Origin of the sequence: Microbacterium azadirachtae, assembly GCF_000956545.1 — a bacterium.
In the GTDB taxonomy this organism is placed as follows: domain Bacteria; phylum Actinomycetota; class Actinomycetes; order Actinomycetales; family Microbacteriaceae; genus Microbacterium; species Microbacterium azadirachtae.
This window is the reverse complement of the sequence record NZ_JYIT01000059.1, coordinates 1-52,666: the sequence shown is the minus strand read 5'-3', so window position 1 is coordinate 52,666 and position 52,666 is coordinate 1. Positions and strand designations below refer to the sequence as shown.

Here is a 52,666-nt window from a genome sequence, read left to right as displayed (position 1 = left end):
GGCCGCCGCTTCCGCGGTGCGCCGGCATCGTCCGCGGTCACCGTGCGCAGCCGCGCCGCGACGCGGGCGAGCGAGCGGGCGGTCATCGACAGGCTCGTGACCCCGAGGCCGACGAGCACCGGCGCGATCGCCGGGTCTCCCCCGGCCTCGCCGCACACGCCGACCGGCTTGCCCCGCGCGCGCCCCGCGGCACCGACCGTGCCGATCAGGCGCAGCACGGCCGGCTGCCAGGGGTCGTTGAGCGCGCCCAGCGGTGCGGACAGCCGGTCCGCGGCCATCGTGTACTGCGTGAGGTCGTTGGTGCCGAGGCTCACGAAGTCGACGACGGCGAGCATCTCGGCGGACAGCAGCGCCGCGGCGGGCGTCTCGATCATGATCCCCGCCCGCGCGATCCCTGCGGCCCGGCACGCGGCGACGAAGTCCCGCGCTTCGTCGACCGTCGCGACCATCGGCGCCATGACCTCGACCTCGGCGCCCTCCTGCGCCGCCGCGTCCGCGATCGCCGTGAGCTGATGCGAGAGCAGGGCGGGATGCGCCCTGGCGACCCGCAGCCCCCGCACGCCGAGCGCCGGGTTCTCCTCGTCCGCGCCGGTCGCGAAAGGGAGGGGCTTGTCGGATCCGGCGTCGAGCGTGCGCACCACCACCGTGCGTCCGGCGAACGGCGCGAGCACGCCGCGGTAGGCCGCGACCTGCTCGGGGACGGTCGGCTCGGCCGCGCGGTCGAGGAAGCAGAACTCGGTGCGGAACAGACCGACGCCCTGCGCGTGCGCCGCAGCAGCCGCGCGTGCGTCCACGGCGCCTCCCACGTTGGCCCGCAGAGTCACGGGCGTCCCGTCGGCGAGCTGTCCGCGGCCGTCGAACTCGGGTGGATCCTCGGAGGTCGCGGCGCGCTGCCGCTCCGGCGGGTCCAGCTGCACGGTCCCGCTCTCGCCGTCGACGAGCACCACGGTCTCCGCGGGGATGGCGGTCGCTCCGGCGGCTCCGACCACCGCGGGGATGCCGAGGGCGCGCGCCAGGATCGCGGTGTGCGAGGTGGGCCCGCCCTCCTCGGTGACGAGCGCGACGCACCGGCTGCGCCCGAGAGCCGCGGTCTCCGCGGGGGCCAGATCCCGCGCCACGAGCACGAACGGCTCAGCGCGATCGGGGATCCCCGGCACGTCGGCTCCGGTGAGCCGCGCCACGAGGCGGTCGCGCACGCTGCGCACGTCGGCGACGCGCTCCGCCATGCGCCCGCCGAGGTCGCGCAGCAGCCGGGCCTGCGCCTCGGCCTCGTCCCAGACGGCACGGGCGGCGGAGACGCCCTCGGCGCGCACACGCGCGGCGGCGCCCGCGGCGAAGTCGGGATCCGCGGCGAGCAGCGCCGTCGCCTCGAGGATCTGCGCCGTCTCGCCCTCGGATCGAGCGGCGTCGGCCCGCAGCGCGGCGACGACCTCCGCCACCGCGGGGGCCAGGCGCGCCGCCTCGGCCTCGCGCCGATCCTCCGGGACCTCGTCCGCGGCAGCGGGCTCGGCGATCGCCTCGCCGAGCTGAGCCACGGGTGCCACGGCGACGCCCGGGCTGACGCCGAGCCCGTGCAGGGTCGCCCCGGGAACCAGGTCGGCCGCAGGGCTCTGCGCGGCGGCGGGCGCGCCGCTCCGTTCGTCGGTCGTGCTCGGCGCCCCGGTCGTGCTCGGCGCCTCGGTCGTGCTCGGCGCCCCATCCATCTCGCCGAAGCCGTCGTCGAACAGGGCGGCCACGCGCTCGACCGCGCCGCGCTCGCCCTCCAGCTCGACCTCGTCGCCGCGGCGCGCCCCGAAGGCGAGCAGCCGCATCATGCTCGCCGCCGGGACCGGCTCCCCCGCGGGAAGCAGCCGCAGCCGGAGCGGCGCCCCCTGCGCCGCCTGACCGATCATGGCCGCCGGGCGCGCATGCACCCCCGCGGGATTGCGCACGACGACCGTGCGCACGACCTCCCCGTCCGCCCGCGGCGCCGCCGGCATCGGCGCGGCGGCCGGCGGCTGCTGCTCGTCCTCCAGCTGGGCCGACTTCGCGACCAGTGCGCCGTTCGCCTCCGCCGCGACCGCGTCCAGGGACGCCCCCTGCGCGGCGGTCACGGCCGCGGCGAGCAGACCCTCGACGAACGGCGCCGACGCGAGCCGCACCGGCACGTCGCTCGCCCTCAGTTCGAGCGCGAACTCCGCGCTCATGACCGCGGATCCGAGATCCATCAGCACGAGCACGCCGTCGCAGGTGCCGGCGAGCTCATCGATCGCCTCGGCGACCCGCGTCGCATCCGTGCCCAGGATCGGCGAGCCGTCGGCCTCCGTGCCCGCCCCCGCGGCGAGCGCGATCGGCACCCCCGCCCCGGGGACCATCTGCGCGGCGAGCTCCTGCGCGGCCTCCGCCAGCCGCAGGCTGTGCGACACGGCGACGATCCCGACGGCCCCCATCAGCGCGCTTCCCCTCTGCCCCGGGCGATCAGCCGGCGACGGCCGCGGCCAGCGTCTCGAACAGCAGCGTCGCGGAGGCGGATCCGGGATCCATGTGCCCGGCGCTGCGCTCCCCGAGGTAGCTGGCGCGGCCCTTGCGGGCGACGAGCGCGATCGTGGCGTCGCGTCCGGTCGCCGCGGCCGTTGCCGCATCCGCCGTGGCGGTGCCCGCCGAGGCGCCCCCGGCGAGCGCGGCGTCCATCGCGTCGAGAGCCGGCGCCACCGCGTCGAAGAGCGTCTTGTCGCCGGCCTCCGCCTTGCCGCGCGCGACGATGCCCTCCAGCCCCGCACGCAAGCCCGCCGCGAGCGCGGCAGGGTCGACGTCGCTCACGGGGCCGAGGGTCGCGCCCAGTCGCAGGAAGAACGTGCCGTACAGCGGTCCGCTGGCCCCGCCCACCGTCGAGACGAGCGTCATCCCCACGGTCTTGAACAGCTCGTCCGCCGTCGCCGGGGCGGTCTGATCCGCCTTTTCGACGGCCGCGGTCATGCCGCGCGCCATGTTCGCGCCGTGGTCGGCGTCGCCGATCGCGGAGTCGAGCTCGGTCAGCCAGTCGCGCTGGGCGACGACGGCGTCGCGGAAGCGGTGCAGCCAGTCGGTGAGGACGGTGAGCGGGATGGCGTCGGTCATGCCGGTGTTCTCCTTCGATCGGATGGTGATGCTCCCGTCGCGGGAGTCGTCGTTGCGGGCTCCGGGCGGCCGCGCGCCCTGCGACGGGGTGCGGGCGACGGGCGGATCGGTTCAGGCGCCCCAGCGCAAGCCGGGCGTCACCACGGGGGCGTCCCAGAGCCGGAGGAGCTCGTCGTCGGCCTTGAGCACGGTCACCGAGCAGCCGGCCATGTCGAGCGACGTGATGTAGTTGCCGACCAGGTTGCGGGCGACGCGCACTCCCGCCTTCTCCAGGAGCGTCGCCACCTCCCCGTACATGAGGTACAGCTCGATGAGCGGCGAGGCCCCCATGCCGTTGAGCATCACGATGGCCGGGGATCCGGTGAAGTCCAGGTCGGCCAGGATCGGCTCGACGAGCTGCGCAGCGATGTCCTTCGCCGGCGCGAGCGGCACGCGGTGCCGGCCCGGCTCGCCGTGGATCCCGATGCCGATCTCCATCTGGTCGTCGGGCAGGTCGAAGGTGGGCTTCCCGGCCGCGGGCACCGTGCAGCTGGTCAGGGCCATGCCCATCGAGCGTCCCTGCCCGTTCACGCGGGCCGCGAGATCCGCGACGGCGGCGAGGTCCTGACCCTCCTCCGCCGCGGCGCCCACGATCTTCTCCAGCAGCACGGTGAGGCCCACGCCGCGACGGCCCGCGGTGTAGAGGGAGTCCTGCACGGCGACGTCGTCGTCCACCACGACCGAGCGCACCTCGATGCCGTCCATCGCGGCGAGCTCGGCGCCCATCTCGAAGTTCATGACGTCGCCGGTGTAGTTCTTCACGATGTGCAGCACGCCGGCGCCGCGGTCGATCGCCTTCGTGGCGACCTGCATCTGGTCGGGGGTGGGCGAGGTGAACACCTCCCCCGCGCAGGCGGCGTCGAGCATGCCGGTGCCGACGAAGCCCCCGTGCAGCGGCTCGTGGCCGGACCCGCCGCCGGAGAGCAGGGCGACCTTGCCCTCGTCCTTGCGGGTCGCGCGCAGGATCACGCGATCGGCCAGATCGACCTCGAGCTCCGGATGCGACAGCGCGAGTCCGCGCAGGGACTCCGCGAGCACGTCCTCCGGGGCGTTGATGAGCTTCTTCATCCTGCGACCTCCTCGTTGCAGTTCTTCCGCACCATCACCGTCCGGCCAGTGCCGGAACGGGCGGATCCGTGTCCGAGCCGCATTCCTGCGTCGTGCGGCGGCAGTGACGATCCAGCCTCTTGCGTCCTGCGTGGCCGCACTCCAGAATCGGAATGCTTTTCGTTAATGTCGAATATGCGATGAGGTTGTCGGATTGTCAAGGATCCGGCTCCCGAACGCCGTCGCCGCCGCCGAAGCCGCCGAGAAAGGGAGCCGCGTCCGATGATCCAGGCCATCGATCGCGCCGCGAAGGTGCTCGAACTGCTGCAGGGCTCCCGGCACCTCGGCATCACCGATCTGGCGACCGCGCTGCAGCTGCCGCCGTCCACCGTGCACGGCATCGTGGCATCGCTGCGGGAGCACGGACTCGTCGCGAAGGAGCGCGGCGGCCAGCGGTACATGCTCGGGCCCACGCTGCTCAAGCTCTCCAGCGTCTACCTCGATTCCCTCGACGTGCGTGCGCGCGCCCTCCGCTGGACTCAGGACCTCGCGCGCCGCACCGGCATGGCCGTGCGGCTGGGTGCGCCGCACTTCGCCGAGGTGCTGGTCATCCACCACGTCCTCCGCCCCGACGACAGCCCGCAGATGCTGGAGACCGGGGCCGCGCTCCCCGCGCACGCCTCCGCCATGGGCAAGGTGCTGCTCGCGTACGACCTGGGCTTCCAGCGCGCCGTGTTCGCCGAGCCCCTGCCCAGCCTCACCGGTGACACCGTCACCGACGCGTCGGCACTGGCCGCCGCCCTCCCGACGGTCGCGGAGCACGGCTTCGCGATAGAGACCGACGAGGCCGTGCTCGGCGAATCATCGCTGGCCTCGCCGGTCGCGGACGCACGCGGAGACATCGTCGCCGCGGTCGCGGTCGTCTTCCCGAGCGCTGACGGACCCGCCCCCGACGCGGCGCTGCACGCTCTGCGCGACACGGCGCGCAACATCTCGCGGGAGCTCGGCGCGACGGCCTGGCCGCCGCGGATCGCCCCTGCCGACGACTAGAGGCGGTAGCGGTAGGCGAGCAGATCGAGGATCCGCTCCCCGCCGATCCACAGCCCGTCGTTCTCCGGTGCGCGGTCGAAGCCCAGCGTCTCGTACAGCCGGTGCGCCCCGTGCATCGCGGGCCCGGTCTTCAGCGCGACCGCGTCGAAGCCGTCCGCCCCGGCCTGCCGGATCGCGTGCCGCATGAGCGCCGCGCCGATGCCCTGCCGCCGCGCGCCCGGGGCCACGGCGAGCAGCCGAAGGTCGGCGTCGCCGTCGCCGAAGTCCTCGTGCAGCGGCTCCCCGCCGGCGCGTCGCGTGGTGACGCTGCCGAGGATCCCGCCGTCCGCGCCGGTCGCGACCCACACGTCGAACCTCTCGGCGCGCACGGCGGATCGGTGCATCGGGTCGCCGCCGCCGCTCGCTCCGTAGTCGTGCGCGTATGCGGCATCGACCACGCGGTCGATCTCTGCGTACTCCGACGGATCGGCGCGGCGGATCAGCGGGGTCGCGGCATCGGCGGCGCCGAGGGGGCGCAGCGGTCGGGCGTCGGTGGTCACAGGCATGCCTTTCGGATCCGGGGATCGATCAGCAGGTTAGGCGCCTGTGACAGCGCGGGCGCAGCCGGGGTCCTCGTCTTACCGGCTGTTGCAGAACATGTCGGAGCGGGAATGCGTCCGCCCGACCCGCGATCCTGCTCAGGCCGTGGGCGGAAGGCCCTGGTCCTCCTCGCGGACCGTGCCCTTGGCCGACCACGGGAAGTCGATCCAGCGATCGGTGTCCTTCCACGCGTAGTCGGGCTGGATGATCGTGGTGGGCTTCGTGTAGATCGTGACGGAGCGCACGTCGGCGCCCTTCTCCTTGAGCAGCTCGACCGCGAGGGCGAGCGTGCGCCCGGAGTCGGCGACGTCGTCGACGAGCAGCACGCGGCGCCCGTCGAGGTACTCCATGTCGAGCGCCGGGGGCAGCACCTCCGGCGCGTCCAGCACGGTGCCGATGCCGGTGTAGAACTCGACGTTGATCGCGCCGCAGTTCTTCGCACCGAGGCCGTACGCGATCGCGCCCGCCGGCAGCAGGCCTCCGCGGGCGATCGCGACGACCACCTCGGTCTCGAAGCCCGAATCGAGGACCGTGCGGGCCAGATCCCGCATCGCCTCGCCGAAACCGTCCCAGGTGAGCACTTCGCGCTCGATCGCCGTGTCCGTCATGGATCCATTCTGCCGTGCGATCAGTCCGGGCAGAACCACGGATCCCGTGCGGGCGCGGGGGATCCGTTCACCGCTGGTCGAAGTCCTCGAAGATGAGCGTGGTGCGCGTCGAACGCACCGCGGGGATCGCCTGGATGTCCTCCAGCACGATGCGGCGGAGGTCGCGCGCATCGCTCGCGCGCACGAGCAGGATCACGTCGAAGTCGCCGCCGACGAGGGCCATGTGCTCGATCTCGGGGATGCGCTGCAGCCGCTCCTGCACCTCCTGCCATGCGGGCTGCTCGAGCGAGAGCATGACGTAGGCGGACGCGTGGTGACCGAGCAGCACCGGATCCGTGCGCACGGTGTACCCCGTGATGACGCCCGAATCGGTGAGCCGCTTGATGCGCGCGTGCGCCCCCGCCCGCGAGATGTGCACGGCCTCGGCGATGCCGGTCATCGAGGCGCGCGCGTCGCGTCGCAGCTCGTCGAGGATCGCGCGGTCGACGTCGTCCAGCTCCGCCATGTGAACACCCTCCTGCGCACGCCGCCTCGCGTGCATGCCGCGTTGACACTCTGCACCATGATGGCGCCTTGGTTGAGCAATCGTCCAGAACTGGATGGATCCTGTTGGACGACTGATCCCTGCGACGCACACTGGAGACATCACGTTCGGCAAGGAAGGCGGACCCGATGCAGCAGACGACGCCCGCGATGAGCCCCCCGCGCGACGAGGATCCCCGCGCGCTGCTCCCCCGCGACGAGCCGGTGCGGCTCATCGACGAGACCGGCGCCGCGCACGGCGACGCCGACTACCCGATGCCCGCCGACGAGCTGCTCGGGCGCGCCTACCGGGGTCTCGTCGAGGGCCGCCGCATCAACGACCAGGCGAACGCCCTGGTGCGCCAGGGACGCCTGGCGGTGTATCCGTCGTCGCACGGGCAGGAGGCGTGCCAGATCGCCGCGTCGATGGTGCTCGGCGAGCACGACTGGCTCTTCCCCACCTACCGCGACTCCGTGGCGGTGATCGCGCGCGGCGTCTCCCCGGCCGACGCCATGGTGCTGCTCAAGGGCGACTGGCACTCGGGGTACGACCCGCAGGAGCACCGCGTCGCCCCGCAGACCACACCGCTGGCGACCCAGCTCCTGCACGCGGTGGGCTTCGCGCAGGCGGCCAAGCACCGCGGCGAGGACACCGTGGTGCTCGCGCTGTGCGGCGACGGATCCACGAGCGAGGGCGACTTCCACGAGGCGCTGAACTTCGCCGCGGTCTTCCATGTGCCCGTCGTCTTCTTCGTGCAGAACAACGAGTTCGCGATCTCGGTGCCCCTGAGCCGGCAGACCGCGGCGCCCTCGCTCGCGCACAAGGCGATCGGCTACGGCGTGCCCGGACAGCGCGTGGACGGCAACGACGTCGCCGCGCTCCTCGCCGTACTGGGCGAGGCCGTGGACCGCGCCAGGGCGGGCGGCGGCCCGTCGCTGATCGAGGCGCACACGTATCGCATGCAGGCCCACACGAACGCGGACGACGACACCCGCTACCGCGAGCGCGCCGAGGTGCAGGCATGGGTGGCGAAGGATCCGCTGACGCGCCTGCGCGCGCACCTCACCGCGCGCGGCCTGCTGGACGACGCCCGGGAGCAGGAGCTCGCCGACGGCGCCGAGACGATCGCCGCCGCCCTCCGCGACGCGCTCAACACCGACGCGGACCTCGACCCGGAGGACCTGTTCCGGTTCGTGCACAGCGCCCGCACCCCGCAGCTGCAGGAGCAGTGGCATCGGCTGCGCGACGAGCTGGAGAGATCCGCCGCGTCCACCGAAGGAGGAGACCGATGACCATCGCGCACGAGGACGTCCGCACCGACGCCGCCGTCGCCGCGCAGCTCCGCACGCCCACGATCCAGGTCATGACCATGGCGTCCGCGCTCAACCGCGCCCTCGCCGACGCGATCGAGGCCGACCCCGAGGTCGTCGTCTTCGGCGAGGACGTCGGAGCCCTCGGCGGCGTCTTCCGCATCACCGACGGCCTCACCGAGCGCTACGGCGAGGACCGCTGCTTCGACACCCCGCTCGCCGAATCGGGCATCATCGGCACCGCGGTGGGCATGGCGATGAACGGGATGCGCCCGGTGGTCGAGATGCAGTTCGACGCCTTCGCGCTCCCGGCGTTCGAGCAGGTCGTCAGCCACGTCGCCAAACTCGGCAACCGCACGCGCGGCACGATGCGGATGCCGATGGTCATCCGCATCCCCACCGGCGGCGGCATCGGCGGTGTCGAGCACCACTGCGACTCGTCCGAGGCCTACTACGCGCACACGCCCGGCCTGACCGTGGTGTGCCCCTCGACGCCGCAGGACGCGTACTCGCTGCTGCGCGCGGCGATCGCGTCACCGGATCCGGTGGTCTTCCTCGAACCCAAGAAGCTGTACTGGACCAAGGGCGAGGTGGACACCTCGATCGTCGGCGAGATCGGATCCGCCCGCATCGCCCGCGAGGGCACCGACGTCACCCTCATCTCCTACGGCGCCTCCGTCGCGACCTGCCTCGAGGCCGCCGAGATCGCCGCCGGCGAGGGCCGCAGCGTGCAGGTGGTCGACGTGCGCACCCTCACCCCGCTCGACGACGCCGCGATCACCGCCTCGGTGCGCGCGACCGGCCGCGCCGTCGTCGTCGCCGAGGCGCCGGGCTACGCGAGCGTGGCCAGCGAGATCCAGTCCCGGGTGTTCGAGCGCTGCTTCGAGTTCCTGGAGGCGCCCGTGCGCAAGGTCACGGGGTTCGACACCCCGTTCGCGCCGCCGAAGTTCGAGCACTGGTACCTGCCCGACGCCGACCGCGTGCTGGACGCGATCGACACGCTGCACTGGCTCGACGAGCACGGGGAGGAATCGTGAGCACCGCGACGACGAAGGTGTTCCGCCTGCCCGACCTCGGCGAGGGCCTCACCGAGGCCGGCCTCGTGCAGTGGCTCGTGCAGGTGGGCGACACGATCCGCACCGACCAGCCCATCGCCGAGGTGGAGACCGCGAAGAGCGTCGTCGAGCTGCCGTCGCCCTTCGCCGGCGTCGTCCTGGCGCTGCACGGCGAGCCCGGGGAGACCATCGACGTCGGCGCTCCGGTGCTCGAGGTCGCGGATCCCGATGCCCCGGCCGGTGCCTCCGGCGGCGAGGTGGAGAAGGAGTCGTATCGCGCCGAGGAGCGCGCCGGGTCCGGATCCGGGAACGTGCTGATCGGCTACGGCACCACCGAGCGCGCGGGTTCGGGCCGCCGTCGCGCGCGCCGCACGGCCGGCCCCGCACGCGGGCAGGGCGGTCCTGCGGGGCGGCCGGGCCCGTCCGAGTCCGCTGCGTTGCCGGTCCTCGAGCGACCGGACGGTCCTGCAGAGCCCGCCCCGGGTCCGGTCGCCGTGCGCTCGCCCATCGTCCGCCGCCTCGCGCGCGACCTCGGCCTCGACGTGCGCCGCATCACTCCGAGCGGTTCCGACGGCGCCGTCACCCGGGCGGATGTGCTGCGCGCCGCGGTCGACCAGGCCGTGGACGGGATCTCCCTGCACGCGCTCGGCGCCCCGGACGGCACCGCCGTCGCGAGCGTCGACGGGCTCGCCGTGGTGTCGCGCGAGCGGATGTCCCCGCTGCGCAAGGCCGTGAGCGCCAGGCTCACCCGCAGCAGGGCGGAGATCCCCGAGGCGACGGTGTGGGTCGACGTGGACGTCACGGAGCTGTGGAACCTGCGCGCCGCGATGGCGCCCGCCGACGGCCGCGCGCCGTCGCTCACCGCCCTCGTCGCGCGATTCGTGCTCATCGCGCTCGCCGAGCACCCGCTGCTGGCGGCGCGACTCAGCGACGACGCGGGCGAGATCGTCTCGTTCGACGGCGTGAACCTCGGCGTCGCGGCCGACACCGACCGCGGCCTGATGGTGCCCGTGATCCCGCGCGCGCACGAGTTGAGCATCGACGAGCTCGACGCGGCGCTGCGCGAGCTGGCGGCGACCGCGCGGTCCGGATCCATGCCTCCGGACCGCCTGCGCGGGTCGACGTTCACGCTGAACAACTACGGCGGCCTGGGCGTCGACGGATCCGCGGCGATCATCAACCATCCCGATGTCGCGATCCTCGGCATCGGACGCATGATCGAGAGGCCCTGGGTCGTCGACGGCGCGATCGTCGCCCGCCGCATCGCGCAGCTCTCCCTCGTCTTCGACCACCGGGTGTGCGACGGCGGATACGCCGCCTCGTTCCTGCGCCGCGTGGTCGAGCTGCTCGAGCATCCCGCCCGGGCGTTCGGCCGGGTGCGCTGACGCGGATGGCCCGGTCCTCGGGCGCGCCCGGATAGGCTCGCCCGGGGAGACGGCACCGGAGGGGGCGTGATCCGATGATCGGCCGAGAGCTCGCACTCGCCCTGCGCCACGCGGGGCTCGTCTGGCACCCCGCCGCGGGCGACCGCTTCCAGCTCGATCTCCCGGACGAGGTGGAGCTCGAGGTCGAGGCCGAGGTGTTCCTCGTGAGTCCCATGACGATCGAGCCGCGCACGACGCCGACCGGCACGATCATCGCGTTCAACGGCACGACCGAGTGGGCGCTCGACGCGGTCGCGCTCGGCGACGCCGTCTGGCTGCCGCGCGAGGATCAGCTCCGCGAGCTGCTGCGCGGCACCTTCCGGCGCCTCGAGCGGATCCGCGACGCCTTCCGCGTCGAGATCGAGATCGGCGGCGAGACCCTGACGTTCGAGCACCCGGATCCGTCCGAGGCGTACGGGCGGGCGCTGCTGGCGCTCATCCGGCGTTCGGCCTGAGCCGCCCGCTCCGCCGATGTCCGAGGCCGGTGCGAGAATTCCCGCATGAGGCTCGCAGAGGTCGTCCGCACGACCGCCGAGGTCGCCGCCACGTCGTCCCGGCTCGCCAAGATCGACGCCCTAGCACAGCTGCTGCAGGGCGCCGCCCCGGAGGACATCGTCCCGGTCATGGGGCTGCTCCTCGCCGCGCCGCGGCAGGGACGTCTCGGAGTCGGCTGGCGCGGGCTCATGGCCGTCGACGTCGCGCACGCCGCGGAGCCGGTGCTCACGATCGCGGATGTCGACCGGACGCTCGACGAGCTGGCAGCCGTCTCCGGATCCGGATCCGCGGCCGCGCGCGCCGGTCTGCTGGGAGACCTGGCGACGCGCGCGACGGCGGAGGAATGGGATCTCCTCGCGCGGGCGATGCTCGGGGAGCTGCGCACCGGGGCGCTGGCGGGCGTGCTGCTCGACGCCGTCGCGAAGGCATCCGATCGCCCCGTCGCCTCCGTGCGCCGGGCCGCGATGCTCTCCGGCGACCTGGGGGCGACCGCCGTCCTCGCCCTCACCGGCACGGCGGAGGAGCTCGACACGGTCGGCCTCGCCGTGGGGCGCCCGGTGCTGCCCATGCTCGCGGCGAGTGCCGCCACGCCGACGGCCGCACTCGAGATCACCGGCGAGGCCTCGGTCGAGTACAAGCTCGACGGCGCCCGCATCCAGGTGCACCGTCACGGCGACGAGGTCGGCGTCTACACGCGCAGCCTCGCCGACGTCACGCACCGGCTCCCCGAGATCGTCGAGATCGTGCGCGCACTGCCCGCGCACGACCTCATCCTCGACGGGGAGACGCTGTCGCTCGACGAGGACGGCGGCCCGCGACCGTTCCAGCAGACGATGTCCCGCTTCGGCGCCGACGTGTCGCGCGAGCTCGTGCTGAGGCCGTGGTTCTTCGACGTCCTGCACGTCGACGGGCGCGACCTCATCGACGAGCCGCTCTCGGTGCGCCTCGCCGAGCTCGACCGCATCGCCGGCGACTGGCGGATGCCCGGCGTGGTCACCGCGGATCCCGAGACGGCGGAGCAGCTGTCCCGCGATGCGCTGGCCGCGGGGCACGAGGGCGTGGTCGTGAAGGCCGTCGGATCCCCGTACACCGCGGGCCGGCGCGGCAAGAGCTGGGTCAAGGTCAAGCCGGTGCTCACCTACGACCTGGTCGTGCTCGGCGTCGAGTGGGGGTCGGGACGGCGGCGCGGCCGGCTCTCCAACCTGCACCTGGGCGCCCGCGACCCGGAGGGCGAGTTCGGCGACCCCGGCGGCTTCGTCATGGTCGGCAAGACCTTCAAGGGACTCACCGACGAACTGCTGCGCTGGCAGACCGAGACGTTCCCCGCGTTCGAGACGCGCCGCACCGCCTCCGCACTGTTCCTGCGCCCCGAGATCGTCGTCGAGATCGCCATCGATGGCGTGCAGCACTCGCCGCGCTACCCCGGCGGCATCGCGCTGCGCTTCGCCCGCGTGAAGCGCTATCGCCCCGACAAGACCGCCGCCGAGGCGGACACGATCCAGACCCTGCGCGCCCTGCGGCGCGAGTGAGCCGCAGGGGCTGCGCCCCTCGGCCCGGGATCGGCCGGCGGCCGCGGCCGCGATAGAATCTCCAGGTCCGGCGCCCGCGCGTCATCCGCATCCCGCGCGCCGGTGCTCGAAAAAGGGGCACGAAGCCCGCAGCGCGACCCGCCGACGACGGCGGGCAGGCGCTCCGGCGAGACACATACGGATCCGTTTCCGTTGTCGTCTCGAAAGGACGTTCCGCATGTCCACCGTCTCCGCCCACGTCGCCCTCACCCTCGCCCAGCACATCGACGCCGTCTTCGGCGTGATGGGAAACGGCAACGCCTACTTCCTCGATGCGATCGAGAAGCAGACCGGCGCCTCGTTCACCGCCGTCCGGCACGAGCAGGGCGCGGTCGTCGCCGCCGACGCGCACTATCGCGCGTCGGGACGCATCGCCGCCGCGACCAGCACCTACGGCGCCGGCTTCACGAACACGCTCACCGCCCTCGCCGAGTCAGTGCAGGCGCACATCCCCCTGGTCCTCGTCGTCGGCGACGAGCCGACGAGCGGGCCCCGTCCGTGGGACGTCGACCAGATCGCGCTGGCCTCGGGCGTCGGCGCCCGCACCTACACGGTGGGCCGGGCCGACGCGGCCGCGACCACGGTCATCGCGATCGAGCACGCCCTCACCTACCGGGTGCCCGTGGTCCTGGCCATCCCGTACGACGTCGCCGCCCTCGAGGCGGGCGAGGTCCCGGCCGCACCGGCGCCGCGGGTGCCTGCGCCGCTGGCCCCCCGGGGCGAGTTCGCCGAGGGCATGCTCGACCGGATCGCCACGGCGCTGCGCACGGCGGAGCGCCCGTTCCTGCTCGCCGGCCGCGGCGCCTGGCTCGCCGGCGCGGGCGATGCGCTGGGAGCGCTCGCCGACGCGACCGGCGCCCTCACCGCCTCCTCCGCGCTCGGCCGCGGGGTGTTCCCCGACCAGCGCTACGACCTCGGCGTGACCGGCGGCTTCGGCGCCGAGGGCGCGATGGAGCTCGTCCGCACCGCCGATGTCGCGGTCGTGTTCGGCGCGTCCCTCAACCAGTTCACGATGCGGTTCGGCGACCTGTTCGCCCCCGGCACGCAGGTGTTCCAGATCGATGTGGCCCCCGCGGCCACCCACGCCCACGTCGGCGGCTTCGTGCGGGCCGACGCCCGGCTCGCGGCCGAGGAACTGGTGGCCCGCCTCGCCGGCGCCCCGGGCTCGGGGTGGCGCGAGAGCGTCGACGTCGCCGCCGCCCGTGCCTACGAGACCGGAGACCCGGCCGCCCCCGACGGGCGTCTCGACCCCCGCTCCACCGCGCGCCGTATCGCCGACCTGCTCCCCGAGGACCGCGTCGTGGTCTCGGACGGCGGGCACTTCATCGGGTGGGCGAACATGTACTGGCCGGTCGCCTCGCCCGACCGGATGATGATGATCGGCACCGCGTTCCAGGCCATCGGCCAGGGCTGGCCCAGCGTGGTCGGCGCGACCCGCGCCCGCCCGGAGGCGACCGTCGTGCTCACCTCCGGCGACGGCGGGGGCCTCATGGCGATCGCCGACCTGGAGTCGGCCGTGCGCTCCGCCGGCGGGCGCGGTCTCGCCGTGATCTGGAACGACGCGGCCTACGGCGCCGAGGTGAACCTGTACGGGCTCAAGGGCCTCGCCCGTGAGCCGATGCTGATCCCCCAGGTCGACTTCGCCGCCTTCGCTGCGGCCGTGGGCGCGGAGGGCGTCGCGGTGCGCACGCTCGCCGACCTGGACCGGCTCGCCTCCTGGACGGCCGAGGATCCCGCCACGCGCCGGTTCCTCGTGCTCGATCTGCGCATCTCGGGCGACGTGATCGCGCCGTACCAGCAGGAGATCATCCGCGTGAACTCCTGAGTCGCCGGCCGGATCGGATCCGGTCCCGCGACTGCGCGCTCCCCCTAGGCTCGAGCCATGAGCTCTGAGCCGTCGCCCCGGATCCTGCGTTACGCCGCGTTCGCCGACGCCCCCGGCGGGGGCAACCCTGCAGGGATCGTCCTCGACGCGGAGGCGCTGGCCGACGCGGACATGCGCAGGATCGCGGCCGAGGTGGGCTACCCCGAGACCGCGTTCCTGCGGGGCACGGAGACCGTCGACGGCGTCCGCCGGCATCGCCTCCGGTATTGGTCGCCCGAGGAGGAGGTGCCCTTCTGCGGGCACGCGACCGTCGCGACGGCCGTGGTGCTCGCCGAACGCGACGGGGCGGGCGCCATGGTGTTCGACACCCCGGCCGGCGAGGTGGCGATCATCGCGTCCGACGTCGACGGGGCGATCGCGGTGTCGTTCACCAGCGTCGAGCCGGTCGTGCGGGAGCTGGATCCGGCGGTGCTCGATCGCACCCTCGGCCTGCTCTCGCTGCGCGTCGACGACCTTCATCCGGCCTACCCGCCGCGCGAGTCGTTCGCGGGCAACCGGCACCCGATCCTGGTGCTCGAGGATCCGGAGATCTTCCACCAGTTCCGGTTCGCGCCGGATCCGGTCGCCGCGCTGATGCGGGAGCAGGGCTGGACCGGGACCGTGACCGTGCTGCTCCCCCTCGCCGACGACGAGTTCGCCGCCCGCAACATCTTCCCCGTCGCGCGCATCACGGAGGATCCCGCCACAGGATCCGCCGCGGCAGCCACCGGCGCCTACCTGCGGGCGATCGGCCGCGTGCCGGCGTCGCGCACCCTGCGGATCCACCAGGGTGCGCACGTCGGCCGCCCGAGCCTGCTCACCGTCGAGGTCCCGGAGACCGGCGGGATCGTCGTCACCGGCGGGGCAGCGCCGATCGGCTGATCAGCCACGCTGCCCTGTACGTCGATATCACTTCTCCGCGATATCACTCATCAGTGATATTCTGAGTCGCATGAGCAGAGCCGCCGAGGTGATCCGCGAAGCGCGGAAGCGCGCTGCGCTCACCCAGGCGCAGCTCGCCGCGCGGAGCGGGATCGCGCAGAACGTCATCAGCGACTACGAGCGCGGCAAACGCGAACCCTCCTTCGGCGCGGTCGACGTGCTGATGAGCGCGGCCGGCCTGTCCCTCGAGTACGCCCCGCTCTCCGAGCTGGAGCGCATCCAGCGGCGACGGGACGAGATCGTCGAGCTCCTCGCCGAGCACGGGCTGACGAACGCCGGCGTCTTCGGGAGCGTGGCACGCGGCGAGGAGACGAACTCGAGCGACATCGATCTCCTCATCGATGTCGCTCCCGGCACCGGGCTCTTCCCCCTGCTGCGCGCCCAGGGAGCACTCGAGTCGATGCTCGGACGGGAGGTGGATCTGGTGCCGCGCGCGGGCCTGAAGCCCGACGTCGCCGCGAACATCACCCACGAAGTGGTGCCCCTGTGACCCGCGCTCCCCGCGAACGTCTGCTCGACATCCTCGCCTCCTGCAAGGCCATTGCCGAGCACCTCGAGTGCAGTGATACCGAGGACGGCCTTCTCTTCGATGCGCTTCGTATGCGCCTGCTCGAGATCGGCGAGGCCGCGAAAGATCTGCCGACCGCCCTCACCGACACCGAACCGGGGATTCCCTGGTCGATGATCGCCCGTCAACGTGATCACCTGGCCCACCGCTATTTCGACACAGCGCACGCCATCGTCTTCGAAGCGGCACGCCACGAGGCTCCCGCAGTCGCGCAGGCGGTGCGCCGGATGCTGGCCGTCATCGCCGAAGAGTGATCCCGGGCCTCGGGCTCGTGACTCAGCGCTCCGCGACGCGACGCCATGGCATGTACTGCAGCACCCAGGTGTTGCCGTCGGGATCCGCGAATCCCGCGTACAGGATCCCACCCGCGTCCACCACCGGAGCGACCTCGACGCCCCGGGAGATCAGCGCGTCCCGGGCCGCCTCGATGTCGCTCACGACCAGATGCAGCCCGTGCAGCGAGCCGGCGGCCATGCCCGGCCCCGGCAGCCCCTCGCTCAGGGTGATGGAGCAGTACGAGCCGGGAGGGGTGAGCTGCACGACGCGGACGCCCTCGCGCGGACGCACGTCGACGTCCTCCGCGAATCCGACCTGTTCGGTGTAGAACGCCTTGGCCCGGTCGATGTCGCTCACCGGCACGAGCACGAGCTCCAGCAGCATCGCGTCCGGCAGGACGTCGGGTTCGGGGCTGTCCACCATGATCACGACCTCCTTCGGGCGCTGCGATGCGCGTGCAGCCGAGGCTACCCGAGCGGAGCAGGTCCGGACCACCGCACCGTCAGGCCTCCAGGAAGGCGCCCTCCAGGAACGACTCCAGCTCGCCGACGGCGTCCAGCGGCAGGATCGCGGCGACGTACTGGTCGGGCCGCACCACGATCACGACGCCGTCGCGCGACAGCTCGCGCGCGTCGAAGATGTCGGTCTTGGACCAGTGCGACGGGGCGGCGGCATAGAGCTTCTCCCAGTCGGTGAGCCCGAGCGGCCCCGTCTTCGGCTGGAAGAGCGCCGGCGCCGTCGTGACGTCGAGGTCCTCGTACGACCGCTGCGAGATCCCCTTGACGTCGAACACCGCGTCCACGTCGCCGTCGGCCGGCGTGAACCGGGCGAATACGGGCGCCGCGGCCGCGGCCCAGGCGTCGAGGCCGGCGCCGGACGTGTCGCCGAACGCGTACACGCGCCAGCGGCCGTCCGCCTTCGCGTGGTGCCCGAGGTGCACGACGTTGCCGTCCGCGACGCGCACGACCTCGGCGCTCTTGAACCGCTTGCCGAGCGGGAAGCCCGCGGCGAGCGCCTGATGGGCGTCGGATCCGACGATCATCGACGAGCCGTACTGCGTCATGAAGCCGGAGGGGAACTCCGCGGTGCCCAGGTAGAACGTCGCGAGCTCCTGCGGGTCGGAGATCTCCTCGGGCTTGCGCGCCATGAGCGAGGACCACTCGCGGTCGAAGTCGATGAGCTGTTGCGCGACCGGCTTGCGCTCGGCCCCGTAGGTCGCCAGCAGAGCCGCCGGAGCGCGGCCGGTGAGCACGGATCCCAGCTTCCAGCCCAGGTTGAATCCGTCCTGCATCGACACGTTCATGCCCTGGCCGGCCTTGGCGCTGTGCGTGTGGCAGGCGTCACCGGTGAGGAAGACGCGCGGGCTGGCGGCCGATCCGGGGTCGACGTCGTCGAAGCCGTCGGTGATGCGGTGGCCCACCTCGTAGACGCTGTGCCACGCGACCTGCTTCACGTCGATCGCGTAGGGGTGCAGGATCTCGTTCGCCTTGCCGATGATCGCCTCGATCGGGGTCGCGCGCACGGCGTGGTTGTCGTCGGAGGCGACCTCGCCGAGGTCGATGTACATGCGGCTGAGGTATCCGCCCTCGCGCGGGATGTGCAGGATGTTGCCCGCCTCCGCGTTGATCGCGCACTTGGTGCGCCAGTCGGGGAAGTCGGTGTTCACGAGCACGTCCATGACGCCCCACGCGTGCGCCGCCATCTCGCCGACGTGCGTGCGACCGATCGCCTCGCGCACGCCGCTGCGCGCCCCGTCGCAGCCCACGACGTATTTCGCGCGGATGGTGCGCTCCTCCCCCGCCCGCTCGCCGGCGGAGTACCTCACCCGCACCTCGACCGGGTGCTCGCCGTCGACCCCCGAGCCCGTCGAAGGGTGCACGGTGAGCCCGAGGAACTCCACGCCGTAGTCGGGGCGGATGCGGCCCGGACCGTCGGCGGCGGCCTCGGCGAAGTAGTCGAGCACGCGGGCCTGGTTGACGATGAGGTGCGGGAACTCGCAGATGTCGTACGCGTAGTCGGCGGTGCGCGCCGTGCGGACGATGTTCTGCCGGTTCTGCGGATCCGGTCCCCAGAAGTTCATCCAGCCGATGTTGTACGCCTCGGCGATGATCCGCTCGGCGAACCCGAACGCCTGGAACGTCTCGACGCTGCGCGGCTGGATGCCGTCGGCCTGCCCGAGCACGAGCCGGCCGTCGCGCTTCTCGATGATGCGCGTCGTGAGCCCGGGGTACTGCGACATCTGCGCGGCCAGGAGCATGCCGGCCGGGCCGGATCCGACGATGAGCACGTCCATGACATCGGGGAGCTCGTCCGGACGGTCGACGCCGGTGCCGGCGGCCGGGAGCACGCGGGGGTCGTGGGAGACGTATCCGTGGTGGTGGAACTGCATCGTCGTCGATTCCTTCCTGACGGCGTCGTCGGGGCTTCGCTGCGGATCGCGAGGGCTCTTGCCTCGGCTCATCGCGTGTTCTATATTCGAACGCAACGTTCTACTATTGAACACAGACTAGCCGAGGTCGCGACCGCGATCAAGACCGGAGGATCCATGGCCGACACCCCCGCCGCGCCGGCGACGACGTCGGGCGCCCAGTCGCAGACGCTCAGCCGCGGGATCCGGATCCTGGAGATCCTGGGCGACGAGCGTGGACCCCTGTCGATCGACGAGATCGCCGCGCGCCTCGGCGTGCACCGCTCGATCGCGTACCGCCTGCTGCGCACGCTGGAGGACCACCGCCTGGTGGGGCGGGACGCGGCCGGCCTCGTCGCCCTCGGACCGCGCATGGCCGCTCTCGCCGCCGGTGTCGCGCAGGACCTGCAGGCGGAGGCACTCCCCGAGCTCACCGCCGTCGCCAACGAGCTCGGCATGACCTGCTTCCTCGCCGTGCTCGACGGCGCCGAGTGCATCACGCTGGTCAGCGTCGAGCCGCGGCACACCGTGGCGAGCGTCGCGCAGCGCCCCGGCGCGCGGCACCCTGTCACGGTCGGCGCGCCGGGCAAGGCGATCCTCGCGCAGGTGCCCGAGGCCGAGTGGCCGGACGATGCGCCGGCATCATTGCACGACGAGGTGGCCCGCTCGCGCCTCGCGGGGTTCGCCACCAGCCACGACGAGGTCATCCCCACCGTGCAGTCGATCGCGGTGCCGCTGGCCCTGCGCGGTCAGCGCCCCGCCGCGATCGCGGTCGTGCATGTGGCGACCGACCGCACCGACGCCGAGATCGCGATCCGCCTGCAGCGCTCGGCCGCATCGATCCGCGACGCCCTCGGAGCCTGACCGCAGCCCCCTCGCCGCTCGCCGAGCGAGGCCGCCGAAGGCGACCGAGACGAAACGCGGCACCCCCTCGAGGGCACCGCGTTTCGTCGTCGACCCGAAGGACTCCCGGCTCAGGCCCGGGACAGTCCGTAGATCGGGCTCACCGCCTGCTCGGTCTCGTGGTCGGGGCCGAGCGGGATGCCGCTGCGGTCGCGCAGCAGCAGCGTCGCGAGGAGGCCGATCACCGTCATCCCGGCGAGGTACCAGGTGACCGCCTGCGTCGAGCCCGTCGCCTGCACGATCGCGGTCGCGATGGTCGGCGCGAAGGCGCCGCCGGCGATCGCCCCGATCGCATAGGAGATCGAGACCCCGGAGAACCGGATCGAGGCCGGGAAGAGCTCGGTGTAGAGCGCCGCCTGCGGTCCGTAGGTGAAGCCGAGGCCGACCGTCAGGATCGCGAGGGCCGCGAACAGGAGCCCGATCTGCCCCGTGTTCACCAGCGGGAACAGCGTGAACACGCCGACGAGCTGCAGGATCCACCCGACGATGTAGGTGTTCCGGCGTCCGATGCGGTCCGAGATCCAGCCGGCGACCAGGGTCGACAGCAGCCAGGTGACGGCAGAGCCGGCCACGGCCCAGAGCACGGGACCCCGGTCGAGCTTCAGCGCGCCCTCGGGATTCGTCGCGTACCCCTGGATGTAGCCGCCGGTGGTCATGTAGCCGACCGCGTTGTTGCCGGCGAAGACGAGCGCCGCGATGATCACGAGCAGCAGATGCTTGCGGAACAGCTGCACGATCGGCATCCGCGCGGCCTCCTTGCGCTCGGCGAGCTCGGCGAACACCGGGCTCTCCTCGACCCGGCGCCGCACGTAGTAGCCGACCACGATCAGCACCACGCTGAGCAGGAACGGGATGCGCCAGCCCCAGGACAGGAACTGGTCGCCGGGCGCGACCAGCGCCATGATCGCCATCACGCCGGAGGCGATCAGCAGCCCGAGCGGCACGCCGATCTGCGGCGCCGCGCCGAAGATGCCGCGCTTGGCCTTGGGCGCGTGCTCGACGGCCATCAGCACGGCGCCGCCCCATTCGCCGCCGGCCGAGATCCCCTGCAGGATGCGCAGCAGCACCAGCAGGATCGGGGCCGCGACGCCGATCGCGTTCGCGTCGGGCAGCACGCCGATGAGCGCGGTGGCCGCGCCCATGAGGATCAGCGTCCACATCAGCACCGCCTTGCGGCCGAACTTGTCGCCGAAGTGCCCGGCCAGGAAGGCGCCGAGCGGGCGGAACAGGAAGCTGACCCCGACCGTCGCGAACCCGATCAGGGCGCTGTTGGCCCCCAGATCCTTGAAGAAGAGCTGGCCGAACACCAGCCCCACCGCGGTGGCGTAGATGAAGAAGTCGTACCACTCGACCGTGGTGCCGATGACGGTGGCGAAGACCACCCTGCGCCGATCGGCCGCCGAGGCGATGGTCCCGGTGGGCGTGAAGCCCGGTGAGGATTCTGCGGACATTGCGTTCTCCTTGTCGTGACGACGTCGTCTGGCCCAGCGGATCGGGCGACGGGGATCCTCTGCGGACAGGATCCGGATCGACGCTTGCCGGGGCTCGGCACGATGATATACGATTTCGGATACGACGCCAAGGGAACCCCTCCCTGGCCCCATCCGCGCGAGGAGGCGCCCATGCCCGCACCGATCGACCGGCCCGGCAAGATCATCGCGATCCACCTCAACTACCGCTCCCGCGCGGACCAGCGCGGCCGCACCCCTGCGGCGCCGTCCTACTTCTTCAAGCCGTCCTCGTCGGTCGCCGGCACGGATGGCGTCGTGGAGCGCCCCGCCGGCACCGAGCTGCTGGCGTTCGAGGGCGAGATCGCCCTCATCATCGGCACCCCGGCGCGGCGCGTGAGCGTCGAGGACGCCTGGTCGCACGTCGCCTGGGTCACCGCGTCCAACGACCTGGGGCTGTACGACCTGCGCGCGAACGACAAGGGCTCCAACGTCCGCTCCAAGGGCGGCGACGGCTATACGCCGCTCGGTCCCGAGCTCATCCCCGCCGCCGAGGTCGATCCGACTCAGCTGCGCGTGCGCGCCTGGGTGAACGGAGACCTGCGCCAGGACGATGAGACCGGCGACCTGCTGTTCCCGCTTCCGCAGCTCGTCGCGGATCTCTCCCAGCACTTCACCCTCGAACCCGGCGACGTGATCCTCACCGGCACGCCCGCCGGCTCCAGCGTGATCGTCCCCGGCGACGTCGTCGTCATCGAGGTCGACGCCCCGCACTCCTCGAAGACCTTCAGCTCGGGCGGCCTGCGCACGACGGTCGTGCAGGGCGACGTGCCCTTCGACGGCGCGCTCGGATCGCTCCCCGCCGTGGACGACCTGCAGCGCGCCGAGGCGTGGGGGTCGCGCGAGGCCGCAGGGCTCGCGCCGGAGGCCGCGACGGCCGCCACCGCGCCCGCGCTCGACCCCGCGCTGCGCGAGAAGCTCCTCGCCGCCCCCACCGCCGGCCTCAGCACCCAGCTGCGCAAGCGCGGCCTGCACGCCTGCTTCATCGACGGGGTCTCGGCGAACGTGCCCGGCGCGAAGATCGTCGGCACCGCCAAGACGCTGCGCTTCGTCCCCGCCCGTGAGGATCTGTTCACGACCCACGGCGGCGGCTACAACGCGCAGAAGCGCGCCTTCGACGCCGTCGAGGAGGGCGAGGTCATCGTGATCGAAGCCCGCGGCGACGCGAGCACCGGCACCCTCGGCGACATTCTGGCCCTGCGCGCCAAGGTCCGCGGGGCGGCGGGCGTGGTGACGGACGGCGGGGTGCGCGACTACGCCGCGGTCGCCGAGATCGGCCTGCCCGTGTTCTCCCAGGGCGCGCACCCGTCGGTGCTCGGCCGCAAGCACGTCCCGTGGGACGTCGACGTGACGATCGCCTGCGGCGGCGCCGCCGTCCAGCCGGGCGACATCATCGTCGGCGACAGCGACGGCGTCATCGTGATCCCGCCCGCCCTGGCCGAGGAGGTCGCCGACGCGGCCCTCGCCCAGGAGGAGGAGGACGCCTGGATCGCCGAGCAGGTCGAGGCGGGGCATCCGGTCGATGGGCTGTTCCCGATGGACGCCGCCTGGCGCGCCACGTACGACGCCGCGCGCGCGACGGGGTCCGAGGAGGCGTGATGGCCGAGGTCCTCACCGGCAGCAAGTCGGAGCAGGCGTACGCCTGGCTCCGCGCGCGCATCGCCTCGCACGCCTACGGCCCCGGCTTCCGGCTCGTGCTCGGCACGATCGCCGACGAGCTGGGGATGAGCGTGGTCCCGGTGCGCGAGGCGATCCGCCGGCTCGAGGCCGAGGGCCTGGTCACCTTCGAGCGCAACGTCGGCGCCCGGGTCACCCTCGTCGACGAGAGCGAGTACGCGCACACCATGCAGACGCTCGGGCTCGTCGAGGGCGCGGCCACGGCGCTGTCCGCGCCGTTGCTGGACGCGGCCGCCCTGGACGCCGCGCTCGAGGTCAACGACCGCATGACGCGGCTGCTCGACAGCTTCGACGCGCACCGCTTCACCGAGCTGAACCGCCAGTTCCACTCCGTGCTGTACGAGCCGTGCCCCAACCCGCACATCCTGGATCTGGTCCAGCGCGGGTGGGCCCGCCTCAGCGGCATCCGCGAGTCGACGTTCGCGTTCGTGCCCGGCCGCGCCGAGCACTCTGTCGAGGAGCACGCGCAGATCGTCGAGCTCATCCGCACCGGAGCGGATCCGCTCGAGATCGAGCTCGCCGCCCGCAACCACCGCTGGCGCACGAGGGACGCGTTCCTCGCCGCGCTGCACCCCGATTCCGCCGTCGAGCCCCCCGCCTGACGAGCACGAGACCACCCACACCACCCGGAAGGACGATGATGACCGAGGCCTACACCCCCGCCGACCTCCCCACGAGGATCCAGCACTACATCGACGGCGAGTTCGTCGACTCGATCGACGGAGACACCTTCGAGGTGCTCAACCCCGTCACGAACGAGACCTACGCCCACGCTGCGGCCGGCAAGAAGGCCGACATCGAGAAGGCCGTCGCCGCCGCCAAGCGCGCCTTCGACGAGGGCCCGTGGCCGCGCATGCTCCCCCGCGAGCGCTCGCGCGTGCTGCACAAGATCGCCGACATCGTCGAGTCGCGCGACGCCCGCCTCGCCGAGCTCGAGTCCTACGACTCCGGCCTGCCGATCACCCAGGCGCTCGGGCAGGCCCGCCGTGCCGCCGAGAACTTCCGCTTCTTCGCCGACCTGATCGTCGCCCAGTCCGACGACGCCTTCAAGGTGCCGGGCAAGCAGATGAACTACGTCAACCGCAAGCCGATCGGCGTCGCGGGTCTCATCACCCCGTGGAACACGCCCTTCATGCTCGAGTCGTGGAAGCTCGGCCCCGCGCTCGCCACCGGCAACACGGTGGTGCTCAAGCCCGCCGAGTTCACGCCGCTGTCCGCCTCCCTGTGGGCGGGCATCTTCGAGGAGGCAGGGCTGCCGAAGGGCGTCTTCAACCTCGTCAACGGCCTCGGCGAGGATGCGGGAGACGCCCTCGTCAAGCACCCCGACGTGCCGCTCATCTCCTTCACCGGCGAGAGCCGCACGGGCCAGATCATCTTCGGCAACGCCGCACCGTTCCTCAAGGGCCTCTCGATGGAGCTCGGCGGCAAGAGCCCGGCGGTCGTGTTCGCCGATGCGGATCTGGACACCGCGATCGACGCGTGCATCTTCGGGGTGTTCTCCCTGAACGGCGAGCGCTGCACGGCCGGATCCCGGATCCTGGTGCAGCGCGACGTGTACGACGAGTTCGTCGAGAAGTACGCGGCGCAGGCGAAGCGCGTCAAGGTCGGCCACCCGCACGACCCGTCCACCGAGGTCGGCGCGCTCGTGCACCCCGAGCACTACGACAAGGTGATGAGCTACGTCGAGATCGGCAAGACCGAGGGACGCCTGGTCGCCGGCGGCGGCCGTCCCGACGGCTTCCCCGAGGGCAACTACGTCGCTCCGACGGTGTTCGCCGACGTCTCCCCCGACGCCCGGATCTTCCAGGAGGAGATCTTCGGCCCCGTCGTCGCGATCACCCCGTTCGACACCGACGAGGAGGCGCTGGCCCTCGCCAACAACACCAAGTACGGTCTGGCCGCCTACATCTGGACCAACGACCTCAAGCGCGCGCACAACTTCGCGCAGGCCGTCGAGGCCGGCATGGTGTGGCTCAACTCGAACAACGTCCGCGACCTGCGCACCCCGTTCGGCGGCGTGAAGGCCTCCGGACTCGGCCACGAGGGCGGCTACCGCTCGATCGACTTCTACACCGATCAGCAGAGCGTGCACATCACGCTCGGCGCCCCGCACAACCCGACTTTCGGCAAGCAGGACCCTTCGACAGGCGCAGGGACCCACACCGAGACCGACGTCGACGACCCGGACCCCCGCTGAACCGGATCCCGGACCGAACATCTAGCAAGGACGCTGACATGACCAACCGCGCCGACATGACGCTCACCTCCTCCGGCTTCTACACCAGCCAGGAGGCGCCCATCACCACCGGAAACCCCATCCCGACCCCGCAGTCCAGCCCGCCGGACGTGCTCCGCTGCGCGTACATGGAGCTCGTCGTGACGGACCTCGCCGCGTCGCGCGTCTTCTACGTCGACGTGCTCGGGCTGTACGTGACGGAGGAGGACGAGGAGACGATCTACCTCCGCTCCACCGAGGAGTTCATCCACCACAACCTCGTGCTGCGCAAGGGCCCGGTCGCCGCCGTGGCCGCGTTCTCGTACCGCGTGCGCACCCCCGAGGACCTCGACCGCGCGGTCGAGTTCTACACGGAGCTGGGCTGCGATGTGCGCCGCAACCCGTCGGGCTTCGTGAAGGGGATCGGCGACTCGGTGCGCGTCGTGGATCCGCTCGGCTTCCCGTACGAGTTCTTCCACCAGACCGACCACGTCGAGCGGATGAGCTGGCGCTACGACCTGCACATCCCCGGCGAGCTCGTGCGCCTGGACCACTTCAACCAGGTCACCCCCGACGTGCCGCGCGCGGTGAAGTACATGCAGGATCTCGGCTTCCGCGTCACCGAGGACATCCAGGACGAGGAGGGCACGGTCTACGCCGCCTGGATGCGCCGCAAGCCCACCGTGCACGACACCGCGATGACCGGCGGCGACGGCCCCCGCATGCACCACGTGTGCTTCGCCACCCATGAGAAGCACAACATCCTCGCGATCTGCGACAAGCTCGGCGCCCTGCGCCGCTCCGACGCGATCGAGCGCGGCCCCGGCCGCCACGGCGTCTCCAACGCGTTCTACCTGTACCTGCGCGACCCGGACGGTCACCGCGTCGAGGTCTACACGCAGGACTACTACACGGGCGACCCGGACAACCCGGTCGTCACCTGGGACGTGCACGACAACCAGCGCCGCGACTGGTGGGGCAACCCCGTCGTCCCGAGCTGGTACACCGACGCGTCGCTCGTGCTCGACCTGGACGGCAACCCGCAGCCCGTCGTCGCCCGCACCGACAGCAGCGAGATGGCCGTCACGATCGGCGCCGACGGTTTCAGCTACACGCGAGCCCCCGAGTCCGGCGGCGCCGCCGAGACCATGCCCGAGTGGAAGCAGGGCGAGTACAAGCTCGGACACCAGCTGTGAGCCTCGACGCCGGCACCATCGCCGCCCTCGCCGCAGAGCTCGCCGAGGCCGACCGCACGCACGGCGTGATCCCTCGGATCACGGCACGGCATCCGGAGGCGACCGTCGAGGACTCCTACGCGATCCAGGGCGTCTGGCGCGACGCCCAGGTGGCCGCGGGCCGCACGCTCGTCGGCCGCAAGATCGGGCTCACCTCGAAGGCGATGCAGCAGGCCACGGGCATCACCGAGCCCGACTACGGCGTCATGTTCGACGACACCGTGTATCCGTCCGGATCCGAGATCCCCACCGGGCACTTCTCGAACGTGCGGATCGAGGTCGAGCTGGCCTTCGTGCTCAAGGAGCCGCTGGAGGGCCCGGACTGCACGCTGGAGGACGCGCTCGCCGCGATCGACTACGCGGTGCCGGCGCTCGAGGTGCTGAACTCGCACATCGAGCTGGAAGGCCGCACGATCGTCGACACGATCAGCGACAACGCCGCCTACGGGGCGATGGTGCTCGGCACCGTGCACAAGCGCCCCGACGAGATCGACCTGCGCTGGGTGCCCGGAGTGCTCAGCCGCAACGGCGAGATCGAGGAGACCGGGGTCGCCGCGGGCGTGCTCGGGCACCCCGCGACCGGCGTCGCGTGGCTCGCGAACAAGTTCCACCAGCACGGCGCCCGTCTGGAGGCCGGCGAGATCATCCTGGCCGGATCCTTCACGCGGCCGATGTGGGTGTCGCGCGGCGACGAGGTGCGCTGCGACTATGGCTCCATGGGAGTGATCGAATGCCGCTTCGTCTGAGCCCGACGTTCCGCGACCGTCTCGCGGAGCGGGCCGGGAGCCCGGCCGGTGCGCGCCCCCTCATCGGGATGTGGGCGTGCACCGGCAGCGCGCTCGTGACCGAGATCGCCGCCGGATCCGGCCTGGACTGGCTGCTGATCGACGGCGAGCACTCGGCGAACACGCTCGACACGCTGCAGGTTCAGCTGCAGGTGGCGGCGGCGTACCCGATCACGCCCCTCGTGCGCGTGCCGTGGAACGACCCCGTGATCATCAAGCAGGTGCTCGACCTCGGCGCGCAGAACCTCATCGTCCCGATGGTCTCCTCGGCCGAGGAGGCGCGCGCCGCGGTCGCCGCCACGCGGTACCCGCCCGAGGGCGTGCGCGGGGTGGGCTCCGCCCTGGCTCGCAGCGCCCGGTGGAACCGCGTGGACGGCTACCTCCGCGACGCCGCGGAGCATGTGTCGCTGACGGTGCAGATCGAGACCGCGGCCGGCGTCGCCGCCGCGGCAGAGATCGCCGCGGTCGACGGTGTGGACGCGGTCTTCGTGGGCCCCTCCGACCTCGCCGCCTCGATGGGCCTGCTCGGACAGCAGACCCACCCCGACGTGGTCGCCGCGGTCGAGCGGGTGTTCGCCGAGGCGACCGCCGTCGGCACTCCCGTGGGCGTGAACGCGTTCGATCCGGCCGCTGCCGACGCGTACATCGCCGCCGGTGCCGCCTTCGTCGCCGTCGGCGCGGACGTCGCCCTCCTCGCGCGGGCCTCCGAGGCCCTCGCGGTCCGCTTCCTCCCCCCGTCCGCCCCGGCCCCGTCCTCCCCCTCCGCCAGCTACTGACCCGGATCCCGGTTTCACGTTCGAGGAGCGATGTTCGCTCTGTATCGGGCAGTTTCGGCGCGAACAATGCTCCTCGAACGTTCGAGATGATCGAGCGGCTGTGGATAAGTGGGACCGGGGTTTCCGGGAGGGGCAGAGTGTGTCGCATGCGCCGACATTCAGATCTGCCCGAGGAACTCGGATCCACCTTCTCGGTCGCGCTGGCACGCCGGCATGGCATCGGTCACGGCCGATTGCGCGGGTCCGACCTGCGAGCCCCGTTCCCCGGCGTGCGCACGCGACGGGAGGCTCTGGATCCGGCGACGATCACCGACCCTTACGAACGTCAGCGGCTGTTGCGGCTCTCACGAGCTGCCGACTACGCCCCGCGGATGCACTCCGGACACTTCTTCAGCCACCAGACCGCTGCTGCGATCTGGGGCGCCCCGCTCCCGCTCGTTCTGGACGAGCGGGGCGATCCGGCGGGCGCCGCGGGACCCGCACTCCATGTGTGCGCGCTCGGCCCTGTCGCGCTCCCCCGCATGGCAGGTGTCGAAGGCCACCGCTCTCTCCGCAGGATGACGGAGGTCTGCGACCACCGGGGCTTCCGTGTCGCATCACCCGCGGCGACCTGGGTATCGCTCGCGGCTGAACTCGGCACGGTTGACCTCTTGGCCGCCGGCGACTACTTCTGCCGTGAGTGGAAACCCGGAGTGGGCCGCCCCGCCGTCGGCAGACGTCCGCTCGCCACGATCGAGCAGCTGAAGGAGGCCATGAACGCGGGGAGACGTCAGGGCATCGCCAAGCTGCGTACGGCGATCGAGCTGATCCGGGTGGACTCGTGGTCGCCTCGTGAATCGCGCCTGCGGTGGCTGATCATCACGTCAGGTCTTCCCGAACCTCAGCTCAACCAGGACGTCTTCGACGATCGCGGCCGGTTCCTCGGCTGCGTCGACCTGGTCTATCCGGCGCAGAAGGTGGCCGTCGAATACCACGGCCTGCAGCACTCCGCACAGTGGAGCAGAGACGTGGAGAGGGCGGCAGCTCTCCGTGCCGCAGGATGGACGGTGATCGAGGTGACCGCCGCCCTGCTGAGAGACGAGACGACGCTGCTCCGCCGAATCCGGTCCGCGCTGGGCGCGTGATCGGCAGGTTTCGAGGAGCGATGTTTGTCGCCAAATGCCCGAATCGCGGACGAACATTGCGCCTTGAACCGATCGGCGCGGCGGCCGATCCCGAGATCGCCTGACAGGATGGGGCGAGTGAGGATGGGCATCGCGGCGCTGCGGGATCGGGGATTCCGCTGGTTCTTCCTGGCCCGCACGATCACCCTGATCACGGGATCCATGTCGTCCATCGCGCTCGCCTTCGCCGTGCTGGGGATCGACAACGACGCGGCCGCCCTCTCGATCGTGCTCACGGCGTTCACGGTCGCCAACATCGTGTTCCTGCTGCTCGGCGGCGTCGTCGCGGATCGGCTTCCGCGCGCCGTCGTCATCCAGACCAGCTACGTCGTCGACATCCTCTCGATCGGCGCCACCGCCGCGCTGCTGTTCACGGGCACTGCCACCGTGCCGGCCCTGGCCGCCCTCGCCGCGGTGAACGGCGCCTCCGCCGCGTTCGTGATGCCGGCGATGCAGGGGCTCATCCCGCAGCTGACCACGCCGGACCACCTGCAGCAGGCGAACGCGCTGCTGTCCTTCGCCCGCTCCGCCACCACGATCGCGGGTCCCGTCGTCGCCGGCGGCATCGTGGCCCTGGCCGGCCCGGCCTGGGTCATGGTGATCCAGGCCGCGGGCTGGGCCGCCGCGATCGTGTTCCTCGCGATGGTGCGGCTCCCTCCGCCGATCCGCGGGCAGCGGGCGGGGCTGTTCCACGATCTCCATGACGGGTGGCGCGAGTTCTGGTCCCGTCCCTGGCTGTGGATCGTCGTGCTCGCCTTCATGGTGCTCAACGCGATCCACGTCGGCGCCTGGGGCGTCGCGGGACCGTACATCGCCAAGAACGATCCGCTGCTGGGCGTCGCGGGCTGGGGCTGGGTCGTCAGCGCCGAGGGCGCGGGCGTGCTGCTGATGACGCTGCTGCTGATGTGGATCCCGCTCCGACGTCCACTGCGGCTGGGCATGCTCGGGATGAGCGCCCTGGCGATCCCGCTCACCCTCCTCGGCCTGCATCCGGCGGTGCCCCTGCTGGTCATCGCCGCGCTCGTCGCGGGCGCGGGCGTCGAGGTGTTCAGCACCGGCTGGAACGTGACGATGATGGAGCAGATCCCGGAGGAGAAGCTCTCGCGGGTCTCCAGCTACGACATGCTGGGGAGCTACGTCGCGATGCCCGTCGGCACGCTCGCGTTCGGATGGCTGATCGCCCGGGTGGATCTGCCGGCGCTCATGGTGGCCTCCGCGATCGTCTACGCCGCGATCGCGCTCGGGACCATGGCGGTGCCGAGCATCTGGCGGATGCGCCGACGCGCGGACGCGGTGCCCGAGGACGTCCCGGTCGCCTGAACACCCGGCGCGCGACGCGGCACCCGATGAACTGGCGCATTCATAGGCGGTGACGGCAGGATGAATCCATGACCTTCCCCGCCCTCGCGCCTCTCGCCGACCGCGCGGCACTGTTCGCCGCCCTCCGCCAGGACCAGCTCGTCGCTGCGACCGACGCCCTGGGCGAGCACCGCTGGGACGTCGATCTCGCGGCGGGCACCCTCGCCTTCACTTCCGAGGCCGACCCGAGCCGTCGCATCGTCGCGCGCGCCTCGCTGGTCGCGACCATCGCCCCGGGGCCGCGTTCGCTGATGTGGGCGTGGGCGCACCCCCAGGGCGGAGCCGACCCGCAGATCGCCGCTCTCCGCGACTACGGCACCACCTACGGGATCGCCGAGCTCTCGCAGCCCGAGCTGCCGTTCCCGGCCGAGGCCGACGCCGACGTCGACGGATGGATCTCGGGGGCCGCCCACCAGGTCGCCGCGATCGCCGAGGAGATCACCGGCCGTTCGCCGTACTACTCGGCGCCGGTCGGCAGCGGCACCCGCGCGGTGTTCCTGCTCGACGCTCCGCTGCCCGCGCTCACCGTGGCCGACGCCGTGACGGCGCTGCCGCGGATCCTTCCCGAGCTCTCGCTGTCCGACGCGCGCTCCTCGGTCTGGGATCTCGCGCGTCTCGCGGGCTGGAGCATGCAGTGGACCGACGAGGCGTACTCGGGCGCGGTCGTGAGCGATGCGACCGGGAGCGCCACGTTCCGCTTCGACGAGTACGCCCGCATCGCAGGCGTCGAGTCCACGCTCGGTCAGGTGCGGCAGGGCTGATCCGGGGACGGGGCTCCCGCCGATGCGCCTCCTGTCGCGCGGCGCGCTCGTCCTCGTACTCGTCGGCGCGGCGGTGCTGCTGCTGGCCCGCCCGGCCGACGCCCATGTGACGACCGTCGCATACGCCGATCTGTCGGCGGCGAGCGCGACCGACGTGCGGGTGGCATTCGATCTCCAGTACCCGTTGCTGAGCGCTTCCGCCGCCCGGGCGGAGAAGGATCCTGCCCTCTTCGCCGATGCGGTCGAGCATCCGCATCCGGGGGCGGAGAACCGGGTGCTGGCGGATCACGCGGCGGCGATCGTGGCGTATGCGTCCGCGCACTTCACCGTCGCCGTGGACGGCGGCGGCCCCTGCCGACCGCGGGCCGACGGTCCGGCGGAGTTCCACACCCGGGACGCCACGGACTACGCGCGCTTCACCGTGCGCTACGCCTGCGCCGCCGCGCACCACGGCGCCGTCGTCGTGCGCAGCACCCTGTTCCCCGACACGGAGGGCATGGTCAAGGACACCAAGACGATCGTGACGTACGCCCTCGACGGCCGCAGCGGCAGCGCGGCACTGGACGCGAGCCACCCGCGGTTCTCCACCGTGCAGCCGTGGACCGAGCGCTTCGCGGAGTTCTTCCTGCTCGGCGCCGAGCACCTGCTCACCGGGATCGACCACATCCTGTTCCTCCTCGCCCTCATCGTGAGCTCCCGGCGCCTGCGCGACGTCGTATTCGCGGCCACCTGCTTCACGGTGGCGCACTCGATCACGTTCCTGCTCGCCGCGCTCGGTCTCGTGCACGTCGGGTCGGACATCGTGGAGCCGGCGATCGCGCTGTCGATCGCCGCAGTCGCGGCCTGGCATCTGTGGGAGGAGCGGCTGCGGCGCGCCGCGCGGCGCCGAGGCGAGCCGGCGCCTGAGCCGTCCCGCCGGGCTGCGCTGCTGCGCCTCGGGATCGTGTTCGGCTTCGGGCTCATCCACGGACTCGGCTTCGCCAGTGCGCTCCACATCACCGAGCCGTGGTCGTGGACGCTGCTGTGGTCGCTGCTGGTGTTCAACCTGGGCATCGAGGCGGTGCAGCTGTCGATCATCCTGATCGTCTTCCCGGCGTTGATGCTGCTGCGCCGCCGGATGCCGCGCACGGCGACCGTCGCGGGCATCGTCGTCACGGTCGTGGTGCTCGCGTTCGGCCTGCTCTGGTTCTTCCTGCGGGTGCTCGGGCTGCCCGGCACGCCGTGACGCCCGGCAGCGACCGTCAGCGGCCCAGCCGCTGCCGGGCGGTGTTCCGGCCCGGCCCCACGGGCTCGTGCGCCGTCGCCGCAGCGAGTCCGAACAGCGGCATGTCGGCGTAGATCGCCTCCATCCCTCCGGCCGGGACCTGATAGGTCTCATGCCAGACGCCGACGCTGCCGGATCCGAGCAGGGTGTGCATGAAGTCGCGCCACGGCTGCAGGTGCGGTGCGTCGCGGTCCGCCGCGAACCGCTGCAGATGCTCCGGACTCTCCCAGTAGGAGAGCAGGATCGTCGTGCGGCCCAGCCAGCTCTCGCAGCCGAGCATCCCCGCCTCCGGATGGCTCGAGAGGTGGCGCAGCATCGCGGGCATCCGCCGCGCCACGCGCAGCACCCGCCCGACCTGCCACCACCGATTCGCCCGCATGCCGATCACGAACACCGTGATGTCGGTGCGGTCGACGGCCGCCGTGTACCGCCCGGGGAAGACCTTCGCACCCATCGCCGTTCCTTTCTAACGTTGTTATAGAACGTTGTTACAGAACGACGTTACGATAGGATCCCTCGTATGGCAAGACCCGTCACGCACGATGCGAACCTGCGCTCCCGACTCATCGCGGTCGCCTCGTCGATGATCGACCGCGACGGCCCTGAGCGCTTCTCGGTGCGCGAGGTCGCACAGGCCGCGGATACGTCGACCTCGGCCGTCTACACGCTCTTCGGGAGCAAGGCGGATCTGATCTCCGCGGTCATCGCCGACTCGTTCGCCTCGTTCGCCGAGGCGCAGCGGGCCGCGGAGCCCGGGGGGCTCCGCGCGCTCGGCGAGGCGTACCGCTCCTGGGCCCTGCAGCACCCCGACCGGTACCGGCTCATGTTCAGCGGGGCGGTCAGCACGGCGCACGACCCTACCGACCACACCGGCGAGCTCGACGCCCTGCTGCCTCTCGCCCGCACGCTGACCGGCGCGGCAGAGGTCGGGCCGGACGTGGATCTCCGCAGCACCCTGGCCGTCTGGGCGCAGGTGCACGGCGCCGTGGGCCTCGAACTCGCCGGCGTCGCGCCGCCGTGGGTCGACGCCGATGCCGTGTACGCCGCCGTGCTGGACGCGATCGCCGCTGTGCACCCTGGCCGCTGACGGCGCACCCCGCGCCGCGCACTCCACGCCCCGGATCCCGGTCGGGGCGGTCGCTACCGGCACGCTCCCCCTCATGACAGGGTGGAGGCATGAAGAATCTGATCGTGCGGTTCGCGTCGCTCTACGTGTTCGACGTCGTCGTGCTGCTCGTGATCGGCTGGCTCACTCCCGCCCGCGTCGGCCTGCACGCGCTCTGGGCCGCCGTGATCCTCACTCTGGCCGCCCTGTTCCTCAAGCCCCTGCTGACGAAGGCCGCGACATCGCTGTCGGCGAGCGGCACCAAGTTCGTGCAGTACCTCGCCGTGTTCGCCGTCGAGCTCGTCGTGTGGATCCTCACCGTGTGGCTGAGCGGCGTGACCGCCGGCAACGTCTGGGGCTGGATCCTCCCGCCCGTGATCCTGCTGATCGGCTGGGTCGTCTACGACCAGGTCGACGACGCGCTGTCCCGCAAGGCCGGCGAGCTCTACGACGCCGCGGGGGCCAGGATCTCCGGCTCGCGCTCGGGCTCCCGGGACGCCGGCGCCGCGTCGACCGCCTCGACCTCGGAGGCCCGCACGGAGCTCGACGACGGACTCACGCCGGAGCAGCGCCGGATGTTCGACGAGCTCGGCTGACCGCGGACGCCCGGATGCGGATCGGGCGGACCCGACATCGGTCGGATCCGCCCGTTCTTCGTGGCGCAGGGAGACTCAGGCGACGGCGCGCTCTGCCGCCTCGACGACGTTCGTCATGAGCAGGGCCACGGTCATCGGCCCGACGCCGCCGGGGTTCGGCGAGATCCAGCCCGCGACCTCGGCGACCGCCGGATCCACGTCCCCGTAGACCCTGCTCCTGCCGGTCTCCGGGTCGTCCTCGCGCGTCACGCCCACATCGAGCACGGCGGCGCCCGGCTTGACGTCCTCGGCACGGATCAGGTGCTTGACCCCGGCTCCGGCGACGATCACATCGGCCTCACGCAGGTACGGCGACATGTCCGGCGTACCGGTATGCACCTGGGTGACGGTCGCGTTGATGTCGCGGCGCGTGAGGAGGAGCCCGATCGGGCGACCGATCGTGACGCCGCGGCCGACCACGACGACGTGCTTGCCCTTGAGGTCGTAGTCGCTGCGCAGCAGCAGCTCGATCACACCGCGCGGCGTGCACGGGAGCGGAGTGTGGATCGGCGCGTTCACGTTCAGCACGAGGCGGCCGAGGTTGGTCGGGTGCAGGCCGTCGGCATCCTTGGCCGGATCGATCCGCTCCAGGATCGCGTCCGTGTCGAGGTGCTTCGGCAGCGGCAGCTGCACGATGTAGCCGTGGCACGCCGGATCCGCGTTGAGCTCGTCGATCACGGCCTCGACCTCGGCCTGGGTCGCGTCGGCGGGCAGCTCGCGCTGGATCGAGTTCATCCCGATCGCCTCGGACTGTCGGTGCTTCATGCCGACATAGAGCTGCGAGGCCGGATCGGCCCCCACCAGCACCGTGCCGATGCCGGGGACGACCCCGCGCGCGGCGAGGGCCGCGACGCGCTCGGCGAGCTCCGCCTTGATCTGGGCCGCCGCCGCCTTGCCGTCGAGGATCCGGGCCGTCACTGCACGAGGTCCGGGTAGAGCGGGAAGGCCGCGGCGAGCGCGTCCACGCGGGCGCGCAACGCCTCGACATCGGCGCCCGGCTGCAGCGCGAGCGCGATGACGTCAGCGACCTCGGTGAACTCGGCGTCGCCGAAGCCGCGGGTCGCGAGCGCGGGCGTGCCGATGCGCAGACCCGAGGTGACCATCGGCGGACGCGGGTCGTTCGGGACGGCGTTGCGGTTGACCGTGATGTGGATGTCGTGGAGGAGATCCTCGGCCTGCTTGCCGTCGATCTCGGCGTCGCGCAGGTCGACGAGCACGAGGTGCACGTCGGTGCCGCCCGAGCGCACGGCGATGCCGGCGTCCTTCACGTCCTGCTGGGACAGGCGGTCGGCGATGATCGCCGCACCGCGCAGCACGCGCTCCTGACGCTCCTTGAACTCAGGCGTTCCGGCGATCTTGAAGGCGGTGGCCTTCGCGGCGATCACGTGCATGAGGGGGCCGCCCTGCTGGCCCGGGAAGACGGCCGAGTTGATCTTCTTGGCGATCTCGGCGTCGTTCGTGAGGATGAAGCCGGAGCGCGGGCCGCCGATCGTCTTGTGCACGGTCGACGAGACCACGTGCGCGTGCGGCACCGGATTCGGGTGCAGGCCTGCGGCGACGAGGCCCGCGAAGTGCGCCATGTCGACCCAGAGGAGAGCCCCGACCTCGTCGGCGATCTCGCGGAACGCGGCGAAGTCGAGCGTGCGCGGGTAGGCGGACCAGCCGGCGATGATCACCTTCGGCTTGTGCTCGAGGGCGAGACGGCGCACCTCGTCCATGTCGATGGTGGAGGTCTCCGGGTTCACGCCGTAGGCGACGATGTCGTAGAGGCGGCCGGAGAAGTTGATCTTCATGCCGTGCGTGAGGTGGCCGCCCTGATCGAGGGAGAGGCCGAGCAGGGTGTCGCCGGGGCGCGCGATCGCGTGCAGCACCGCGGCGTTCGCAGTGGCGCCGGAGTGCGGCTGGACGTTCGCGAACTCGGCGCCGAACAGCTCCTTGGCGCGGGCGATCGCGAGCTCCTCGGCGACGTCGACCTCCTCGCAGCCGCCGTAGTAGCGGCGGCCGGGGTAGCCCTCGGCGTACTTGTTGGTCAGCACCGAGCCCTGCGACTGCAGGACGGAGACGGGGACGAAGTTCTCCGAGGCGATCATCTCGAGGAAGGTCTGCTGGCGCGTGAGCTCCCGGTCGAGGACCTGGGCGATCTCGGGATCCACCTCGGAGAGAGGCGCGTTGAAGAAACGGTCGGTCATGGCGTGCTCCTTTGACATAGCGAAGAGAAGGGTGCTCATCGGCCCAGGCGCGCGGTCGAATCCATGACGGTCGCTCCCCGGTGGTGACCCACCCAGACGCCAGTCGCGACATCGACGAGCCTACCCGATCGCGACCGGGATCCCGAGGGCGATGACAGGACGCGGTCCCGACGACGACGCGCGTTCGCGATAGGTTTTGTTCATGGTCCTGCATGATGCGCTGCCGCTCATCCCGTTCCCCGCCTCCGTGATCCGCGGCGAGGGCTCCGTCCCCGTGACCTCCGTCCGGATCGAGGGAGAGGCGGACACCGCTGCGCTCCTGCGCTCCGAGCTCTCCGCCCGCCTCGGCGCGGGCGCGGTCACCGCAGACGGCGACACGCGCATCCTCCTCGGGATCGGCCCCGGCCCCGTCCGTACGGAGGGCTACCTCCTCGAGGCGTCGGACGAGGGGATCCGGATCACCGGGCACGACGCGGCGGGCCTGTTCCACGGCACGCGCACCCTGCTCCAGCTGCTGCACCGCGACGACGCCGGGTGGAGCGTTCCGCGGGTGCGGATCGACGACGCCCCGCGGTTCGCCTATCGGGGGGTCATGCTCGACGTCGCGCGGCATTTCTTCTCCGTCGCCGACGTGCAGCGCTTCATCGACCGCGCCGCGGCGCTGAAGTTCAACCACCTGCACCTGCATCTCACCGACGACCAGGGCTGGCGCATCGAGATCGACGCCTGGCCGCAGCTGACCGGCGCGGGCGCCGGGGGCGACGCCACCGGCGGTCCCGGCGGCTTCTACACGAAGGACGACTACCGGGCGATCGTCGCCTACGCCGCGGCGCGGCACGTCACGGTGGTGCCCGAGATCGACCTGCCGGGGCACACCCACGCCATCGGGCTCGGCTACCCCGACCTCGTCGAGCAGCCGGCGATCACCGAGGCGAACATCGCCGAGGCGGCGGCGCTGCACCAGCCGCTCCCCGTCCACGGCGAGCAGTACTCCGCCTGGGGCGTCGGGCACTCCTCGGTGCGGATCCATGAGGAGCGGACGTACGAGCTGATCCGGGATGTGCTGGACGAGCTCGCCGCCCTCACCCCCGGCCCGTACCTGCACATCGGCGGCGACGAGTGCCTCGGCACCTCGGCGGCCGACTTCGCCCTGTTCTTCGAGCGCGCCGGAAGGCTCGCCGCCGACACGGGCAAGACGCCGGTCGCCTGGCACGAGGCGGGCGTGGTCGACGGCCTTCCCGCGGGGATGATCGGCCAGTACTGGGGATCGGCGGTGCCGCAGGGCGACCACGCCGCGCACGCACGCCGCTTCGTCGAGCGGGGCGGCGCGCTCGTCCTCTCGCCGTCCGACCGCGCCTATCTCGACATGAAGCCGCGCGCCGACCATCCGCACGGCCTGGCGTGGGCCGGCATCGTGCCGCTGCGCACCGCGTACGACTGGGATCCGGCGCAGGTGATCCCCGATGTGCCCGCCGAGGCGATCCTGGGCATCGAGGCGCCGCTGTGGACGGAGTCCGTCTCCACGCTCGCCGAGGCCGACGGTCTCGTCTTCCCGCGCATCGCCGCCCAGGCCGAGATCGGCTGGTCGCCGGCGACCGGTCCGGAGCGCTCCTGGGCGTCGTTCCGCACGAGAGTCGCGCAGTCGATCCCGGCGTGGGAGGCTTCCGGCATCGCGGTCGATCGCGCCGCGCTGGACGACGACGCGGAACCCGCGCCGAACGCCGACCCCGCCGCCACGTCGACCACCGCTTCCGAGGAGAACGCATGACCGCCCGCACCGAGAGCTCCGCCCACGGGTCGCTCGTCGTCCACTCCGCCCGCATCGTCTCGGGCGGCGCCGTCGTCGAGGACGGCTGGGTCCGGATCGAGGAAGGCGTCGTGGTCGCGCGCGGGACCGGATCCGACTGGGCGCCGGCGGATTCCGTGATCGACGCCCGCGATGCGGCGGGATCCGGGGCGATCCTCGCGCCCGGGTTCGTCGACATCCACGGCCACGGCGGGGCGAACGCGGCCTTCGACGACGGAGTCGACGCGATCCGGACGGCCCGCGCGATGCACCGCGCGCACGGCACCACGCGCGCGGTCGTGTCGCTCATCACCGCGCCCCTGGACCAGCTCGCCGAGCGCGTCGGCATGGTCGCCGACCTGATGCGCACCGATCACGACCTCCTCGGCTCCCACCTCGAGGGCCCGTTCCTCGACCCGGGGCACAAGGGCGCGCACGACCCCGAGCTGCTGCGACTGCCCGAGCGGGCCGACGTGCAGCGGCTGCTCGACGCAGGGCGGGGCACCGTCCGCCAGGTCACGCTGGCGCCCGAGCTGCCCGGCGGCATGGAGGCCATCCGTCTGGTGGTCGCGGCGGGCGCCGCGGCCGCGGTCGGCCACACCGACGCGGACGACGCCACCCTCCGCGAAGCGTTCGACGCAGGGGCCACGATCCTCACCCATGCGTTCAACGCGATGCGCCCGCTGCACCATCGCGACCCGGGCCCCGTGCTCACCGCGGCGCACGACGAGCGCGTGACGCTCGAGGGCATCGCCGACAACATCCATCTGCACCCGCACGTGATCAAGTTGCTCTTCGACGAGGCCCCGGGGCGCGTCGCCCTGGTCACCGACGCGATGGCCGCGGCCGGCTCCGCCGACGGCGACTACATGCTGGGATCGCTGCACGTGACGGTGCGGGACGGGGTCGCGCGGGTGGACAGCGGCTCGATCGCCGGTTCCACGCTCACCCAGGACGTCGCGCTGCGCCGCGCCGTCGAGGCAGGCGTGCCGCTCGCGGACGCCGTCGATGCGCTGACCCGCACCCCCGCGCGCGCGATCGGCGTGGACGCGCAACTGGGCGAGCTCACGCCGGGGCGACTGGGCGATGCCGTGCTGCTGTCCGGCGATCTGGACGTCGTCGCCGTGTGGACGGGCGGTGCGCCGGCCCGCTGAGGCCCGGCCCCGGAGACGACCCGGGGCCGGGGGCCTGCCACTCCCCAGTGGCGGCCCCCGTGCCCTCGGTCTTTCCCCAGATCCTCACAACCCGAATCGGAGGATCCCCCCGTCGTAGAGCGGGGCGGCCCGGAACTCCTCCCCCGAGGTGCCGGGCCGACCCCGCCGGCGGATCCCCATCCGCCGGAGTCCGTGTTCGCCGCCCCCCGGTGGCTTTCGCAGACTGTCTCTGACAGGAGAGATGGGGTCGCGCGGGATCCATTACGCGAGTTCGCAAGATTTCTTCAGAAAAGTTCTGGGACGCTGTCTCATGACGTTCGGAACGGAGTCCGACCCGCGTCTTCCCGACAACGACGCGGCGATTTCGTTCACACCCTGGCGCGTTCCCCCGCCGAGGGTGAAGAATGGAGAATCCGCGTGATGAGAAGCCTGGGTCTGCGTCTCCTTCTATGAGAGCGCTTCCGACCTGAGAACCGAGAGATGACCGACCACACCGAACACTCGCATGATGCCGCGCCCGCATCGGCGCGCAGCGACGCCGATCTGGTGTTGCGCACGCGCTCGGGCGACCCCGACGCCTTCGCGCAGCTGTGGCGTCGCCACTACGCATCGGGCATCACCGTGGCGCGTTCGATCACGAGCACGTTCGATGCCGACGACCTCGTGCAGGAAGCCTTCGCACGCATCTATCAGGCGATCCAGAAGGGCGGGGGCCCGACCGGCTCCTTCCGCGCCTATCTGTTCACGAGCATCCGCAACACGGCGGCCGGCTGGGGCCGGGCACGGCGCGAGGCGCCGATCGACGAGCTCGACACCGTCGCCGATCCGTCCTCGACCGAGCAGGCCACGAACGACGCCCTCGACCGCAGCCTCTCGGCGCAGGCCTTCCGCAGCCTCCCGTCCCGGTGGCAGGAGGTGCTCTGGTACTCCGAGATCGAGCAGATGAAGCCGGCCGAGATCGCGCCGCTGCTCGGCATGACCGCGGGGGCGACCGCGCAGCTCGCCTTCCGGGCCAGGGAGGGTCTGCGCGAGGCGTGGATCCAGGCGCACCTGAGCACCGCGGTGCCGGGTTCGGTCTGCGAATGGACCATCGAGCGTCTCGGCGCGTACACGCGCGGCAACCTCGGATCCCGTGACCGCACCAAGCTCGAGAACCACCTCGGCGAATGCGCGCGCTGCCTGATCGTGGCCGCGGAGGCCAAGGAGGTCTCGCACCGGCTCGCCTTCGTGCTGCTGCCGCTCGTCCTCGGCGTCGGCGCCTCGGGGGCATACCTCGCGATGCTGCAGAGCGGCTCGCTGCCCGCCGTCGCCCTGGCCGCGATGCCCTCGAGCGTCGTGCAGGGCGCTGTCGTCGTCGGCTCGACCGGCGTCGGCGCCGTCGGCGCGGCGCACGGCGCCGCAGCCGCCGGGTCCTCGGCCGCCTCCGGCGGGGCCTCCGGCTCCTCGGGCGGCGCCGTCGCGGGATTCGGCGCGCTGGTGGGAGCGGGGTCTGCGGCGCTCGTGATCGCCGGAGCGATCGTGGCCGCGGCCGTCGTGCCCGGCCTCTCGGCGAACCCCGCGTCGACCTCGGCCCCGTCCGCCGCCGACCAGGGAGAGTCCGGCATCGTCGCGCAGGTGTCGCCGCCGACGCCGACCACGGTCGCCCCGCCCGCACCGGCCGATCCGCCGGCCGACCCCGCGCCGCACGTCGACCCGCCGAAGCCCGTCGACGCCGCACCCCCCGTGCCGTCAGCCGACACCGCGCTCGCCGTGGCACCGGCACCGGCGCCGCCGCAGGACGTCACGAAGCCGGGAACGGATCCCGGACCCGGCACGAACCCCGGTCCCGGCACGGACCCGGGCCCCGGTACGGACCCCGGCCCCGGCAGCGGCCCGGGAACCGATCCCGGCCCGTCGACCCCGCCCGCCACGCCGCCGGTGCTCGGCACCGCCACGCTGCAGTGCGGCATCCTCTCGCTCCTCGACGGCGTCCGCGTGACCATTCCCGTCGACGGCGTTCCCGGTGCCAGCGTGCGCGCCACGATGGAGCGGCACTCCGGCAGCATCTCCACGAGCACCGTCCTCGACAGCGCGGGCAAGGGCGTCCTCGTGCTCGCACCGTCGATCCCCGAGGTCAACAGCGGCGCCACCGTCACCATCTCCTACGTCCTGGGCGAGCTGGTCGGAGGCACCACCACCTTCGACCTCGGCACGCTCGGGCCGATCCACTGGCACGAGTGCATCCTCCCGAGCCCGCCGCCCACCGACGTCCCGGCGACCGACCCGGTGACCGACCCGGGCGCCGCGATCACGACGCCGCCTCCGACCGAGACTCCCGCCCCGGCGGCGCCGGCCCCGACCGAGCCCGCCGCATCGACGCTGCTCGATCCGGTGCTGTCGACGCTGTCCGACGCCGCGCCGTCCGCCCCGCTCCCCTGATCCAGGCCGCCGACGCGCGCACCCTCCGGCACGGCCTCGGCGGAGCCCGAGAAGCGCCCATCCGCGACGCGTAGAATCGTCATCATGCCCGCCGACATCCCTGCTGCCGAGAGCCCCCGGGCGACCCCGTCCCTCGCCGATCGCACCGCATCCGAGGCGCAGGGTCTGCTTCCCCGGGCGAGCGCGCTCGACATCGTCCGGGTCGTCGTCCTCGTCGCGGCGCTGGCGTCGCTGGTGCTGTGGGGTCTTGTCGTGTGGCCGCTGCCGTGGAACCTGGTCGCCGCGATCGGAGCACCGGTGATCACGCTGCTGCTCTGGGCCCTCTTCCTGTCCCCGCGGCCCGTGCTCGCCGTCCACCCGTTCCTGCGCGCCGCCGTCGAGCTCGTCCTCTACGCCGCCGTCACCGTGGCGTGGTGGACCATGGGGCAGGCCTGGATCGGCCTCGGCTTCGCGGTCGTCGCGATCGCGACGGGCCTCATGGCCGGCCGACGCGCCCTGTCCTGAGCGCGTCGTGGACGCCCCCGTGCTGAAGCGGCTGCGCGCCGCGCTGGGCGACCGCGTCGACTCCTCGCCCGCCGCGCTCGACGCCGCTCGCGCCGACCGCTCCGGGCACGCCTCCCCTGCTCCTCCCCTCGCCGTGGTGCACGCGGAGTCGACCGAGGACGTGCAGGCGGTGCTGCGCATCGCGCACGACACCGGCACACCGGTCGTCGTGCGCGGGGCGGGAACCGGGCTCGCCGGCGCGTCGATCGCGGGCGAAGGCGAGATCGTGCTCTCCACCCTCCGCCTGCGGCGCGTGCTCGAGGTGCGCCCCGACGACCTCCTCGCGGTCGTGGAGCCCGGCATCCTCAACGCCGAGCTCGACGAGGTGCTCGCCCCGCACGGGCTGTGGTGGCCGCCCGATCCCGCGAGCCGGGACATCTCCACCGTCGGCGGCAACATCGCGACCGGCGCCGGCGGCCTGCTCTGCGCGAAGTACGGCGTCGTCCGCGACTCCGTGCTGGCCCTCGACCTCGTGCTCGCGGACGGCCGGCTCCTGCACCTCGGTCACCGCAGCGTCAAGGGCGTCACCGGTCTGGATCTCACCTCGCTCGTCATCGGATCCGAGGGACGCCTCGGCGTGGTCGTCGGCGCCACGCTCAAGCTGCGCCGGATCGAGCCCGGCACCCCGTGCACGGTCGTGGCGACCTTCCCGACCGTGCGCGACGCCGCCCGGGCTTCGGCGGCGGTCACCGCCTCCGGCGCGCAGCCCGCGATCATGGAGCTCATGGACGCGCGCTGCGTGGCCGCGGTGCACGCCCTGCTGGAGCTGGCGCCGCCCGCGGCGAGCACCGCGCAGCTGACGATCCAGACCGACGGCCGGTCGGCGGCGGTCGAGGCGGAGCAGATCGCGACGGTGCTGCGACGGGCCGGCGGCGCGGTGGCCGTGACCGACGACCCCGTGGAGGGCGAGGAGCTGCTGCGGATCCGTCGCTCCATGCACGCCGCGATGGCAAGGCTGGGCACCACCCTCATCGAGGACGTGTCCGTGCCGCGCAGCGCCCTGCCCGAGATGTTCGATGAGATCGCGCGGATCGAGCAGGTCTACGGCATCGAGATCCCCACCGTCGCGCACGCGGGCGACGGAAATCTGCACCCGAACTTCATCGTGCAGGGCCCCGAGGTCCCGGAGCGGATCTGGCAGGCGGCCGACGACCTGTTCCGCGCCGCGCTGCGCCTGGGCGGCACGCTCACCGGCGAGCACGGCATCGGCACGCTCAAGAGCCGCTGGCTCGCGGACGAGCTCGGCGAGGACCAGTGGGCGCTGCAGCAGGAGATCGTGCGCGTCTTCGACCCCCGCGGAATTCTCGCGCCGGGACGGGTCTTCGCTCCGCGGCCCCCCGGAGCCGCCCTTCCCGAACCGCATCCCGCCGAGGAGCCCCATGCCTGACATCCACGTCTCCGCCGCGATCATCACGGACAGCGCAGGACGCGTCCTCGTGGTCCGCAAGCAGGGCACCGAGCGCTTCATGCAGCCGGGCGGCAAGCCCGAGGCCGGCGAGACCGCCGCGCAGACCCTCGCCCGGGAGCTGCACGAGGAGCTCGGCCTGCAGATCGCCGAGGACCGGCTGCGCCCGCTCGGCGTATTCGTCTCCGCCGCGGCCAACGAGCCGGGGCACCGCGTCGTCGCGACCGCGTTCGCGACGACGGCCGAGCCCGCCGACGTGCGGGTGCAGGCCGAGCTCGCCGAACTGCGCTGGATCACCCCCGCAGACGCCGCGACGCTGCCGCTCGCCCCGCTCAGTGAGGAGCACCTGCTGCCCCTGGCCTGGCCGGATCCGCTCCACTCCCCGCGTCCGCCTCAGGCGGATTGACCCGGCTCCGGAGGACTGACCCGGATCAGGTCGATCGCGCGAGGATCCGCCTGATCCCGGTGATCCCGCCTGATCTCGGGAGATGTCCGCGCCGGATGCGGGCTGCACGACGGCCGGTCAGATGCCCTGCCACGCCGGCTTGTTGGCGAACGTGTAGCGGTAGTAGTCGGCGAGCGTGAGCTTCGAAGCCGCGGCCTCGTCCACCACGACCGTGGCGTGCGGGTGCAGCTGGATGGCCGACCCCGGCAGGATCGCCGAGAGCGGTCCCTCCACCGCGTCCGCGATCGCCTGCGCCTTGCCCTCGCCATAGGCGAGCAGCACGAGGTGCCGCGCCTCCAGGATGGTGCCGAGTCCCTGGGTGATGCAGTGCATCGGGACGTCGTCGGGCGAGTCGAAGAAGCGCGCGTTGTCCTCGCGCGTCTGCTCGGTGAGGGTCTTCACCCTGGTACGGGAGGCGAAGGAGCTGCCCGGCTCGTTGAAGCCGATGTGGCCGTCGGTGCCGATGCCGAGCAGCTGCAGGTCGACGCCGCCGGCCGCGCGGATCTTCGCGTCGTACTCGGCGCCCGCCTGCTCGATGCCGTCCAGCGATCCGTCCGGCACGTGCACGAGCGACGGGGTCAGCCCCAGCGGCTCGACCACCTCGCGGGTGATCACCGAGCGGTAGCTCTCGGGGTGGGACGGGTCGATCCCGACGTACTCGTCCAGCGCGAAGCCGCGCACGTGCGACACGTCGACGCCCTCGAGCTGGCTCCGCAGCGCCGAGTACACCGGCAGCGGCGTGGACCCTGTCGCGAGGCCGAGCACCGCGTCCGCGCGGCGGGCGATGAGCCGTCCGATCTCGGCGGCGACCAGGGCGCCGGCGGCGGCGGGGTTCTCGACGATGACGACTTCAGCCATGGAGGGCTCCTTCTGATGCGGTTTCGGCTCGTTCGGACGGTGCGGGCTCGTTCGGCGCGGTGCTCCCGGCCAGGACCACGCGCCCCGTGTGCGGGCCCTCGCCGTGCAGCAGCGCGGCTCCCACCAGGGCCGCTCCGAGCGAGGCGGCCGGCGACCCCGCCGGCAGCAGCTCGATGCGCTCGTCCAGGCGCAGCGAGGCGAGGAACGGCGACGCCGCGTTCTCGCTCCGCAGCCGTGCACGCACGTCGCCCATCAGGCGGTCGCCGAGCGCGGTGATTCCTCCGCCGATGACGACGGTCTCCACGTCGGCGCTGAGCACGAGGCTGCGGATCGCGGAGGCCGCGCCGAACGCGATCCCCTCGCGCAGCTCGACGGCGAGGTCGTCCCCCGCCTCGGCCAGATCGAAGATGTCGCGGATGGGGAGCTCGCCTCCGCGTCCCCAGGCCTTCATGACAGCCCCGCCGCCGCAGAACGTCTCGATGCAGCCGCGCTGCCCGCAGCCGCACACGCGCCCTGCCGGGTCCACCGACAGGTGCCCGACCTCGCCGGCGGTCCCCCGGGCGCCGCGCCAGAGGGCGCCGTCGATCACGATGCCGGCGGCGACCCCGGTCCCGAGGTTCAGATAGGCCATCGAACGGGCGTCCCCGCGGAGGGATCCGGCACCGACCGCCGCGGCCTTCACATCGTTCTCGATCGCGACGGGGACGGGGATCCGGGCGCGGATCGCGGCGGCCAGGTCCAGGTCCTCGACACCGAGGTTCACGGCGTGCAGCACGCGACCGGCCGGGGCGTCGACGAGGCCGGGGATCCCGATCCCGATCGAGCTCACCTCGGAGACGGCGAAGCCTCCCGCGACGGCCAGCGCCTCGATCGCCGCGAACACGGCGGCGATGACGGCGTCGTCGCCCCAGCCCGTGGGGATCCGCGTGCGCGCCAGGACCGTGTCGTCCTCGCCGAGCGCCAGCGCCTCGATCTTCGTGCCGCCGACGTCGAGGCCGACCCTGATCCCGCTCACGAGACGCCCAGCTGACCCGACAGCACCATGACGGCCGCGCCGCGCAGCACGATGTCGTCCTGCGTCGTCAAGCGGATCGCCAGGTCGTCGAAGACGCCCTCGAGCGTGCGCGCGCTCAGCGTGCGGCGGGCCGCGTCGATGAGGGTGCCCGCGAGCAGGTCGGCGGGCCCGGAGAGCACGATCTCGGACAGGTCGAGGGCGGCGACGATCGGCGCGATGGCCACGCCGAGGCGGATCCCGGCCTCGCGCAGCACCTCTTCCTCCGCCGCGGGGTCGGCGGCGATGCGCTCGCGCAGACCCGGGGCGTTCAGCCACGCCTCCAGGCAGCCGTTCTTGCCGCAGGCGCAGCGCGGGCCGCCGTCGGTGCCGACCACGACGTGCCCGATCTCGCCGGCCGCGAATCGGCTGCCGATCAGCGGCTGGCTGTCCGTGATGAGTCCGGCGCCGACGCCGCGCCCGATCCGGATCAGCAGCATGTCGGGGCGCGCCTGGCCGAACGTGTACTCGGCGAGCACCGCCGCGTTGGCGTCGTTGCGCACCAGCACCGGCAGATCGAGGGCGGCGCTCAGAAGGCGCTCGAGCGGGAAGTCGGTCCAGCCGAGGTTCGGCGAGTTCAGCACCATGCCGTCCGGCCGGACGATTCCCGGGGCTCCGACGCCGACGCCGAGCACGGGGACGGTGGACAGGCCGACCATGCCCTCGGCGAGGGTGCGCACCGCCTCATAGGCGGCCGTACCGCCGCTCGGGCGCGGGATCTCGCGGCGCTCGAGCACGACGCCGTCGAGCGTCATCAGAGCTCCGGCGAAGACGTGCGGCTCCGCGAGGTCGAGCCCGACGATGCGGTGGCCCTCGCGATCGATGTCGATGAGGATCGGGGGCTTGCCCGGTCCGGTCGTCTCGCGGATGCCCTTCTCGACCACGATCCCGTCGTGGATGAACTCGCCGACGAGATCGGAGATGGTGACGCGGGTCAGACCGGTCTCCCGGGAGAGGTCGGCGCGGCTCATCGCACCGGCGTGATAGAGCGTCTGCAGCACGAGGGCGCGATTGTGGCCGCGGGCGTGCTCGGGAAGCACCTTGGTGCTCGTGCGCAGCTTGCGCGCGGACCCGAAGCGGTGCGGGCTGCCGCTGCTCTCGGCGCTCACAGGGCGACCCTGCTCATCCGTGGGACCATGTTTGTTAGTACACCTTACGAACGGGGTGAAAAGCAAGCCCTCCCCCGCGTGGCGCGAGTCGGGGCTCTGCACACGTTACCGGATCCCGGCAGCCACGGACCGTGCGCGCGCATCGCGTCCCGGAATTCGCCGAGCATCAGCCGCTTCGGCCCGGTGATGTGCTTCCGTTGCCGTTTTGTGATATGGCATCCCCTATCCTTGAAAGACTGACAGAACTCTGACTCAAGGGGGGTGTGCACGTGACGGATCTGGCAACGGCAGCGGGGGCTCCGACCGAGGAGAACGCGATCGTCGACGGCACGGACGCGAACACGGCTGCAGAGGCCGTGGGCGACGGCGGCGCGGGCGACCGCCCCGTGGAGTGGGCTCCCTCCGAGGAGGCACCCCGGAAGAAGCGCCACATCGGACGCTGGGTCGGCATCGGCCTGGGCGTGCTCGCACTGGGCCTCGGTGCCGCCTCCACCGTCCTCATCGCCCCCGGCACGGCCATCGCCGGCGTGCAGGTCGGCGGGATGACCCCGGGAGCCGCGGCGGAGGCCGTCAGCAACCATCTCAACGGGATGCAGGTCACGCTCACCGGCGAGGGCGCCGGCAAGCGCGTCACCGGATCCGACCTGGGCCTGCGCGTCGATGCGGCGAAGCTCGCCGACAAGGCGTTCGCCGACCGTCCGATGTGGAACATCACGACCTGGATGGGCGCACCCGTCGCCGCGACGATCAGTCTCGACGACCGGGCCGCCGATCACGCGCTGCGCGCTCAGGTGCCCACCGTCTACCAGGACGCGACCGACGCCACGGTGGCTTTCAACGGCACCGGCTACGTCGCGACCCCGGCGAAGAACGGCTCGGGGATCGACCTGAAGGCACTCACCACCGCGATCACCGCCGCCGCCGAGAAGGGCCAGGGATCGGTGTCCTTCCCCGCCAAGGCCGCGACGACCGCGCCGGCGATCACCGACAAGGACGCCACGGCGACCGCAGCGCAGCTCAACACGATGCTCTCGGCCCTGGGCTTCTACGTCGGCACCGAGCGCACCGTCCCGATCGACCCGGCGACCGCCTCGAAGTGGATCACCGTCACCCCCGAGGACGGCAAGCTCACCATCCACGCCGACCAGGCTGCCATCCAGAAGTCGGTCGACGCCCTCCCCGCTCTGGTCAACCGCGCTCCGGTCAATGCGACCAGCATCGTGGACTCCTCGGGCGCCGTGCTCGACGACGTGACCCCGGGCGTCACCGGACGCCAGCTCGGCGACGTCTCCGGCGTCGCGGCGGCGTTCGCGTCGCAGATCGCCGGCGGGAACGGCGCGTTCGCCCTTCCGGTCAAGGACACGCCCTTCGCCTCCACGACGCTGCTGCGCAAGATCGACGTCAACCTCAGCACCGAGACGCTCACCGTGACCGAGAACGGCAACGTCGTCGACTCCTGGCTGATCTCCTCGGGCCGCGGCGACTTCGCGACGCACACCGGTTCGTTCGCCGTGAACTGGAAGCTCGAGACCCAGAACATGGGCAACACCGACCTCACGAAGGCCCCGTTCTACTACCAGCCGGACGTGAAGTGGATCATGTACTTCAACGGCGACGAGGCCCTGCACGGCGTGTACTGGCACGACAACTGGGGCACGCCGATGAGCCACGGCTGCGTCGGCATGCCGGAGTGGCGCGCCGAGTGGCTGTTCGACTGGAGCCCGCAGGGCACCGAGGTGAACGTGCACTACTGAGCCGGATCCCGGTTCCGTCTTCGAAGAGGCCCGGCGCAGCGCGCGTCGGGCCTCTCCGCATGCGTCGGCGCATCGTCCCGTGCCGACGACGAAGGGGGCGGTCACGACTCGCGACCGCCCCCTTCGTCGTCTGATCAGCTCAGGCCGTCGATGACCGCGTTGAGCGTGGCCGACGGGCGCATGACCTTCGCCACCGGCGCGCCGTCGGGGCGGTAGTAGCCGCCGATCTCCGCCGGCTTGCCCTGCACCGCGGTCAGCTCCGAGACGATGCGCTCCTCGTCGGCCGCGAGCGCGGCGGCCACCGGCGCGAACGCCGCGGCGAGGTCGGCGTCCTCAGTCTGCTTCGCCAGCTCCTGGGCCCAGTAGAGCGCCAGGTAGAAGTGGCTCCCGCGGTTGTCGATCGTGCCGAGCGCACGGCCCGGCGAGCGGTCGTTCTCGAGGAACGTTCCGGTCGCGGCGTCGAGCGTCTTGGCCAGGATGGCGGCCTTGGCGTTGCCGGTGCGGTCGGCGAAGTGCTCGAAGGAGGCGGCCAGCGCGAAGAACTCGCCCAGCGAGTCCCAGCGCAGGTAGTTCTCCTCGACGAGCTGCTGCACGTGCTTGGGCGCGGATCCGCCCGCGCCGGTCTCGAACAGGCCGCCGCCGGCGAGCAGCGGGACGATGCTCAGCATCTTCGCGCTCGTGCCGACCTCGAGGATCGGGAACAGATCGGTGAGGTAGTCGCGCAGCACGTTGCCCGTGACGGAGATCGTGTCCTCGCCCTTGCGCATGCGGGCGAGCGAGTAGCGCGTCGCCTCCTCCGGCGTGAGGATCTCGATCGTGAGGCCCTCGGTGTCGTAGTCCTTGAGGTACTCGGTCACCTTGGCGATCAGCGCGGCATCGTGGGAGCGCTCCGGGTTCAGCCAGAACACGGCAGGGGCGCCGGTCGCACGGGCGCGGCTCACGGCGAGCTTGACCCAGTCGCGCACGGGGACGTCCTTGGTCTGGGTCGCGCGCCAGATGTCACCCGCGTGCACCTGGTGCTCGAGCACGACCGCGCCGGCCGAGGTCACGACCTGCACGGCGCCGTCCGCGGCGATCTCGAAGGTCTTGTCGTGGCTGCCGTACTCCTCGGCCGCCTGCGCCATCAGACCCACGTTCGGCACGGTCCCGATCGTGGCGGGGTCGAGCGGCCCGTTCGCGATCACGTCCTCGATGGTCGCCTGGTACACGCCGGCGTAGGACGAGTCGGGGATCACCGCGAGGGTGTCGTCCTCCCCGCCGTCCTTGCCCCAGAGCTTGCCGCCGTTGCGGATGAGCGCGGGCATCGACGCGTCGACGATCACGTCGCTCGGCACGTGCAGGTTGGTGATCCCCTTGTCGGAGTTCACGTAGCTCAGGCGCGGGCCGTTCTCCATGGCGCGGAAGAACGCCTCGGCGATCGCCTCGCCGCCCTCGAGGTCCGCGAGTCCCGCGAGGATGGACCCCAGTCCGTCGTTGGCGGTCAGGCCCGCGGCGGCGAGCTGCTCGCCGTACTGGTCGAAGACGTCCTTGAAGTAGGCGCGCACGACGTGGCCGAAGATGATCGGGTCGGACACCTTCATCATCGTCGCCTTCAGGTGCACGGAGTACAGCACGTCCTCCGCCTTCGCCTCGGCGAGCGTCTCGGTCAGGAAGGCGTCGAGGGCGGCGGCGTCGAGGAACGTGGCGTCGACGATCTCGCCGGGGAGGACCTTCAGGTTCTCCTTGAGCACGGTGACCTGCCCGTCGGCCGACACATGCTGGATGGTCAGCACATCGTCGCCCGGGGAGACCCAGCTCTTCTCGTTGGCCTTGAAGTCGTCGTGACCGAGCGTCGCGACGTGCGTCTTGGATCCGGCGCCGAACGCCTTGTTGCGGTGCGGGTGCTTCTTCGCGTAGTTCTTCACCGCCAGCGGGGCGCGGCGATCGCTGTTCCCCTCGCGCAGCACCGGGTTCACGGCGGAGCCCTTGATGCGGTCGTAACGGGCGCGGATGTCCTTCTCCTCGACCGTGGACGCGTCGTCCGGATAGTCGGGGACGTCGAAGCCCTTCTGCTGCAGCTCCGCGATCGCCGCCTTGAGCTGCGGGATCGAGGCCGAGATGTTCGGCAGCTTGATGATGTTGGCCTCGGGCGTGGTCGCGAGTCCGCCCAGTTCGGCGAGCGCGTCGCCCACGGCCTGCCCTGCGCTCAGGCGCTCGGGGAACGCGGCGAGGATGCGGCCGGCGAGCGAGATGTCGCGGGTCTCGATGTCCACGCCCGCCTGGTGGGCGAAGGCCTGGACGATCGGCAGCAGCGAGGCCGTGGCCAGCGCCGGCGCCTCGTCCGTGTAGGTGTAGATGATGGCGTCGTCGGTCACCGGGGTCTCCGTTTCACGCAGGAAGGGTTTCAGACAGCGGCCTCGCGCAGATGCTCACGCGGGGAAACGCGCACGATTTGTCTCGATACCAAGATACCTGCCGCGCGCCTCCCGTGCGGAGACCGTCCCCGGGGCGGCCGAGGTGAACTTCTCCCCACCTTTCGGCGACGACCGACATGCGGGCCGTCCAGGGTTTAGCCTGGGTCCATGACGGAACTGCGACTGGTCGAACTGTCCGCGGCGACGATCGTCGCCGTCAACAACCTCTCCCTCAAGCCCGGGCAGGAGCAGTACCTCGCTCCGGTCTCGTACGGGATCGCCGCGACCGTCATGAATCCGCAGACGAGCTGGCAGCGCGTCGTGCTGGACGGCGACGAGGTCGTCGGCTTCGTCAGCGCGAACTTCGACCACGACGCCCCGGAGGAGCACTTCCGCTCGGTGCTGTGGCGCATCAACGTCGACGCCGACGACCAGGGCCGCGGCGTGGGCCGCTTCGCCGTGGAGAGCCTGATCGAAGAGGCTCGCAAGCGCGGCTTCGAGCATCTGAACGTGATCTACGAAGCCGGTGCCGGCGGACCCGAGGCGTTCTTCCAGCGGGTGGGCTTCACCCCCGTGGGCGAGACCGAGTACGCGGAAGTGATCGCAGAGATCCGTTTCTGATGCGTGCGCAGGCGGGTGCACAGTACTCTGAGACAGGCGGCGGGGTTTCGAATCCCCTCCCCCATCGAAGCCCCGTCGTCCTCAGCCGCATCGACACCCGCTCCCGGCGTCACCCGCACCCCGGCCCCGGAACCGCGACCGGCTGACCGACGGCCCTCCGCCGCCCGCTCTCAGCCGCGTCGCTTGGGCCCTCGGTCGCGCGCGTTCCACGCCGCCACCCACGACGCGGCCGCATCGGTCGCCCGGTCCAGCGCGTCCGCCGACAGTGCGATCGCCTGCTGCGCAGCGTCCTGCCAGGCGCCGGAGCGCGCGGCGCGCTCGCGCTCGCGCACCGGATCCCGGCCGGCGGCCCGCGCTCGAGCGTCCTCCTCGGCGGTGTCGAACGCACGGCGGAGCTGTTCGACGGCGTCGCGGTACGCGCCGAACTCCGCTGGGGTGATCCGTGCGGTCGGCGCGGGACGGGCGTCGCGGGCCTGCGCCATCGCGGTGAGGAACGCGCTCGTCGAGGGATCTCGGGCGTCGCCCATCGCCGGATAGGCCAGCAGCAGTCCTGGATCGGTCTCGTACGCCATCCAACGCGCGAGCACGACGAAGTCGCGCGCGCCCTCCGGCGTGGAGCGGGTGAGGGTCGGCGTCTCCACCTCGGTGAAGCCGCGCTCGTGCAGCACGTCGCGCGCCGCCTTGTAGACCTTCGAGCGCAGCT

At 72.1% G+C, this 52,666-nt stretch carries 47 protein-coding genes, 1 pseudogene and 1 riboswitch; of the genes and pseudogenes, 31 read left to right on the top strand and 17 right to left on the bottom strand.

Translation table 11 applies throughout. The features are described 5' to 3' along the window. The 3 genes from ptsP to dhaK all read right to left on the bottom strand — a co-directional run. Nucleotides 1-2,429: phosphoenolpyruvate--protein phosphotransferase (gene ptsP / locus RL72_RS03850; protein WP_052674166.1), on the bottom strand; the 2,429-nt coding region annotated here is incomplete at its 3' end. A gap of 28 nt (nucleotides 2,430-2,457) precedes the next feature. After that, nucleotides 2,458-3,096: a dihydroxyacetone kinase subunit DhaL gene (gene dhaL / locus RL72_RS03845; RefSeq protein ID WP_052674165.1), complete on the bottom strand. Its 639-nt coding sequence runs from the start codon at nucleotides 3,094-3,096 to the stop codon at nucleotides 2,458-2,460. Between the two features lie 111 nt (nucleotides 3,097-3,207). Beyond that, nucleotides 3,208-4,203, bottom strand: coding sequence for a dihydroxyacetone kinase subunit DhaK (gene dhaK, locus RL72_RS03840; protein ID WP_045249488.1), 996 nt, complete (start codon nucleotides 4,201-4,203; stop codon nucleotides 3,208-3,210). A 261-nt stretch (nucleotides 4,204-4,464) separates the two neighbouring features. Between dhaK and RL72_RS03835 the strand changes: the two genes are divergently transcribed. Next, on the top strand, nucleotides 4,465-5,232 hold the full coding sequence (locus RL72_RS03835; protein ID WP_045249487.1) for an IclR family transcriptional regulator: 768 nt from the start codon (nucleotides 4,465-4,467) through the stop codon (nucleotides 5,230-5,232). On the opposite strand, the gene RL72_RS03830 is transcribed toward RL72_RS03835, so the two are convergent. The 3 genes from RL72_RS03830 to RL72_RS03820 form a co-directional block, all read right to left on the bottom strand. Beyond that, nucleotides 5,229-5,777, bottom strand: coding sequence for a GNAT family N-acetyltransferase (locus tag RL72_RS03830; RefSeq protein WP_082072031.1), 549 nt, complete (start codon nucleotides 5,775-5,777; stop codon nucleotides 5,229-5,231). The two genes, RL72_RS03835 and RL72_RS03830, sit on opposite strands and share 4 nt — an antisense overlap. A 132-nt stretch (nucleotides 5,778-5,909) precedes the next feature. Then, the gene (locus tag RL72_RS03825; protein WP_045249486.1) at nucleotides 5,910-6,419 is read right to left on the bottom strand and encodes a phosphoribosyltransferase; all 510 of its coding nucleotides are present in this window, start codon (nucleotides 6,417-6,419) and stop codon (nucleotides 5,910-5,912) included. 67 nt (nucleotides 6,420-6,486) lie between these two features. Continuing rightward, nucleotides 6,487-6,924 (bottom strand): Lrp/AsnC family transcriptional regulator, encoded by a 438-nt coding sequence (locus tag RL72_RS03820; RefSeq protein ID WP_175491326.1) that lies wholly within the window; start codon nucleotides 6,922-6,924, stop codon nucleotides 6,487-6,489. Between the two features lie 167 nt (nucleotides 6,925-7,091). Here RL72_RS03820 and pdhA point away from each other — a divergent pair, with 167 nt between their 5' ends. The 9 genes from pdhA (at nucleotide 7,092) to RL72_RS03775 (ending at nucleotide 16,422) form a co-directional block, all read left to right on the top strand. Beyond that, nucleotides 7,092-8,234 (top strand): pyruvate dehydrogenase (acetyl-transferring) E1 component subunit alpha, encoded by a 1,143-nt coding sequence (gene pdhA, locus RL72_RS03815; protein WP_045249485.1) that lies wholly within the window; start codon nucleotides 7,092-7,094, stop codon nucleotides 8,232-8,234. 71 nt (nucleotides 8,235-8,305) lie between these two features. Continuing rightward, the gene (locus tag RL72_RS03810; protein WP_045249497.1) at nucleotides 8,306-9,289 is read left to right on the top strand and encodes an alpha-ketoacid dehydrogenase subunit beta; all 984 of its coding nucleotides are present in this window, start codon (nucleotides 8,306-8,308) and stop codon (nucleotides 9,287-9,289) included. Further along, entirely contained in the window at nucleotides 9,286-10,692 is a 1,407-nt protein-coding gene (locus tag RL72_RS03805) for a dihydrolipoamide acetyltransferase family protein (protein ID WP_045249484.1), read from the top strand. Before RL72_RS03810 ends, RL72_RS03805 begins: the two co-directional genes overlap by 4 nt. A 74-nt stretch (nucleotides 10,693-10,766) precedes the next feature. Further along, nucleotides 10,767-11,186 carry a hypothetical protein gene (locus tag RL72_RS03800; protein WP_045249483.1) on the top strand — a complete coding sequence of 140 codons (420 nt, stop codon included), beginning with the start codon at nucleotides 10,767-10,769 and terminating at the stop codon, nucleotides 11,184-11,186. Between the two features lie 45 nt (nucleotides 11,187-11,231). Beyond that, complete coding sequence (locus tag RL72_RS03795) at nucleotides 11,232-12,755, top strand: ATP-dependent DNA ligase (protein WP_045249482.1); 1,524 nt, start codon at nucleotides 11,232-11,234, stop codon at nucleotides 12,753-12,755. A gap of 217 nt (nucleotides 12,756-12,972) precedes the next feature. After that, nucleotides 12,973-14,619 carry a thiamine pyrophosphate-binding protein gene (locus RL72_RS03790; RefSeq protein WP_045249481.1) on the top strand — a complete coding sequence of 549 codons (1,647 nt, stop codon included), beginning with the start codon at nucleotides 12,973-12,975 and terminating at the stop codon, nucleotides 14,617-14,619. Nucleotides 14,620-14,676: 57 nt separating this feature from the next. Next, on the top strand, nucleotides 14,677-15,540 hold the full coding sequence (locus RL72_RS03785; protein WP_045249480.1) for a PhzF family phenazine biosynthesis protein: 864 nt from the start codon (nucleotides 14,677-14,679) through the stop codon (nucleotides 15,538-15,540). Nucleotides 15,541-15,610: 70 nt separating this feature from the next. Beyond that, a complete protein-coding gene (locus RL72_RS03780; protein WP_045249479.1) occupies nucleotides 15,611-16,090 on the top strand; it encodes a helix-turn-helix domain-containing protein in 480 nt (159 codons plus the stop codon). Further along, on the top strand, nucleotides 16,087-16,422 hold the full coding sequence (locus RL72_RS03775) for a HepT-like ribonuclease domain-containing protein (RefSeq protein WP_045249478.1): 336 nt from the start codon (nucleotides 16,087-16,089) through the stop codon (nucleotides 16,420-16,422). The genes RL72_RS03780 and RL72_RS03775 overlap by 4 nt, the downstream gene beginning before the upstream one ends. A gap of 22 nt (nucleotides 16,423-16,444) precedes the next feature. On the opposite strand, the gene RL72_RS03770 is transcribed toward RL72_RS03775, so the two are convergent. After that, nucleotides 16,445-16,867 (bottom strand): VOC family protein, encoded by a 423-nt coding sequence (locus tag RL72_RS03770; RefSeq protein ID WP_045249496.1) that lies wholly within the window; start codon nucleotides 16,865-16,867, stop codon nucleotides 16,445-16,447. A gap of 79 nt (nucleotides 16,868-16,946) precedes the next feature. Further along, complete coding sequence (locus RL72_RS03765; RefSeq protein WP_045249477.1) at nucleotides 16,947-18,833, bottom strand: FAD-dependent monooxygenase; 1,887 nt, start codon at nucleotides 18,831-18,833, stop codon at nucleotides 16,947-16,949. A 156-nt stretch (nucleotides 18,834-18,989) separates the two neighbouring features. On the opposite strand from RL72_RS03765, the gene RL72_RS03760 reads away from it, so the two are divergent. Beyond that, complete coding sequence (locus RL72_RS03760) at nucleotides 18,990-19,715, top strand: IclR family transcriptional regulator (protein WP_045249476.1); 726 nt, start codon at nucleotides 18,990-18,992, stop codon at nucleotides 19,713-19,715. A 110-nt stretch (nucleotides 19,716-19,825) separates the two neighbouring features. On the opposite strand, the gene RL72_RS03755 is transcribed toward RL72_RS03760, so the two are convergent. Then, nucleotides 19,826-21,205, bottom strand: a complete 1,380-nt coding sequence (locus tag RL72_RS03755; protein WP_045249475.1) for an MFS transporter — start codon at nucleotides 21,203-21,205, stop codon at nucleotides 19,826-19,828. A gap of 171 nt (nucleotides 21,206-21,376) precedes the next feature. Between RL72_RS03755 and RL72_RS03750 the strand changes: the two genes are divergently transcribed. The 10 genes from RL72_RS03750 to RL72_RS03705 all read left to right on the top strand — a co-directional run bounded on the left by RL72_RS03750 (nucleotide 21,377) and on the right by RL72_RS03705 (nucleotide 32,458). Further along, the gene (locus RL72_RS03750; protein ID WP_045249474.1) at nucleotides 21,377-22,861 is read left to right on the top strand and encodes a fumarylacetoacetate hydrolase family protein; all 1,485 of its coding nucleotides are present in this window, start codon (nucleotides 21,377-21,379) and stop codon (nucleotides 22,859-22,861) included. Then, the gene (locus RL72_RS03745) at nucleotides 22,861-23,541 is read left to right on the top strand and encodes a GntR family transcriptional regulator (RefSeq protein ID WP_045249473.1); all 681 of its coding nucleotides are present in this window, start codon (nucleotides 22,861-22,863) and stop codon (nucleotides 23,539-23,541) included. Before RL72_RS03750 ends, RL72_RS03745 begins: the two co-directional genes overlap by 1 nt. Nucleotides 23,542-23,579: 38 nt before the next feature. Beyond that, entirely contained in the window at nucleotides 23,580-25,136 is a 1,557-nt protein-coding gene (gene hpaE, locus RL72_RS03740) for a 5-carboxymethyl-2-hydroxymuconate semialdehyde dehydrogenase (protein WP_045249495.1), read from the top strand. Between the two features lie 38 nt (nucleotides 25,137-25,174). Further along, nucleotides 25,175-26,350 carry a 3,4-dihydroxyphenylacetate 2,3-dioxygenase gene (gene hpaD / locus RL72_RS03735; RefSeq protein WP_045249472.1) on the top strand — a complete coding sequence of 392 codons (1,176 nt, stop codon included), beginning with the start codon at nucleotides 25,175-25,177 and terminating at the stop codon, nucleotides 26,348-26,350. After that, entirely contained in the window at nucleotides 26,347-27,135 is a 789-nt protein-coding gene (locus RL72_RS03730; RefSeq protein ID WP_045249471.1) for a 2-keto-4-pentenoate hydratase, read from the top strand. Before hpaD ends, RL72_RS03730 begins: the two co-directional genes overlap by 4 nt. Beyond that, entirely contained in the window at nucleotides 27,120-27,950 is an 831-nt protein-coding gene (locus RL72_RS03725; protein WP_045249470.1) for an HpcH/HpaI aldolase family protein, read from the top strand. Before RL72_RS03730 ends, RL72_RS03725 begins: the two co-directional genes overlap by 16 nt. 146 nt (nucleotides 27,951-28,096) lie before the next feature. Beyond that, the gene (locus RL72_RS19355) at nucleotides 28,097-29,074 is read left to right on the top strand and encodes a DUF559 domain-containing protein (RefSeq protein ID WP_045249469.1); all 978 of its coding nucleotides are present in this window, start codon (nucleotides 28,097-28,099) and stop codon (nucleotides 29,072-29,074) included. Nucleotides 29,075-29,182: 108 nt separating this feature from the next. Further along, nucleotides 29,183-30,433: an MFS transporter gene (locus RL72_RS03715; RefSeq protein WP_045249468.1), complete on the top strand. Its 1,251-nt coding sequence runs from the start codon at nucleotides 29,183-29,185 to the stop codon at nucleotides 30,431-30,433. 68 nt (nucleotides 30,434-30,501) lie between these two features. Further along, on the top strand, nucleotides 30,502-31,233 hold the full coding sequence (locus RL72_RS03710) for a DUF6882 domain-containing protein (RefSeq protein ID WP_045249467.1): 732 nt from the start codon (nucleotides 30,502-30,504) through the stop codon (nucleotides 31,231-31,233). A 22-nt stretch (nucleotides 31,234-31,255) separates the two neighbouring features. After that, a complete protein-coding gene (locus tag RL72_RS03705; protein WP_045249466.1) occupies nucleotides 31,256-32,458 on the top strand; it encodes a HupE/UreJ family protein in 1,203 nt (400 codons plus the stop codon). 16 nt (nucleotides 32,459-32,474) lie between these two features. On the opposite strand, the gene RL72_RS03700 is transcribed toward RL72_RS03705, so the two are convergent. Further along, entirely contained in the window at nucleotides 32,475-32,951 is a 477-nt protein-coding gene (locus RL72_RS03700) for a DUF4188 domain-containing protein (protein ID WP_045249465.1), read from the bottom strand. 66 nt (nucleotides 32,952-33,017) lie between these two features. Here RL72_RS03700 and RL72_RS03695 point away from each other — a divergent pair, with 66 nt between their 5' ends. Further along, nucleotides 33,018-33,584 (top strand): TetR/AcrR family transcriptional regulator, encoded by a 567-nt coding sequence (locus tag RL72_RS03695; RefSeq protein WP_045249464.1) that lies wholly within the window; start codon nucleotides 33,018-33,020, stop codon nucleotides 33,582-33,584. An 89-nt stretch (nucleotides 33,585-33,673) separates the two neighbouring features. Continuing rightward, on the top strand, nucleotides 33,674-34,198 hold the full coding sequence (locus tag RL72_RS03690; protein ID WP_045249463.1) for a hypothetical protein: 525 nt from the start codon (nucleotides 33,674-33,676) through the stop codon (nucleotides 34,196-34,198). A gap of 75 nt (nucleotides 34,199-34,273) precedes the next feature. On the opposite strand, the gene RL72_RS03685 is transcribed toward RL72_RS03690, so the two are convergent. Further along, nucleotides 34,274-35,155 carry a bifunctional methylenetetrahydrofolate dehydrogenase/methenyltetrahydrofolate cyclohydrolase gene (locus tag RL72_RS03685; protein WP_045249462.1) on the bottom strand — a complete coding sequence of 294 codons (882 nt, stop codon included), beginning with the start codon at nucleotides 35,153-35,155 and terminating at the stop codon, nucleotides 34,274-34,276. Continuing rightward, on the bottom strand, nucleotides 35,152-36,426 hold the full coding sequence (gene glyA, locus RL72_RS03680; RefSeq protein ID WP_045249461.1) for a serine hydroxymethyltransferase: 1,275 nt from the start codon (nucleotides 36,424-36,426) through the stop codon (nucleotides 35,152-35,154). The genes RL72_RS03685 and glyA overlap by 4 nt, the downstream gene beginning before the upstream one ends. Nucleotides 36,427-36,460: 34 nt before the next feature. Continuing rightward, nucleotides 36,461-36,543: riboswitch (ZMP/ZTP riboswitch) on the bottom strand. 85 nt (nucleotides 36,544-36,628) lie between these two features. Here glyA and RL72_RS03675 point away from each other — a divergent pair. The 6 genes from RL72_RS03675 to RL72_RS03650 all read left to right on the top strand — a co-directional run bounded on the left by RL72_RS03675 (nucleotide 36,629) and on the right by RL72_RS03650 (nucleotide 44,138). Next, nucleotides 36,629-38,194: a family 20 glycosylhydrolase gene (locus RL72_RS03675; protein WP_082072025.1), complete on the top strand. Its 1,566-nt coding sequence runs from the start codon at nucleotides 36,629-36,631 to the stop codon at nucleotides 38,192-38,194. Continuing rightward, nucleotides 38,191-39,366: an N-acetylglucosamine-6-phosphate deacetylase gene (gene nagA, locus RL72_RS03670; RefSeq protein WP_045249460.1), complete on the top strand. Its 1,176-nt coding sequence runs from the start codon at nucleotides 38,191-38,193 to the stop codon at nucleotides 39,364-39,366. Before RL72_RS03675 ends, nagA begins: the two co-directional genes overlap by 4 nt. A gap of 480 nt (nucleotides 39,367-39,846) precedes the next feature. After that, a complete protein-coding gene (locus RL72_RS19040; protein WP_052674163.1) occupies nucleotides 39,847-41,784 on the top strand; it encodes a sigma-70 family RNA polymerase sigma factor in 1,938 nt (645 codons plus the stop codon). 84 nt (nucleotides 41,785-41,868) lie between these two features. Further along, nucleotides 41,869-42,288: a YrdB family protein gene (locus tag RL72_RS03660; protein WP_082072023.1), complete on the top strand. Its 420-nt coding sequence runs from the start codon at nucleotides 41,869-41,871 to the stop codon at nucleotides 42,286-42,288. Between the two features lie 7 nt (nucleotides 42,289-42,295). Then, nucleotides 42,296-43,714 carry an FAD-binding oxidoreductase gene (locus RL72_RS03655; RefSeq protein WP_045249459.1) on the top strand — a complete coding sequence of 473 codons (1,419 nt, stop codon included), beginning with the start codon at nucleotides 42,296-42,298 and terminating at the stop codon, nucleotides 43,712-43,714. After that, nucleotides 43,707-44,138 (top strand): NUDIX hydrolase, encoded by a 432-nt coding sequence (locus RL72_RS03650; RefSeq protein ID WP_045249458.1) that lies wholly within the window; start codon nucleotides 43,707-43,709, stop codon nucleotides 44,136-44,138. Before RL72_RS03655 ends, RL72_RS03650 begins: the two co-directional genes overlap by 8 nt. Before the next feature lie 117 nt (nucleotides 44,139-44,255). Here the strand turns inward: RL72_RS03650 and RL72_RS03645 are convergent, their stop codons facing one another. Genes RL72_RS03645 through RL72_RS03635 form a run of 3 tightly spaced genes read right to left on the bottom strand, consistent with a single transcriptional unit; the run spans nucleotide 44,256 to nucleotide 47,195 of the window. Continuing rightward, the gene (locus RL72_RS03645) at nucleotides 44,256-45,035 is read right to left on the bottom strand and encodes a glucosamine-6-phosphate deaminase (RefSeq protein WP_045249457.1); all 780 of its coding nucleotides are present in this window, start codon (nucleotides 45,033-45,035) and stop codon (nucleotides 44,256-44,258) included. Further along, the gene (locus tag RL72_RS03640; protein ID WP_428838617.1) at nucleotides 45,028-46,050 is read right to left on the bottom strand and encodes an ROK family protein; all 1,023 of its coding nucleotides are present in this window, start codon (nucleotides 46,048-46,050) and stop codon (nucleotides 45,028-45,030) included. Before RL72_RS03640 ends, RL72_RS03645 begins: the two co-directional genes overlap by 8 nt. Then, complete coding sequence (locus tag RL72_RS03635) at nucleotides 46,047-47,195, bottom strand: ROK family transcriptional regulator (protein ID WP_045249456.1); 1,149 nt, start codon at nucleotides 47,193-47,195, stop codon at nucleotides 46,047-46,049. The genes RL72_RS03640 and RL72_RS03635 overlap by 4 nt, the downstream gene beginning before the upstream one ends. Nucleotides 47,196-47,464: 269 nt before the next feature. Between RL72_RS03635 and RL72_RS03630 the strand changes: the two genes are divergently transcribed. Then, entirely contained in the window at nucleotides 47,465-48,949 is a 1,485-nt protein-coding gene (locus tag RL72_RS03630) for a L,D-transpeptidase family protein (protein WP_139168329.1), read from the top strand. A 134-nt stretch (nucleotides 48,950-49,083) separates the two neighbouring features. Here the strand turns inward: RL72_RS03630 and RL72_RS03625 are convergent, their stop codons facing one another. Further along, nucleotides 49,084-51,303 (bottom strand): NADP-dependent isocitrate dehydrogenase, encoded by a 2,220-nt coding sequence (locus RL72_RS03625; RefSeq protein ID WP_045249455.1) that lies wholly within the window; start codon nucleotides 51,301-51,303, stop codon nucleotides 49,084-49,086. A 207-nt stretch (nucleotides 51,304-51,510) separates the two neighbouring features. Between RL72_RS03625 and RL72_RS03620 the strand changes: the two genes are divergently transcribed. Next, nucleotides 51,511-51,963: a GNAT family N-acetyltransferase gene (locus tag RL72_RS03620; RefSeq protein ID WP_045249454.1), complete on the top strand. Its 453-nt coding sequence runs from the start codon at nucleotides 51,511-51,513 to the stop codon at nucleotides 51,961-51,963. Nucleotides 51,964-52,508: 545 nt separating this feature from the next. Here the strand turns inward: RL72_RS03620 and RL72_RS19350 are convergent. After that, nucleotides 52,509-52,666: pseudogene (locus RL72_RS19350) on the bottom strand (amino acid--tRNA ligase-related protein); the annotation flags it as partial.

Coding starts and splice junctions, on each gene's coding strand:
- RL72_RS03710 (WP_045249467.1), top strand. CDS start 30,502: ATGACCTTCCCCGCCCTCGCGCCTCTCGCCGACCGCGCGGCACTGTTC.
- RL72_RS03760 (WP_045249476.1), top strand. CDS start 18,990: ATGGCCGACACCCCCGCCGCGCCGGCGACGACGTCGGGCGCCCAGTCG.
- RL72_RS03645 (WP_045249457.1), bottom strand. CDS start 45,035: ATGGCTGAAGTCGTCATCGTCGAGAACCCCGCCGCCGCCGGCGCCCTG.
- RL72_RS03675 (WP_082072025.1), top strand. CDS start 36,629: ATGGTCCTGCATGATGCGCTGCCGCTCATCCCGTTCCCCGCCTCCGTG.
- RL72_RS03745 (WP_045249473.1), top strand. CDS start 22,861: ATGGCCGAGGTCCTCACCGGCAGCAAGTCGGAGCAGGCGTACGCCTGG.
- RL72_RS03750 (WP_045249474.1), top strand. CDS start 21,377: ATGCCCGCACCGATCGACCGGCCCGGCAAGATCATCGCGATCCACCTC.
- RL72_RS03620 (WP_045249454.1), top strand. CDS start 51,511: ATGACGGAACTGCGACTGGTCGAACTGTCCGCGGCGACGATCGTCGCC.
- glyA (WP_045249461.1), bottom strand. CDS start 36,426: ATGACCGACCGTTTCTTCAACGCGCCTCTCTCCGAGGTGGATCCCGAG.
- RL72_RS03780 (WP_045249479.1), top strand. CDS start 15,611: ATGAGCAGAGCCGCCGAGGTGATCCGCGAAGCGCGGAAGCGCGCTGCG.
- RL72_RS03800 (WP_045249483.1), top strand. CDS start 10,767: ATGATCGGCCGAGAGCTCGCACTCGCCCTGCGCCACGCGGGGCTCGTC.
- RL72_RS03785 (WP_045249480.1), top strand. CDS start 14,677: ATGAGCTCTGAGCCGTCGCCCCGGATCCTGCGTTACGCCGCGTTCGCC.
- RL72_RS03695 (WP_045249464.1), top strand. CDS start 33,018: ATGGCAAGACCCGTCACGCACGATGCGAACCTGCGCTCCCGACTCATC.
- RL72_RS03705 (WP_045249466.1), top strand. CDS start 31,256: ATGCGCCTCCTGTCGCGCGGCGCGCTCGTCCTCGTACTCGTCGGCGCG.
- RL72_RS03830 (WP_082072031.1), bottom strand. CDS start 5,777: ATGCCTGTGACCACCGACGCCCGACCGCTGCGCCCCCTCGGCGCCGCC.
- hpaD (WP_045249472.1), top strand. CDS start 25,175: ATGACCAACCGCGCCGACATGACGCTCACCTCCTCCGGCTTCTACACC.
- RL72_RS03835 (WP_045249487.1), top strand. CDS start 4,465: ATGATCCAGGCCATCGATCGCGCCGCGAAGGTGCTCGAACTGCTGCAG.
- RL72_RS03825 (WP_045249486.1), bottom strand. CDS start 6,419: ATGACGGACACGGCGATCGAGCGCGAAGTGCTCACCTGGGACGGTTTC.
- RL72_RS03715 (WP_045249468.1), top strand. CDS start 29,183: ATGGGGCGAGTGAGGATGGGCATCGCGGCGCTGCGGGATCGGGGATTC.
- RL72_RS19355 (WP_045249469.1), top strand. CDS start 28,097: ATGCGCCGACATTCAGATCTGCCCGAGGAACTCGGATCCACCTTCTCG.
- RL72_RS03755 (WP_045249475.1), bottom strand. CDS start 21,205: ATGTCCGCAGAATCCTCACCGGGCTTCACGCCCACCGGGACCATCGCC.
- RL72_RS03770 (WP_045249496.1), bottom strand. CDS start 16,867: ATGGTGGACAGCCCCGAACCCGACGTCCTGCCGGACGCGATGCTGCTG.
- RL72_RS03810 (WP_045249497.1), top strand. CDS start 8,306: ATGACCATGGCGTCCGCGCTCAACCGCGCCCTCGCCGACGCGATCGAG.
- RL72_RS03690 (WP_045249463.1), top strand. CDS start 33,674: ATGAAGAATCTGATCGTGCGGTTCGCGTCGCTCTACGTGTTCGACGTC.
- pdhA (WP_045249485.1), top strand. CDS start 7,092: ATGCAGCAGACGACGCCCGCGATGAGCCCCCCGCGCGACGAGGATCCC.
- RL72_RS03725 (WP_045249470.1), top strand. CDS start 27,120: ATGCCGCTTCGTCTGAGCCCGACGTTCCGCGACCGTCTCGCGGAGCGG.
- nagA (WP_045249460.1), top strand. CDS start 38,191: ATGACCGCCCGCACCGAGAGCTCCGCCCACGGGTCGCTCGTCGTCCAC.
- dhaK (WP_045249488.1), bottom strand. CDS start 4,203: ATGAAGAAGCTCATCAACGCCCCGGAGGACGTGCTCGCGGAGTCCCTG.
- RL72_RS03790 (WP_045249481.1), top strand. CDS start 12,973: ATGTCCACCGTCTCCGCCCACGTCGCCCTCACCCTCGCCCAGCACATC.
- RL72_RS03650 (WP_045249458.1), top strand. CDS start 43,707: ATGCCTGACATCCACGTCTCCGCCGCGATCATCACGGACAGCGCAGGA.
- RL72_RS03700 (WP_045249465.1), bottom strand. CDS start 32,951: ATGGGTGCGAAGGTCTTCCCCGGGCGGTACACGGCGGCCGTCGACCGC.
- RL72_RS03820 (WP_175491326.1), bottom strand. CDS start 6,924: ATGGCGGAGCTGGACGACGTCGACCGCGCGATCCTCGACGAGCTGCGA.
- RL72_RS03795 (WP_045249482.1), top strand. CDS start 11,232: ATGAGGCTCGCAGAGGTCGTCCGCACGACCGCCGAGGTCGCCGCCACG.
- RL72_RS03660 (WP_082072023.1), top strand. CDS start 41,869: ATGCCCGCCGACATCCCTGCTGCCGAGAGCCCCCGGGCGACCCCGTCC.
- RL72_RS03765 (WP_045249477.1), bottom strand. CDS start 18,833: ATGCAGTTCCACCACCACGGATACGTCTCCCACGACCCCCGCGTGCTC.
- dhaL (WP_052674165.1), bottom strand. CDS start 3,096: ATGACCGACGCCATCCCGCTCACCGTCCTCACCGACTGGCTGCACCGC.
- hpaE (WP_045249495.1), top strand. CDS start 23,580: ATGACCGAGGCCTACACCCCCGCCGACCTCCCCACGAGGATCCAGCAC.
- RL72_RS19040 (WP_052674163.1), top strand. CDS start 39,847: ATGACCGACCACACCGAACACTCGCATGATGCCGCGCCCGCATCGGCG.